The organism is Bifidobacterium sp. 7101 (assembly GCF_000499285.1).
GTDB classification, from domain to species: domain Bacteria; phylum Actinomycetota; class Actinomycetes; order Actinomycetales; family Bifidobacteriaceae; genus Bombiscardovia; species Bombiscardovia apis_A.
The window spans coordinates 461373-519043 of sequence record NZ_AWUN01000002.1; the positions used below are offsets into that span (position 1 = coordinate 461373).

Annotated in this window: 41 protein-coding genes, 1 tRNA gene and 2 pseudogenes (2 of these 44 cut by a window edge); 27 read left to right on the forward strand and 17 right to left on the reverse strand. The window is 59.7% G+C overall.

Translation table 11 applies throughout. From position 1 onward, the window contains the following. The 3 genes from P272_RS0104485 to rlmB form a co-directional block, all read left to right on the forward strand. Positions 1-413, forward strand: partial view of a LacI family DNA-binding transcriptional regulator gene (locus P272_RS0104485; protein WP_029678354.1) — the end only. 637 nt of this gene lie to the left of the window's left edge; only the last 413 of its 1050 coding nucleotides appear in the window; its start codon lies beyond the left edge, outside the window; its stop codon occupies positions 411-413. Between the two features lie 50 nt (positions 414-463). Next, positions 464-1216 (forward strand): carboxymuconolactone decarboxylase family protein, encoded by a 753-nt coding sequence (locus P272_RS0104490; RefSeq protein WP_029678355.1) that lies wholly within the window; start codon positions 464-466, stop codon positions 1214-1216. 92 nt (positions 1217-1308) lie between these two features. Next, entirely contained in the window at positions 1309-2301 is a 993-nt protein-coding gene (gene rlmB, locus P272_RS0104495; protein ID WP_029678356.1) for a 23S rRNA (guanosine(2251)-2'-O)-methyltransferase RlmB, read from the forward strand. A 104-nt stretch (positions 2302-2405) separates the two neighbouring features. Here the strand turns inward: rlmB and P272_RS08650 are convergent, their stop codons facing one another. From P272_RS08650 to P272_RS0104510, 3 genes are all read right to left on the reverse strand, one after another. Next, the gene (locus P272_RS08650; RefSeq protein ID WP_044097757.1) at positions 2406-4055 is read right to left on the reverse strand and encodes a DUF4032 domain-containing protein; all 1650 of its coding nucleotides are present in this window, start codon (positions 4053-4055) and stop codon (positions 2406-2408) included. 171 nt (positions 4056-4226) lie between these two features. After that, complete coding sequence (locus P272_RS0104505; protein ID WP_029678357.1) at positions 4227-5354, reverse strand: ABC transporter ATP-binding protein; 1128 nt, start codon at positions 5352-5354, stop codon at positions 4227-4229. Between the two features lie 202 nt (positions 5355-5556). Next, the gene (locus P272_RS0104510) at positions 5557-5955 is read right to left on the reverse strand and encodes a carboxymuconolactone decarboxylase family protein (RefSeq protein WP_029678358.1); all 399 of its coding nucleotides are present in this window, start codon (positions 5953-5955) and stop codon (positions 5557-5559) included. A gap of 172 nt (positions 5956-6127) precedes the next feature. Between P272_RS0104510 and P272_RS09675 the strand changes: the two are divergent. The 7 genes and pseudogenes from P272_RS09675 to P272_RS0104550 all read left to right on the forward strand — a co-directional run. Continuing rightward, positions 6128-7210: pseudogene (locus tag P272_RS09675) on the forward strand (serine/threonine-protein kinase); the annotation flags it as partial. Between the two features lie 967 nt (positions 7211-8177). Continuing rightward, the gene (locus P272_RS0104520) at positions 8178-9101 is read left to right on the forward strand and encodes a DsbA family protein (protein ID WP_029678360.1); all 924 of its coding nucleotides are present in this window, start codon (positions 8178-8180) and stop codon (positions 9099-9101) included. Between the two features lie 110 nt (positions 9102-9211). After that, a tRNA-Thr gene (locus P272_RS0104525) sits at positions 9212-9285 on the forward strand. A 403-nt stretch (positions 9286-9688) separates the two neighbouring features. Further along, positions 9689-11107 carry a G5 domain-containing protein gene (locus P272_RS0104535; protein WP_029678361.1) on the forward strand — a complete coding sequence of 473 codons (1419 nt, stop codon included), beginning with the start codon at positions 9689-9691 and terminating at the stop codon, positions 11105-11107. Positions 11108-11140: 33 nt separating this feature from the next. After that, positions 11141-12022 (forward strand): 16S rRNA (adenine(1518)-N(6)/adenine(1519)-N(6))-dimethyltransferase RsmA, encoded by an 882-nt coding sequence (rsmA, locus tag P272_RS0104540; RefSeq protein ID WP_029678362.1) that lies wholly within the window; start codon positions 11141-11143, stop codon positions 12020-12022. Continuing rightward, positions 12019-12939 carry a 4-(cytidine 5'-diphospho)-2-C-methyl-D-erythritol kinase gene (locus P272_RS0104545; RefSeq protein ID WP_029678363.1) on the forward strand — a complete coding sequence of 307 codons (921 nt, stop codon included), beginning with the start codon at positions 12019-12021 and terminating at the stop codon, positions 12937-12939. Before rsmA ends, P272_RS0104545 begins: the two co-directional genes overlap by 4 nt. Positions 12940-12949: 10 nt before the next feature. Continuing rightward, complete coding sequence (locus P272_RS0104550; protein WP_029678364.1) at positions 12950-13561, forward strand: LytR C-terminal domain-containing protein; 612 nt, start codon at positions 12950-12952, stop codon at positions 13559-13561. A gap of 111 nt (positions 13562-13672) precedes the next feature. On the opposite strand, the gene P272_RS0104555 is transcribed toward P272_RS0104550, so the two are convergent. Continuing rightward, positions 13673-15097: a CCA tRNA nucleotidyltransferase gene (locus P272_RS0104555; protein ID WP_029678365.1), complete on the reverse strand. Its 1425-nt coding sequence runs from the start codon at positions 15095-15097 to the stop codon at positions 13673-13675. A gap of 108 nt (positions 15098-15205) precedes the next feature. On the opposite strand from P272_RS0104555, the gene P272_RS0104560 reads away from it, so the two are divergent. From P272_RS0104560 to P272_RS0104580, 5 genes are all read left to right on the forward strand, one after another. Continuing rightward, the gene (locus tag P272_RS0104560; RefSeq protein ID WP_441293854.1) at positions 15206-15847 is read left to right on the forward strand and encodes an NUDIX hydrolase; all 642 of its coding nucleotides are present in this window, start codon (positions 15206-15208) and stop codon (positions 15845-15847) included. Next, a complete protein-coding gene (locus tag P272_RS0104565) occupies positions 15844-18057 on the forward strand; it encodes a DUF6049 family protein (RefSeq protein ID WP_052323190.1) in 2214 nt (737 codons plus the stop codon). The genes P272_RS0104560 and P272_RS0104565 overlap by 4 nt, the downstream gene beginning before the upstream one ends. After that, positions 18054-22247, forward strand: a complete 4194-nt coding sequence (locus P272_RS0104570; RefSeq protein WP_052323191.1) for a murein biosynthesis integral membrane protein MurJ — start codon at positions 18054-18056, stop codon at positions 22245-22247. The genes P272_RS0104565 and P272_RS0104570 overlap by 4 nt, the downstream gene beginning before the upstream one ends. A gap of 243 nt (positions 22248-22490) precedes the next feature. Next, positions 22491-23774 carry an aminotransferase-like domain-containing protein gene (locus P272_RS0104575; protein ID WP_029678369.1) on the forward strand — a complete coding sequence of 428 codons (1284 nt, stop codon included), beginning with the start codon at positions 22491-22493 and terminating at the stop codon, positions 23772-23774. A 3-nt stretch (positions 23775-23777) separates the two neighbouring features. After that, entirely contained in the window at positions 23778-24980 is a 1203-nt protein-coding gene (locus tag P272_RS0104580; protein ID WP_029678370.1) for a D-alanine--D-alanine ligase family protein, read from the forward strand. Positions 24981-26254: 1274 nt separating this feature from the next. Here P272_RS0104580 and P272_RS0104585 read toward each other — a convergent pair. Continuing rightward, positions 26255-26605 carry a hypothetical protein gene (locus P272_RS0104585; protein ID WP_029678371.1) on the reverse strand — a complete coding sequence of 117 codons (351 nt, stop codon included), beginning with the start codon at positions 26603-26605 and terminating at the stop codon, positions 26255-26257. 109 nt (positions 26606-26714) lie between these two features. Here P272_RS0104585 and trxB point away from each other — a divergent pair, with 109 nt between their 5' ends. Beyond that, on the forward strand, positions 26715-27659 hold the full coding sequence (gene trxB, locus P272_RS0104590) for a thioredoxin-disulfide reductase (RefSeq protein WP_029678372.1): 945 nt from the start codon (positions 26715-26717) through the stop codon (positions 27657-27659). Between the two features lie 161 nt (positions 27660-27820). Here trxB and P272_RS0104595 read toward each other — a convergent pair whose 3' ends face one another. The 8 genes and pseudogenes from P272_RS0104595 to rpmH all read right to left on the reverse strand — a co-directional run bounded on the left by P272_RS0104595 (position 27821) and on the right by rpmH (position 36589). Next, a complete protein-coding gene (locus P272_RS0104595; RefSeq protein ID WP_081709044.1) occupies positions 27821-29416 on the reverse strand; it encodes a ParB/RepB/Spo0J family partition protein in 1596 nt (531 codons plus the stop codon). 4 nt (positions 29417-29420) lie between these two features. Continuing rightward, positions 29421-30368, reverse strand: coding sequence for a ParA family protein (locus tag P272_RS0104600; protein ID WP_029678374.1), 948 nt, complete (start codon positions 30366-30368; stop codon positions 29421-29423). 2045 nt (positions 30369-32413) lie between these two features. After that, positions 32414-33298, reverse strand: a complete 885-nt coding sequence (locus P272_RS09100) for a 16S rRNA (guanine(527)-N(7))-methyltransferase RsmG (protein ID WP_081709045.1) — start codon at positions 33296-33298, stop codon at positions 32414-32416. A 498-nt stretch (positions 33299-33796) separates the two neighbouring features. Continuing rightward, positions 33797-34399, reverse strand: a complete 603-nt coding sequence (locus P272_RS0104620; RefSeq protein WP_029678378.1) for a Jag family protein — start codon at positions 34397-34399, stop codon at positions 33797-33799. Between the two features lie 189 nt (positions 34400-34588). After that, entirely contained in the window at positions 34589-35611 is a 1023-nt protein-coding gene (gene yidC, locus P272_RS0104625; protein WP_029678379.1) for a membrane protein insertase YidC, read from the reverse strand. A 2-nt stretch (positions 35612-35613) separates the two neighbouring features. Beyond that, on the reverse strand, positions 35614-35925 hold the full coding sequence (gene yidD / locus P272_RS0104630) for a membrane protein insertion efficiency factor YidD (protein WP_029678380.1): 312 nt from the start codon (positions 35923-35925) through the stop codon (positions 35614-35616). Positions 35926-36094: 169 nt separating this feature from the next. Beyond that, positions 36095-36428: pseudogene (gene rnpA, locus P272_RS0104635) on the reverse strand (ribonuclease P protein component); the annotation flags it as partial. A 26-nt stretch (positions 36429-36454) separates the two neighbouring features. After that, the gene (rpmH, locus tag P272_RS0104640) at positions 36455-36589 is read right to left on the reverse strand and encodes a 50S ribosomal protein L34 (RefSeq protein ID WP_015022700.1); all 135 of its coding nucleotides are present in this window, start codon (positions 36587-36589) and stop codon (positions 36455-36457) included. Between the two features lie 331 nt (positions 36590-36920). Between rpmH and dnaA the strand changes: the two genes are divergently transcribed. From dnaA to P272_RS0104680, 8 genes are all read left to right on the forward strand, one after another. After that, positions 36921-38663 (forward strand): chromosomal replication initiator protein DnaA, encoded by a 1743-nt coding sequence (dnaA, locus tag P272_RS0104645; protein ID WP_029678382.1) that lies wholly within the window; start codon positions 36921-36923, stop codon positions 38661-38663. 414 nt (positions 38664-39077) lie between these two features. Further along, positions 39078-40202 (forward strand): DNA polymerase III subunit beta, encoded by a 1125-nt coding sequence (gene dnaN, locus P272_RS0104650; RefSeq protein WP_029678383.1) that lies wholly within the window; start codon positions 39078-39080, stop codon positions 40200-40202. 29 nt (positions 40203-40231) lie between these two features. Continuing rightward, positions 40232-41473 (forward strand): DNA replication/repair protein RecF, encoded by a 1242-nt coding sequence (gene recF, locus P272_RS0104655; protein WP_029678384.1) that lies wholly within the window; start codon positions 40232-40234, stop codon positions 41471-41473. Positions 41474-41481: 8 nt separating this feature from the next. After that, positions 41482-41967, forward strand: a complete 486-nt coding sequence (locus tag P272_RS0104660; protein WP_441293855.1) for a DUF721 domain-containing protein — start codon at positions 41482-41484, stop codon at positions 41965-41967. 292 nt (positions 41968-42259) lie between these two features. Beyond that, positions 42260-44308, forward strand: a complete 2049-nt coding sequence (gene gyrB / locus P272_RS0104665) for a DNA topoisomerase (ATP-hydrolyzing) subunit B (RefSeq protein WP_029678386.1) — start codon at positions 42260-42262, stop codon at positions 44306-44308. Between the two features lie 134 nt (positions 44309-44442). Continuing rightward, positions 44443-47070, forward strand: coding sequence for a DNA gyrase subunit A (gene gyrA, locus P272_RS0104670; RefSeq protein ID WP_253269669.1), 2628 nt, complete (start codon positions 44443-44445; stop codon positions 47068-47070). 104 nt (positions 47071-47174) lie between these two features. Continuing rightward, positions 47175-47801: a DUF3566 domain-containing protein gene (locus P272_RS0104675; protein WP_029678388.1), complete on the forward strand. Its 627-nt coding sequence runs from the start codon at positions 47175-47177 to the stop codon at positions 47799-47801. A gap of 58 nt (positions 47802-47859) precedes the next feature. After that, complete coding sequence (locus P272_RS0104680; protein ID WP_044097760.1) at positions 47860-48975, forward strand: VanZ family protein; 1116 nt, start codon at positions 47860-47862, stop codon at positions 48973-48975. Here P272_RS0104680 and P272_RS0104685 read toward each other — a convergent pair. Next, positions 48921-49874, reverse strand: coding sequence for a DMT family transporter (locus tag P272_RS0104685; RefSeq protein ID WP_044097761.1), 954 nt, complete (start codon positions 49872-49874; stop codon positions 48921-48923). The two genes, P272_RS0104680 and P272_RS0104685, sit on opposite strands and share 55 nt — an antisense overlap. Positions 49875-50083: 209 nt before the next feature. Between P272_RS0104685 and P272_RS0104690 the strand changes: the two genes are divergently transcribed. The 3 genes from P272_RS0104690 (at position 50084) to P272_RS0104700 (ending at position 53636) form a co-directional block, all read left to right on the forward strand. Continuing rightward, positions 50084-51442: an MFS transporter gene (locus P272_RS0104690; protein WP_029678391.1), complete on the forward strand. Its 1359-nt coding sequence runs from the start codon at positions 50084-50086 to the stop codon at positions 51440-51442. 119 nt (positions 51443-51561) lie between these two features. Then, a complete protein-coding gene (locus tag P272_RS0104695; RefSeq protein ID WP_029678392.1) occupies positions 51562-52272 on the forward strand; it encodes a LytR/AlgR family response regulator transcription factor in 711 nt (236 codons plus the stop codon). Then, a complete protein-coding gene (locus P272_RS0104700; protein WP_029678393.1) occupies positions 52269-53636 on the forward strand; it encodes a GHKL domain-containing protein in 1368 nt (455 codons plus the stop codon). The genes P272_RS0104695 and P272_RS0104700 overlap by 4 nt, the downstream gene beginning before the upstream one ends. On the opposite strand, the gene P272_RS0104705 is transcribed toward P272_RS0104700, so the two are convergent. The 3 genes from P272_RS0104705 to P272_RS0104715 form a co-directional block, all read right to left on the reverse strand. Then, a complete protein-coding gene (locus P272_RS0104705; protein WP_029678394.1) occupies positions 53600-54649 on the reverse strand; it encodes a glycosyltransferase family 2 protein in 1050 nt (349 codons plus the stop codon). The two genes, P272_RS0104700 and P272_RS0104705, sit on opposite strands and share 37 nt — an antisense overlap. Before the next feature lie 173 nt (positions 54650-54822). Next, positions 54823-55494 (reverse strand): hypothetical protein, encoded by a 672-nt coding sequence (locus tag P272_RS0104710; protein WP_198219636.1) that lies wholly within the window; start codon positions 55492-55494, stop codon positions 54823-54825. Beyond that, positions 55487-57671, reverse strand: the 3' portion of a protein-coding gene (locus tag P272_RS0104715; protein ID WP_029678396.1) for a glycoside hydrolase family 3 C-terminal domain-containing protein. Its footprint extends 245 nt past the window's final position; the window shows 2185 of its 2430 coding nt (coding positions 246-2430); its start codon lies off the right edge, out of view; it ends in the stop codon at positions 55487-55489. The genes P272_RS0104710 and P272_RS0104715 overlap by 8 nt, the downstream gene beginning before the upstream one ends.

A 57671-nucleotide genomic window follows, 5' to 3' on the forward strand; every position in this document is an offset into this window, starting at 1 on the left:
GCGGTAGGCAGGCCGTCATCGCTCTGGAGCAGGAACCTCCCGATGCCGTGGTCGCTTACAATGATCTGATCGCCGCCGGTGTCATTCTGGGTCTGCAGTCCAAAGGAATCACCGTGCCCGACAGGGTCGGCGTCCTCGGATTTGACAACACCATGGTCGCTCCTGTCGTCAAGCCGGCCGTAGCTACGATTCGTATCCCTCGCAGAGCTATAGGACATGCCGCAGCTGATATTCTGCTGGGTCGGAAGCCCGAGACCGGGCAGTCCCGTCAACAGGCCGCCCTGATAGCTCGGCTGCGCAAAGCCGGCATCCCGCCTGTCACCGAGGACCGCGGAGCCCTGGCCCTGCCTACCTCATTGACCATCCGGGACAGTCTGGGCGCCTTGACTTCGAGCGCACTCGAAGGGGTATAGCTGAATCTGCCGGAATGACCCGGCCACAATGATGGCAAGGAGACTAACCCATGGCAATCAAACAAACTGCGGGCCACGACCGGCTCGGTCGGTTCGCGCCACAATTCGCCCACCTGAACGACGACGTGCTCTTCGGCCAGGTCTGGTCCCGCGAGGACGAACTTTCGGCTCGTGACCGCAGCATGATCACCTGCGCAGGCTTGATGAGCATGGGACTCTTCCCCCAGTTGAAGAGCCACATGGCCATAGCCAAAAGCAATGGCGTCACCCGCACAGAAATGGTGGCGCTGATCACCCACCTGGCCTTCTACGCAGGCTGGCCCAAGGCATGGTCGGCCTTCGGCCTGGCCAAGGAGGTCTACGGTGAGAACCAGGACAGCGCTGCAACCCCATCCAAAGCCGGGACTGAACCGGATTCAGGACCCTACCCCTTGGGAGACTCGGCCGACGGACCCAACTTCACCGGTCATGTCTGGCTGCATCGCCTGACCGATCCGGACGCGGAATGCTCGGCCAGCAATGTGACCTTCGCACCAGGATGCGTCAACCGTTGGCACACCCACCCGCATGGCCAACTGCTAATCGTCACCGCCGGGCAGGGGTGGGAGCAGGAGGAGGGCCATCGGGCGCGCAAACTGGAACCCGGCGACGTGGTCTTCTGCCCGGCAGGCGTCAGACACTGGCACGGGGCCTCGGGCCGGTCATCCATGGCCCACATCGCCGTCACCCCTGCATCGAAGGGACAGTCTCCAGTCGAGTGGATGGAGTTCCCGAATCCTGATCAAGTAGCCGCTCTGGGGTGACTCACACGGCCTGGTTACAGCGTGTTTTCACTCTGCAGGTATTGAGGCCGACGGATGACTGACCGGTTCCCGCCTGCCTTTACACTGAAGACATGGCTAACAAGAAAGGCCCGACCAAGGGTTCGGGCGGCAAGCACCGCAACAAGCTGCGCGGCCGGGGGCCTACCCCCAAGGCAGAGGATCGCGTCTACCACAAGGCATACAAGGCCCGGCAGGCGGCCCAGCGCAGGCAGGCGGCCGATCCGCGTCTGGCAGCCCGGCGCCGGGCCGACCGGTTCACCTCTGATTCCGACGACCTGGTCATCGGCCGCAACGCTGTCCTGGAAGCCCTGCGTGTAGGCGTCCCGGCCAGCCAACTCTATCTGGCCGCCCGGATGGAACACGACGACAGGACCAGAGAAATCGTAAGGCTGGCAGGTCAGGAGGGTCTCAACCTGCTGGAAGCCGACCGCCTGGAGATGAACCGCATCGCCCGGTCCAGCAACCACCAGGGCGTGGTCCTCAAGGTGCAGCCCTACCAGTACGCATCCCTGCAGAGCCTGGTCGATAGGGCCGAGAAGCACTCGGCTGCGCTGGAAGGGGCCGACCAGGCGACCAAGGTTGCCGCCCGCCCGCTGTTCATCGCCCTGGACGGGGTCACCGACCCGCAGAATCTGGGGGCAGTGATCCGTTCAGCAGCGGCCTTCGGGGCCTCTGGTGTAATTCTGCCCGAGCGACGCAGCGCCTCGGTCACAGCCGCAGCCTGGAAGGTCTCCGCCGGAGCCGCCGCCCATCTGCCCGTGGCCCGCGTGGTCAATCTGACCAAGGCCATCCAAGGTCTCAAGGAACGCGGCTACTACGCGGTCGGCCTGGACGGCGCAGGCAGCGCCATTGTGGGCGAGACAGGCTTCGAGACCGATCCGCTGGTGGTGGTCCTGGGCTCCGAGGGCAAGGGGCTGAGCCGCCTGGTCCGCGAGAACTGCGATGCCCTGGCCTCCATCCCCATCTCCAGCTCGGTGGAATCTCTGAACGCCTCGGTGGCGGCCGGCATCAGCCTCTACGCCGTAGCCATGGCACGCCGACGGTCCGCCAGCCAAGCCAAATAATCCACTAGGCAAACACCGACAATCAGGAGACGGACATTCCGAGCGGCAACAGCCTGCCTGCATCAGCCAGCAAGCAGCAGACCATTGCCGCACAAACCAATCAATCAGCTGGACGCCCAGACCGCGTCGTCCTGATCGTCCTGGTCGGCAGCAGCATCCAGACTGCCGGGGGCGTAGACCGACCTCAGCGAACTTCGGCCTCCATTCGCGTCCTCGAAGGCTGGCTGTGACTGCACCTCTTCGCTAGCCCGGTCACGGTTCGTCCGGGTGTCTGCTCCGGTCTGGCCTTCAGCATTGGTTTGGTCAGCCACCCCATCATGGCCATCTGCGTCCTTGTCGGCCTGATCTCTGGTGACTTGCTCACCCTGACCGGCCTGGGCATGGGCGCCCTGCCAATTCATCTCGTCGTCGACCACCCCGGCATCGGCCTCTTCGTTGATGGTCTTCATGTCCTCGGAGTCCAGCCGGTACTCGGGCAGGGACTCGCTGATGTAGCTCTGCACGGCCTCGGCCATGGGTACATCGTGACCGGCCTTCTCGGCCATCAGCCAGCGGTGGGTCAGCACCTCATGGAAGAACTGGGCCGGTTCGATCTGCGAACGGTACTCCGGCGGGATCATGCGCACAGTAGGCTCGAAGACCTCACGCATCCAGTCGGTGGCCACAATCTCCAGATCCTCACCCTGCCGCCAGGTGGATGCCCGGTAGGCATCCAGATCATTGAGCAGCCGCCGGGCCTGGTTCTCCTGCACATCCAGACCGGTCAGCCGCAGCAACTTGCGGGAGGCGTAGCCGGCATCAACCACCCTTGGGCGCACCAGCACCCGGTTGCCGTCCTCCTCGGTCTTCATCTCCAGCTCGTCCACGTCGAATCCCAGATCGTTAAGCCGGTTGACGCGGCGCTCGATCTTCCACATCTCGTCCGGGTCGAAGCTGTCCACGTCCGTCAGAGCACTCCAGAGGGAGTGATAGCGGTCCACCAGCCGGTTGCCTACGCCGACCTCGTCCACCTCTCCAGCCAGCAGGTTGCCAGAATCCAGATCCATGAGCTCGCCGATGATATTGGTCCTGGCCAGGTCAATGTCATACTCACGCTGGCCGTCAGTCAGGCTGGGGTGCAGATCGCCGGTCTCGGCATCGACCAGGAAAGCCGAGAAGGCATCGGCATCACGCAGGAAGAGCACGTTGGACAGCGAGACATCGCCCCAGTAGAAGCCGGCCAGATGGAGCCGTACCAGAAGAACCGCAAGGGCATCGATCAGACGTTCAGCCGTGTCCGGGCGCAGATTGCGGGCGAAAAGGGCACGGTAGGGCAGCGAGAACTTCAGGTGCTGGGTGACCAGCATGGCCTCAAGAGGCTCGCCCTCGCGAGTGTGTCGACCGGTGACCACAGCGATGGGGTTGACCGTGGGCAGCTCCAGTTTTTGCAGCTTGCGCAAGAGTTCGTACTCCCGCTCAGCCACCCTCTGGGTGATCTCCTTCATGGCGTAGACATCGTCGCCCACGTGGACGAAGCGCACCACGTGCCGGGAGATGCCTCTGGGCAGGTTGGCCAGCAGATCCCTGGGCCAGGTAGCCAGCGGCCGCTCCCAGGGCAGGGTGAACATCCTGGGGTTGGAGCTGGTGGCCGTGATATGCAGGGCAGCCGGTTCCTGCTCGGAGGAGGGATCGGCCGTGGTCTTTATCGAGGTGGCTTTCAGGGCACGGGGGTCCAGAGAGGAGGCCGTCGCCCGGTTGATGTTCACGCTAGTCATGCTTCATCCATCCCATCGCCGCCCATCCTATACGGGAAGAGCCCCGCACGGATGCGCCGCGCGGGGCTCCTGGTCACCCGGTCAACAAGGAAAGGAGATGATATCAATGATCGATACGGGCCCTGCGGCTCGGCGGGAAACCGTGGCCGAACCGCAGGGTCACAGGAATGCTCAGTTCAGCCGCAGCTCGCTGGCCGGGGAGAACAGGTGCATCTTTTCAGGATCGATGTGGATCTTGACCACGTCGCCCACCTTGGGCAGGTCGCGCGGGTTGACACGGATGGTGGTCAGCTTGTTCTGGTCGGACATGACGATGGCCTGCTCAGCCGCGCTGTTGTCGGTCAGAATGTTGCCGTAGATGTAGCCGTCGGAGCCCAGATCCTCCACGTTGGCCACCTTCAGGGAGAAGGCATCCGGATCGGAGGCACTGGCCAGAGAGGCATTCTCGGGACGGAAGCCCACGACAATCTTGCCCTGGTCCTCGGGGGTCAGCTTGTCGACGGCCTCGCGCGGCAGGCTGATGGTGTCCTCGCCGATCTTGGCCTGGCCGTTGACCACGGGGTGAATGTTGATGTTCATGGAAGGCGAGCCGATGAAGCCGGCCACGAAGACGTTCTCCGGCCGATCGTAAAGCTCGGTAGGCGCACCCACCTGCTGCAGGACGCCCAGCTTGATGACGGCGATCCTGTCGCCCATGGTCAGAGCCTCGGTCTGATCGTGGGTCACGTACAGGGTGGTGACGTTCAGCTGGCGCTGCAGAGCGGCGATCTGTGTACGGGTCTGGACACGCAGCTTGGCGTCCAGGTTGGACAGAGGCTCATCCATCAGGAAGACCTTGGGCTGACGCACAATAGCGCGGCCCATGGCCACACGCTGACGCTGACCACCGGACAGAGCCTTGGGCTTGCGGTCCAGGTATTCAGTCAGATCCAGCACCTCGGCGGCCTTCTCCACCCGCTGGCGAATCTGATCCTTGGGGGTGCCGGCGATCTTCAGGGCGAAGCCCATGTTGTCGGCCACTGTCATGTGGGGGTAAAGAGCGTAGTTCTGGAAGACCATGGCGATGTCGCGGTCCTTGGGCTGCATGGTCGTCACGTCCTTGTCACCAATCATGATGCGGCCCTTGTTGACCTCCTCCAGGCCGGCCAACATGCGCAGGGTGGTGGACTTTCCGCAGCCGGAAGGCCCTACCAGAACAAGGAATTCACCGTCTTTGATGTCCAGACTGAGGTCACTGACCGAGGGCTCATCGTTGCCCGGGTAGATACGAGTGACGTGGTCGAATACCACTTCTGCCATTGTTCATCCTTTCATCGGCAGGTACGTGCCGAACGATCCGTAGTGAAGGGTTGATTTTCACTGTGGTTTCCGTCCCGGGGTCAACACCGACATCGGCATGGCCATGCGACGGTTTTCTGTTTTGTGGTTAAGAGAAACTCTCCCTTGAGCCAGTGCCCACTATACACCAAGGCCTGAATTCGACGTGTTCACCGTCGTCGACTCAATCCTCGTGCTTGTCGGAATCTTCAGAATCGCGCTCGAAGACCGTTCTGGCCACGTTGATCGCGTTGATGACCCTGGGGAATCCCACGTAGGGAGCACATTGGAGTATGGCTTCAACCACGGCCGCCTTGCTCAGCCCTACATTCAGAGCTCCCTGTATGTGGACGGCCAACTGCGGAGCCGTGTCACCCTGCGTCACCAGGCTGCCTATGGTGACCAGCTCGCGCTGCTGAAGATCGAGTCCTTTCCGGGTGTATATGTCGCCAAAGGCGAATTCGACAATCCAACGACCAAGGTCCGGCGCTATGTCCTGAAGGGAGTCGATGACAGCCTGGCCTCCCTTGCCATCAATGGCGGCCAAAGCCTCGGATCCCTTTTCAAAGCGTGAAGCTTCCATGGAAGCCCCCTCTTTCTGTTGTTTTGTATGTTTTCCCGCCGAGAATATTGTATCAACGCCTGTTTACGCATTATGTCGTCAGCAGTCGAGCCATTCGCGGCAATCTCGGACGCGGCGAAACAGCAGGGACCGCAATCAGGTGCTTTTCAACCAGTCGGGGCACAATGGAGATATGAGCGATCTTGAGGGTTTGGACCTGAGGCCGGGACGGCTGGTCGGGGGCTACACCCTGATCGAGCCCCTGGGCGGCGGTGCCATGGGGTCCGTCTGGCGCGCACGGGATGGCGGTGGCCAGGACTACGCCATGAAAATCCTGCGTGAATCCCTGGAGGAGGATCAGGTCTCGTCAGACAGCCCCGACGTACAGGAGCGCGCCTCGGCCCGCGAGCGCCTGCGACGCGAGGCTCTGGCCCTGCAACGGATTCGCCATCCAGGTGTCTGCAGGATCGTGGATATGGAACTTGATGATGCCCTGGCCTTCATCGTGACCGAGCTGATCGAGGGGCGCAACCTTCGCGACGACGTGGCTGTCAACGGTCCCTATCGTGGCGACGACCTGGAGCGGCTGGCACGCAAACTGACCGATGCCGTCGCAGCCGTCCACCAGGCGGGCATCGTCCACCGAGACATCAAGCCCACCAATGTCATGATCTCGGTCTCGGGGCCGGTGCTGGTGGACTTTGGCATCGCCATGGGCCAGGGGCAGAGCCACGTGACCCGGACAGGACTGGTCATGGGAACCCCCGGCTTCATCGCCCCGGAGATCATCGATGGAGCCGAGGCCGACCAGGAAACCGACTGGTGGAGCACGGCAGCTGTTCTAGCCTATGCAGCCACCGGACGAGCGGTTTTCGGCGACAAGCCCATGATGGCGGTTCTGGAGCGGGAGGCCTCGGGCAATGCCGACCTGTCCGGACTGCCCATGGGCACCATGAGAGCCCTGCGCTCGGCCCTCTCCCCCGACCGAGGCGCACGTTGCACCCCTCAGGAACTCCTGGAGGCCATCAGCCGGGACGCCATGGATCCGCAGGCCTGGCAAGGGGAGCAAGACGACAAGGGCAGTCAGGAGACGATGCGCCCTTTTGGCGGCGGATCTTCGGAGGCTGAGGGGCAGGCCGACTCGCCCACCATGGTCGTTGAGCCGGCCACCATGCCCATGCCGCCTATTACGCAGGCTGATCCGAATAGTCCGCGGACGGCCTGGTCACAACCTCCGACAGATAACGGAGCCGATGAGCAGACGACCATCCTGCCCGACTCGGAACAGCCCACCAGCCTCTTGAATCCCCTGCCTGCAGCCCAGGAGCAGCAGGAGCAGACACAGGCCTGGCAGGACCAACAACCCTTAGCGGATCGTCAAGATCTTCAAGCCACCACCGTTCAGGATCCGCTGCCCTCGGCACAACCTCTGCCCAGCGGATACCGCAACGAGGCGAACGCCCACTGGCTGGGAGACCAGCCCCCCGCCCAGATGCGACGTCTGCGCTACCTCAAGGCCGGAACCCCCTGCCTGGTCATGTTGGGAATCCTTCCTGCCCTGCTGACAGCTCTGGCCCCGGTCTCGGCACTGGCCGCCGCCGGAATCCTCCTCTGGGCCCTGAGCACCGCAGGATGGAGCATAAAAGCCCAGATCGAACGGGAGCTGCGCCGCGAAGGCCCTCGACGGAGCACCGACCGTCTGTTGAACGCAGCCGCCTTCCCCTGGCACCTGCTTAAGGGCCTGGCAGCCGCCCTACTCCGCCTGCCGGGCATGATCCTCGTCCAAGCCTTGGTTGCTCTGCCACTGACCTGGGCGGGCGCCCTCACCACCGTTCGCGCAGGCCTGACCCTGGGCGAGCACCTACTGACCGTCCCCCTGCCAGCGGCCAGACCCCTGTCCACCGGCGGACTGGCCATGGCCCTGGCGACGTTGGCAGGCTGGCTGTTGACAACACTGCCCATGCAGGACCGCTCAGCCCCCAAGGCCAACAGCGGCAACATGGTCCTGCGTCTGGCGGCGGGTCGCATCCTCATGGGCCGTCAGGTTCCTGAGGCGCCGGGCAGCCCCCACCGCAGGCGGATCCTGCTCCTGATCTGGCTGCTGATTGTGGCCGTCCTCCTGGCCGGGTTGATTGCCCAGCCCTCCATGGATTGGGCCCCCATCCACCTCCTGCGTGCCTAAGGTCGTGCTCCACCCCTGGCGGCTACACTATGCTCAGTACGCCAAGGAAAGGATCCAGGTCATGTCCAAGGGCAAGCAGAACCGCAAGGCCGCGCTCAAGGCCCAGGAAGAGGCACGGCGGCTCCAGGAGGCCAAGGAGCGCCGCCAGCAGACCATGATCGGCGTCTTCGTCACCGTGGTACTCATCGCTCTGATCGCTCTGGGCGGATTCCTCTACTGGCGCAGCCATCGCCCGGTCAAGACCCAGGACCTGGAGCAGGCCCGTCAGGCCGTCGCAAAGGTCAAGGAAAAGCCTTCGGCCGCCAATGACCAGGGCGGCTTCCTGATCAGCTCCCAGGGGCTCAACAAGCCGGTGGCCAAGGCTCCGACCGTGGAGATCTACATGGACTTCATGTGCCCAGGCTGCGGCGCCCTGCATCGCGGACTGGACTCAACCCTGACCGGTCTGGTGGATGCCGGGCAGATCAACCTGGTCATCTACCCCATGAGCTTCATGGACCGGCTCTCCACCGACAATTACTCGAGCAGGACGGGCACGGCCACCATCTACGTGGCCCAGCACGACCCCGACCACCTGCTGCCCTTCATCGCCAATCTCTACGCCAAGGACTTCCAACCGGACGAGTCCGACTACCACCCCATCAGCAACGACAAGATCCGCCAGCAGGCCATCAAGGCCGGGGTTGATCCCAAGGTTGCCGAGCAGGCGGTCAAGGGCCACTACCGGGACTGGATCAAGGCCATGGACACCTACACCCCTCTGCGCAAGGAGCTCTGGAATCCCTCCGGGGCCAACAAGGGGCAGATGACCACGCCCACGGTCCGCATCAATGGCAATTACTGGGAGCTGGGCAACCTGTCCAAGGCGGGCTTGGACTACCGCACGGGCCTGCTCAAGGCTCTGGGCCTGGACCAGTCCAAGGTGGGCGTCAAGGGCGCCATGCCGGCCATCGGTGCCTCCGGCCAACCGCGCTCACTGAACTGAACCAGGCAGGTCGAGAGAAATTTCGCGTCCAGCGTCCCCTTGGGGGGACGGTGATGGTACGATATCATTCCGTACCGCGGCCCGGAATGCTGTAATGGACCACCGGGACCGCCTCCTTAGCTCAGTTGGCCAGAGCAGCCGCCTTGTAAGCGGCAGGTCGTCAGTTCGACTCTGACAGGAGGCTCTACGCCAGGAACGAACCATTAAATTCGACTATTCAGCTTTGTCTCCGGGCAGGCTATAATAATGGACATTACCTGGATAATTACAAATACTTCCCTCGAGTAAGTCATTTCGGAGGCTCGTTCTCCGAAGTACGAACGGAGCTTTTCCCCAACCATCTCCGTTCGTATTCGAGGACGGGATCATTCCCCTTCATTCCCGTCCTCTTGACGTTGATCCGCCGGCCTAGGGCCCGGGTCTTGAAAAGCCGACTGACCGATGACGGTTAAGTCGGCTTTTTTATTGCCATCCGCCTGCGACAAATGTGGATATTTGCCCGACCTTGCGGATTGTGCGGCCTCAGTCCATGCCCTCACCGCTAGAATTGCCGGGTACAGACAAGGCAGGAACGGGGAGGCGAGCACATGGCCAGACGCTGGACACCGCGGCGTTTCGTCGTGCTCAGAAGGATTCGCGTGGTCTCCTGTGCCCTCCTGGTCGTTCTGGCCATGGTCCTGACTTTCTTCATTTCCGCGCGCAAGAGCGTGGCGTTGAGCGTCAACGGGCAGACCAAAATGGTGACCACCTATGCCTATAGCGTGGACGGTCTGCTGCGCGAGCAGGGGATCAAGGTCAAGACCCACGACCTGGTCGATTCCACATCCGGAGGCCAGCTGCGCAACCATGCGGCGGTCACCGTGCGCTCCGCCTATCAGACCACCATCGTCATCCAGGGCCAGCGGGTGCCCTTCTGGACCACAGCCACCAGCATGGACCAACTGCTGGGATTCTTCGAGGAAAACCGCAAGCAGGCCATGAAGGTCACCGTGGATGTGGGCAACGTCTATAACCAGCTGACCGGCGGTCTGGTCATCAACCAGGCAGGGCCGGTCACTGTCATAGCTGACGGAAAGACCTCGGTGGCCCCTGACGGCAAGCTCCCAGCCGCATCCATACTGGACTCCAAGGGCATCGTGCTGGGCAAGGAGGACCGGGTCAGCGTGGAGCATGACCAGGGCACCACCGTGCTGCGGGTCCAACGGGTCACCCACGGAAACACTCAAAAAACAATCCCCATATCCTTCGCCACGAGGACCGTGGTCGACCCGAGCCTTGCGCCCGGTCAGACCCTGGTGCGGCAGGCGGGCGTAGCCGGTCAACGCCTGCAGACCATCCAGGTCACCTACGTGGACGGACAGGCCGAATCGGAGCAGGTGGTCAAGGAGGAGACCGTAGCCATGCCAGTGGATCAGGTGGTGGCCGTCGGTCCCGACAAGCCGAAGGAGGAACAGAACAGCGGGCAGCAGTCCAAGGACACAGGCAAGGATTCCCAACAGGCGCAGAAAACGCCATCTCCGAGCCCCTCGCCCAGCAAGGATTCACAGTCGGCAACGACACCGGCCCCTACGCCAACACAGACCAAGCCTCCGCAGACCACGCAGCCGACACAGCCGAGCACACCAGCTCCAGCTATGCCCGATAACAAGCCAGCCCCGTCGCCAGCGCCGAGCCCATCTCGTGACGGTCTTTGGCATGCCAGCTCTGAACTGGCCCAAGCCTATGCCGGGGGTGCAGCCGCCCAGCGCGGATGGACGGGATCACAGTTCTCAGACCTGGTGAAACTCTGGGACAAGGAATCACACTGGCTCTGGAATGCCGAAAATAAAAATTCGGGCGCTTACGGCATTCCCCAGGCTTACCCCGGCTCCAAGATGGCGAAATATGGACCCAACTGGCGTGACGATGCTGCTGTCCAGATTGATTGGGGCCTTTACTACATCGCACAACGGTACGGGAATCCTAGTACAGCACTGCAATACCAAAAACGGCATAATTCGTACTGATCCCCTAACCACATCCACGAGCAATGAACCGACATGAACACTAAAACCGAGAGCGACCGCCTCCTGGGAGCAGCCGACATCCGGCGCATCGCCGACCAGATCGACATCCACCCCACCAAGCGACTGGGGCAGAACTTCGTCATCGATCCAGGAACCGTCCGCAGGATCGTCCGTCTGGCCAGGGTGGAATCTGGCCAACCCGTTCTGGAGGTGGGTCCTGGTCTGGGATCTCTGACTCTTGGACTGTTGGAGGCGGGCTGCCTGGTGACCGCCGACGAGATCGATCCCGTCCTGGCCCGGCAGCTGCCGCAGACCGTCCGCGAGCGCATGCCGGAGAGCCTGGAACGGCTGACCGTGATCAACCGGGATGCTCTGACCCTGACCCCTCAGCTGGCAGGCGACGCGGGCACGGCCACCGACCTGGCTATGGTGGCCAATCTGCCCTACAACGTAGCCACTCCGATCATTCTGACCCTCCTGGCCCGGTTCGCCAATCTGAGCCGATTTCTGGTCATGGTCCAGAAGGAGGTGGCGGACCGGCTCACGGCCGCCCCGGGCTCCAAGGTCTACGGCGCTCCCAGTCTGAAGCTGGCCTGGTACGGCCATGCCGCCCAGGCTGGCAGGATCGGGCGCCATGTCTTCTGGCCAGCCCCCAACGTGGACTCAGCCCTGGTCTCCTTCACCCGGGACAAGGATGGACGCGGACGCGGGGATGCGGGGACAAGAACCGAGGTCTTCTCCCTGATCGATGCCGCTTTCGGACAGCGCCGCAAGACCCTGCACGCCGCACTCAAGGGCCTGGTGACCGCCGAAGCCTTCCAGGCTGCAGGCATTGACCCTGCACGCCGGGGGGAAACCATGACCATCGAGGAGTTCGTCGACCTGGAGCAAGCCCGCCGCGAGGTGACCGCGTGAGTCCGGCAACCGGGAGGGATGGCATTGCTCTCTACTGCCCCGCCAAGATCAATCTGAGGCTCCGCGTCGGACCGACACGAACCGACCTAGGAGGGCGACACCGCCTGGACACCATTTACAGCGGCGTGGGGATCTGGGACAAAGTCGAACTGCAACGGAGAGAACCTGGCAGCGGCTTCCGCCTGAGCTTGGAGGGCGAACACCTGGGTGACCTGAACCGCCGTGATGCCGATCCACGCGCCAACTTGGCCGTCAAGGCCCTCCTGGCCATGGCCAAGGCCACCGGGCACCAGCCTGATGTTGCCATCCACATCGTCAAGCGGATACCGGTGGGCGCCGGACTGGCCGGCGGATCCGCGGATGCCGCCGGAACCATGCTGGGCCTGAACCGGCTCTGGAATCTAGGGATGCCTGCCGCCGAACTGGATCGCATCGCCGCCGAGCTGGGCGCTGACCTGCCCTTCTGCCTGCATGGAGGGCTCAGTAGGGGGACAGGTTTCGGCCAGATTCTGCAGCCCCTGGATCCTGACGGCCCACAGGCCCAGCAGCTGTCCAGGGATGGGCTGACCGGACACCTCCTGATCGGCGCCTACGAGGACCAGCTGAGCACAGCCCAGGTCTACAAGGCCTTCGACCTGATCGGACCCGACCCCCACGACCTGAACGACCTGCAGGAGACCGCCTGCACCCTGCATCCTCGCTCGCGCCGGGCCCTGGACCTGGCCCGGCGGGCAGGCATCGGGCCGGCCTTCGTCTCTGGATCCGGCCCCTCGGTAGTGGTCATGGCCCCTCGTCCCGAGCAGGCAATCACACTCATCAGGCTTTGGCGGGAGCAGAATGCCGTGGACAGAATCATCGAGGCTGACTCGCCAGTCCTGCCCAGGATAATCCCCCTGCGAGTCACCCATGGACAGTAGAGTAGGCAACATGACGAATCCCGAACCACTCGACGAGCGCGAGGCCCGCAGGCAGTTCGTGCGACGGCGGCAGAAGATGGTCTTCACCATAGTCGTCAGCGCACTAGTGGCCATCCTGATCATCTGCGGACTGATCATCTTCGGGTCCATCGGGCATACCGCCAAACACGCCAGCATCGCCAAGCCCAACTATGGGGTCGCCGTGCCCTGCCCGCCCGACAATGCCAAGCTGGTCAACCACCCCGACATCCGCGTGCGGGTGCTCAACGGAACCAACAAGTCCGGTCTGGCCACTGCCCTGGCCTCGGCACTGCGCAATCGGGGATTCAACATGCAGGATGTGGCGGACTATCCGGGCAAGACCGAGACAGCCCGCACCCAAATACGCTTTGGAGCCTCAGCCATTGACCGCGGCTACACTGTGGGATCCCAATTCAACGATGCGGTTTTGATCATGGACGACCGTAACGACGATCTGATCGACGTGGTCATAGGGGCCACCTTTACCGACCTGGACGACGAGGACAGCAACTCTGTCGTAGGCCGCAAGATCGAAGCCATCAAGGGCTGCCAGGCCGACCCCTCCTCCATGAAGAACCTGCCCAAGGCCCCCAAGGCCTGACGCTGCAGATCCGGCGTACTGCCGGATTCAACATCACGTAGCCACAATATTCGCCGCCAATTTTCGCAGTCTCCTGACCAAGAGCGCCCGCCCGGAAAGGTACGACCTGGGTCAGGCTTGGTCGGCGCCTTCCCTTTGCCACCAGTCCCTCAGCTCCTGCTCGGCTGTCTGCCGGTCGACCGGGCCTTGATCCAGGCGGTAGTCCAGCATGTGCTTATAGGCGCGTCCCACCTGCGGTCCGGGCTTGAGGTCCAGAATCTGCATGATCTGTCGTCCATCCAAGTCAGGCCGGATGGCATCCAGATCCTCCTGCCGGCGCAGTTGAGCCACCCTGTCCTCCAGCTCGTCCATGGCGGAGGAGAAAACCTGAGCCTTTCGCTTGTTGCGGGTGGTCGCATCGGCACGAGTCAGACGATTGAGCCGCTCATAAAGCGGACCGGTCTCTCGGGCATAACGGCGGACAGCCGCATCGGTCCACCGCTCGTCCACATAGCCGTGGAAACGCAGGTGCATGGAAATCAGATTGCAGACATCGGCGATCAGGTGGTGGTCGAAGCGCAGGGCCTTGAGGCGCTTGCGGGCCAGCCGGGCTCCAACTACATCGTGATGATGGAAGCTGACCTTGCCGCCGGGCTCAAAGCGTCTGGTGGCTGGCTTGCCGATGTCGTGCAGCAGGGCGGCCAGGCGCAGGGTCAGGTCTGGGGCGGGCACAGGTCCGTCAGGTCCGGTCTCCAGGGCGATGGCCCGGTCCACCACCATCAGGGTGTGCTCGAAAACGTCCTTGTGCCGGTGATGCTCGTCTATCTCCAGCTGCAGAGCCGGCACCTCGGGCAGAACGATGTCAGCCAGGCCGGACTGCACCAGGGCCTCGATGCCCTGGACGGGATGGTCGGCCAGCATGAGCTTGGTCAGCTCGTCGCGAATCCGCTCGGCCGAGACGATGCTGATTCGATCGGTCATGCGGGTGATGGCCTCTGCGGTCTCCGGAGCGATGGTGAATCCCAGCTGGGCCACGAACCGCACAGCCCGCATCATCCGCAGGGGGTCGTCATCAAAGGATTGGCGAGGATCCACCGGGGTCCGCAACACCTGCTTGGCCAGGTCGTTGGCCCCTCGGTAGGGATCTACGAAGACCAGGTCGGGCACCCGCAGGGCCATAGCATTGACGGTGAAGTCGCGCCGTGAAAGATCACCCTCAAGGCTGTCCCCATAGTCCACCTCAGGCTTGCGGGAGTCGGGATCATAAGTGTCTCGCCGGTAGGTGGTCACCTCCACCTTGACCTCGGTGCCATCAGGACGCCGCCGCAGCGCGCCCAGGGTACCGAATTTGCGTCCCATGTCCCAGAAACCCGACCCCCAGTGACGCAGAATGGGCTCGAACTGCTCGGGCCGGGCCGAGGTGCAGAAGTCCAGGTCGTGGGAGTGCCGGTGCAGGAGCAGATCGCGTACAGGACCCCCTACCAACGCCAGTTCAAATCCCTGCTCGGCGAAGAGGCGCCCGAGCTCGATGGCCTCCGGCCAGACTTGGAAATCCACGCTCACCCTTTCCTACGGAGTTGATGCGCCTACTAGCATACCGTTACCCCACCTGCACATTACCTTACGTAGAGTTGGAGTATGATTACGCCCGCGGACATGGCGCGCATGCTTGCACATAGCGCCGACTCTGCGGACACCCATGCCCGCGGACAGCAGGGGCCGGGCCACCTGGTGGAGACTGTAAGCGAACGCCTGGATCCACAGGTTCGCGAGCGCATACAGACCGAGGATGACGCTCCCACGCCTGCCCTCATGCCCCGGCACAAACATGCTTCCGGTCCTTCCACGTTTGCCTCCCTGGATGCCCAGGAGCTGCCTGTGGTGCGCGAATATTCGGCGGGCGGGCTAATCTTCGACCGGCATGACCGGGTGGCCATCATCGCCCGGCACTCCCGCTCGGGCCATCTGGAATGGTGTCTGCCCAAGGGGCATATCGAGAAGGGGGAAACACCCGAACAGACGGCGGTGCGCGAGGTCCATGAGGAGACGGGGATACTGGGTAGAGTGACCGACTCCATCGCTACCATCGACTACTGGTTCACCGGGACCAATCAGCGGGTCCACAAGCTGGTTCATCATTTCGTCCTGCGGATGATCGGTGGATCCCTGAGCGTGGAGGGCGACCCCGATCATGAGGCCGAGGACGCCATCTGGGTGGACTTCTCTGACCTGACCTCGGTGCTCAGTTACCCCAATGAGCGTAAAATAGCCTGGCTCTACGCGAGGAAGTACAAAAAACAGCTATGATCCAGACCCCCCTGCGCCCGAGCGGGCGCACCAGCCAGCGCACTCATGCCTTCAACCGGTGGACCCAGTGGCCCCGAATCCTGCTGGCAATCGTCCTTCTGGCCGCCCTGGTGATGACTCCCTGGCATCCGACACCAGCCCTGGCCGCCACCAGTCATCAAAGCTCAGCCGAGGTGGCCCTGCGCTGGTCGACGCCAGTGGTGACTGACCAGTCCGGCTACGCCCTGCGCGCTGCGGTGACCAACACAGCGAACCAACCCATGGAGAATGCCCATCTGAGCGTATCCACCAGTGCCCTTTACTCCTTCAGCTCCCGGGCCGACATGCAGACCTGGTCCGAAGGTCATGCCCGCATCCCCACCCCGGACGTGCTGGGTACACAGACAGTACCGACGATTCCGGCCGGGCAGAGCACCGAGGTCGCAGTCAACGTACCGGCTGATCAAGACGCGATCAAGAAGATGACCAGCTGGGGACCCAAGCCCGTCCGGCTCTCCCTAAGCGACGATCAGGGCCGGATCCTGGGCGACGTATTCACCTTTCTGACCCGGACCTGGGATGGCCTGCCCACTGCAGGCACCCCCGCCCTGTCCCTGACCATGGTCCTGCCGCTGACCTCCTCGGACTGGAACATTGACGACAAGGCCATGACAGCGCTGATGACCCAGTCCAGTGCCGAATCCGAGTCAGGCTCGGGCAACGATAAAAACCGGAGTGTGACACTGACCCGCCAGGGGACCCGCCGCCAGGAGGACCAGAGCCAGCTGCTGTCCAGACACGGGTCCCTGCAAGCCCTGGGCGACCCGGTCTACCTGTCCGCCTTCGCCAACCGTCCCCAGATACAAGGGCTGATTCAGCCAGCGGACTTTGACATCACTGGGTATGCGCCCCAGAGTCAGGACCGCTATACCCAGGCTGGTGTCACCCCGGAGGCCTGGAGTGTCCAGACCGCGGCCAAGCTCTATGGGGACGCAGCGCCTGGCGCGTACGCCTGGCAGGGCAAACAGGAGTGGACCATGGAATCCATCGCTGCGGCCCGCCGTGCCGGCTATCAGACGGTCATCGCCCCCCAGGGCTTCGAGGTCGGCGCCGGCACCTCCGCCCACACCGGCAAGTACACCATCGAAACCAAGGCCGGAAAGGTAACCGTCCTGTCGGCCCAGCGCGAGCTCAGCAACCTGGCCAGGGGCCACCCCAGCTCCACACGTGCTACCGGTGAGCAGACTCAGGCCGGGCAGACGGCCCGCTTCATAGCCCAGAGCGCCTTCTACCAGATGGAGCAGCCCTACGCTGAACGCTCCCTCTTGGTCTGCTTCGACGCCGATCAGGACACCCAACAGGCGGATCGGATCATGACCGAGCTGGAGCGTGCCCCATGGATCAGTCTTAAGTCCATGGACGACCTGATGCAGGCGCCTGACTTCACCGGCGGGTCGTCAGGTCTGCTCAAGGCCCTGGAGCTGGGCAGCGCCAAGAGCACCTCCAAACATGGCAATGGCTCGACGGGCACCCTGGATTCCCTGATCGCCAGCCGGGCTGACATCGACCGGTTCGCCACCTCCATCCTGGCTGACGACAAGCAGAATTCCCAACCCACTGCCAGTGCCACGGCGGGCAAGACAGACAGCCAGGCCCTGGCCCGCCAGGATGCCGAGACCACCGCCCGCCAGCCCAAGGATCCGCATCAGTGGCTGAACCAACTGACCGCAGCCCACGATGACCTAGCCCTGAAGTCCCTGGGGGGAACCGCAACCGCCGCTGGTCTGGCCGATCAGGCCGAGGCCATATCCCACCGGCTCCTGGACGGCATCAGCATCACGCCCAGCGAGTCTCTGAACGTCGTCAGTGAGACGGCCTCCATGCCCGTCACCGTCAGCAACAGCCACCCCTACCCTGTCCACGCCCGCATCAGCGCTCGAACCGATTCCATGGAGATCGTCACCTCGCGTATGGCGGAGGCGGTCATTCCCGCCCGCTCCGAGGCCCAGGTAACCTTCAAGGTCAGGGTGGCGGCAGCCGGTAGAGCCAATGTGGACATCGGCCTGCTGGACAGCCAGGGTCGCCCCTTCGGCCAGGTGCGCCGGGCTCAGATCACCAGCAATCTGCGACTGAGCGACATGAGTGGCATGCTCATCATTGTCATCGCCGTGCTCCTGGGACTTCTGGGGCTCTGGCGGCAGTTCCACCGTACGAAGGACCCGGACGAATGAGTTCCGTAGGGCGCAATTCCGCCATCATGGCCACGGGCACCGCGGCCTCCCGCGTGACCGGGCAAATCCGCACCATCCTGCTGGCAGCCGCCATAGGCACCACCGGAATCGCGGCCGATGCCTACCAGACCGGCGCCATGATTCCTCAGGTCATGTTCACCCTGATCTCGGGCGGCATCTTCAACGCCGTCCTGGTCCCGCAGATTGTGCGCACCCTCAAGGAGCGGGACGCAGCAGACCGGCTGAACAAGCTGATCACGGTCGCCATGGTCCTCCTGGCCCTGCTGACCCTGCTGCTGATGCTGGGCACCCCCGTGCTGACCACCATCTATCTGAACTCCAAGTGGAACCCTGCACAGCGGGCCCTGGCCAATTCCTTTACCCTCTGGTGCATGCCCCAGGTCTTCTTCTATGGGCTCTACACGGTCCTAGGACAGATCCTGGCCGCCAAGGGCCGGTTCACCGCATATGCCTGGAGCTCGGTGGGCGCCAACGTCATCAGCTGTCTGGGCTTCCTGGCCTTCATCTTCCTGTTCGGCAACGCCCGCAATCAACCGGTCGGCTTCTGGGACAACGGCAAGGTGGCCCTGACCGCCGGGGCCTGGACCCTGGGAGTGGCCTTCCAAGCGCTCGTCCTCTTCATTCCCCTGATCATGAGCGGCTTCCGCTATCGTCCTCGCTGGGGCCTGCGCGGAATCGGCCTGCGATCCATGGGCTCGGTGGCGGCCTGGAGCATGTGCGTGGTCATCATCAACCAGCTGGCCAACGTGGTCAATGCCCGCATCAACAACGGCGCCCCCCTGGAGGGCAACCCGTTTGACATCGCCGGCAACGGCTCCTATCAGAACGCCTACACCATCTTCATCCTGCCCTACTCGCTGGTGGCCGTCTCGGTCAGCACGGCGCTCTTCCCCAAGTTGTCCAAGGCGGTTTCGGACGGCCGCATCGGGGATGCCCGCAATGATCTGAGCCAGGCCCTGCGCAATGTGGGACTGGTCATGTTCTTCTTCGCCGCAGTCCTGCTGGCGATTCCAGTGCCCATCACCCGAGCCCTGCTGCCCTCGGTAAGCGTCCATGAGTCTGTCCTTATCTCAGGACCGCTGATAACCCTGTCCCTTGGGCTGGTTCCCACGAGCGCCTTCCTGCTCATTCAGCGCACCTTCTACGCCTTTGAGGATGGCCGGCATCCTTTCATCTTCGCTGCCGTCTCCAACACCATTCAGGTAGCCTTGGTTCTGGTATCCATACGCCTGTTGCCTCCCCGTTACTGGGCGGCCATGGTAGGGTTGAGCCTGTCTCTGAGCAGCCTCCTCAGCTTCCCTGTCCTGGCTCACATGCTGCGCAGCCCCTTCCAGGGGAATCTGGACGAGCGGCGGATTCTTATCACCTACGCCAAGGCTTTCCTGGCTGCGGGATTGGCCCTGGCAGCCGCCCTGACGGTCAAAACCCCGGTGACCCACCTGGTCGGCGCCTGGATTCAGGGCAGGCAGGGTCACATGAGCTGGGTGCAGGCGCTCTTTATCTGCGTGGTCATCACCCTGCTGACGGCGGTCATCTATATCGTGACCCTGGTAGCCCTGCGCACTGAGGAATTCATCCAGCTGCTGATCAATCTGGCCCGTCGGTTGGGCAGGACAGCCCGGCACCCTGTCCGCAGCCTGGACGCACTGCAGGAGCGACCCTCCCGGCTGGCCGACCGCTCGGTCAGGGTGGTGCACTCCTCCTCCCCCGACTCAGCTCTGCCCGGCATGGACGCAGCACTGGAGAACTTCGAGGAGGCCCGCGATTCCGACGCTGATGGAGAATCCGCGATAGCCGGACCCCCGCCGGCCCCTCCGACCCCGCAACCCGTTAGGATTGTACCTAGGAACAGCAAGGTCCACCACGGTGTCGCCGACTACAGGCGACGCCCCACTTCTGATGAGAGCTCGGCAACCATGAACGCGCATATCGGAGACACCATCCTCGGCAGATACACCCTGGTCACCCTGCTCCGCCGTGCGAACGGTCTGAGCGCCTGGCGGGCCAAGGACAAGGTCCTGGACAGGGACTGCCAGCTCTTCATCGCCGGGGATTCAACTTGTATGGACCGGATCAACGTCAATGCCTCCAGCCTGGCGCTGAGCAAGGATCGCCGCTTCACCCCGGTCTACCAGCTGCACACTCGTGACAAGGTCTCTCTGATCGTCACCGCCCCCGATGCCGGCATGTCCCTAAGGGACTACATGCACGGACCCGCCGGGGGAACGCTCAGCGAACGGGCCATCGGCACCATCATGGGCGAGGTCACCGAAGCCATGCGCACCCTGCATGCCGCAGGCATGGTCGACTATGCGGTCTCCACGAGCACCATCAGGCTGGCCCCGGCCTCGATCACCCTGGCCGATGCACCCATATCGCCCATGCTTGAGCACCCATCGGCCTCAACTGAGACGGGACTGACGGACGAGGAGTATGCCATACGCGAGCTGGCAGGCGTGCTCTATGCCATGCTGACGCGCCGACCCGACCAGGACGGACGGCAGCCCAGTCTGCAGGCACTGCCCAAGCAGACCCCGGAAGAGTTCAAAATCATCTGCATGCGTGGGCTGGGCCTGGCGAATGAGCAGGGAGCCGTGCCGGTTCCACTGGTCACTTTGGCGGAGCTCTCGGCCCTGCTCAGCCCCTGGGTCCCGCCCGAGGAACTGACCGACAGCGATCTGATCTGGCCCGAGCTGGACGGCCGCGCCTCCATCGAGTCCGTGGCCCTGCGTCCAGTGGACCCCAAGAACGTACTCCCGCTTCCCGCAGGACTGACCTCCTCGGCCCTGCCTGCCGCGCAGACCGTATCCCACCATGAGCCGCACTGGAAGACCAACCAATTGCTCTTCCCTGGCCGCAGCGAAATCGAAATGCTCAATCCAGAGGATACGGATACCGACCTCTTCTCGCTCTTCGACGAGCGCCAGCGGCTACGCTCGCTGAACAGCTCCTCCCGCAAGACCGCAGCCATGGATGTGAGCGCACTCAGGGCTACAGCGATCAGACCCGTAGCCGTGAATGAGGAAGAGTCCAAGGCTGTGACCGGACGGATGCCGACCGTCAAAGACGATCAGCGTAAACCGTCCGAGGCTCTCAGCGGCAACGGTGTTACTGCCAACAATCCTGTGGAGCGAGGCTTCTCCCAGTGGGACTTCCACAAAACCAACAGCGACCAGGCCAAGGCAACCTCCGGCCTGAGCACCTCACAAGACGGCAGAGGTTCACATACGCGTCAAACAGGCGCTGCGGCCGCCGAACCTCCTGTCGGAGGCAGTGGAGAACCTGCAGCCCGGAGTGGACACCGCTCTTCCGCCACTGCTTCTGACAAGACCAAGGCACCTGCCCAGGCAGTCAGATCCTCCAAGAACCCTGATTTCGATGAGGAGGAACAGGAGACCACGGTCATGGAGCCGCTGCCCCCCAGCTTCACGCCTGAAATCCACTCCATGCCCGTTCCGGTGACTTACTCGGTTCTTCCCGACGATGAGCAGGATAAGGATCTGGACGATGAGGCCGATATGGCGGACACCCGTCTGTTCGGCCGCTTCACAACTCGCTCGGTGGTCATCGCCATAGCGGCCGTAATCGTTGTGGTGGCCCTGGTCTGGGCCCTCTCGACCATTACTGGATCCCGATCCAAGGTCGGTAAAAGTGAGGGCGGCTGGCCGGTCATGTCTAACGTGCCCTTCCCTGGCAAGACCAATGAGAACGAGGAGGCATCTCCCTCCAGCGATGGCAATGATCAGGCTCAGGCTGGCGCCGATGCTGGTGCAGACAAGGTCGGCCACGCTGACAAGGAGGCCGGTAAGGTTCCCGATCCGCCCAAGCCCAAGAACACCACGGCCTATCAGACGAGTCGCCAGCGCTTCCTCAACAAGCCTGCCGGCCTGCAGGGCTATGGGTGGTATATGCACCTGACCCAACCGCAAGAGGTCTCCCGCCTGACCATCGTCGCGCCTCAGAGCGGCGGCCATGCCCAGGTCTATGCGAATTCCACGGCGGCTCAACCCAACCAAGGACAGCCGCTGGCGGACTTCAGCTTCGATGCCTCAGGCACCACGCAGGTCACCCTGCGCGAGCCGGTGACGACTCAGGACCTGGTCATCTGGGTGCCCATGGACGGCATGCCGGGAAACAGCCTGCGCTTTACTTCCGTCCAGGCCTTCTGAGCATGACTGTGGGTCGACGGCAACAAAGGCGAATCATCCTGACGTCGACCCACAGACCATCCGACGGCCGCAGTTGCATGCAAGCCCCATGGGCCCCATCAGCCAGACATGACTGCCCTCCCATCAGCACGCCGATACTATGGGTGTACCGAAATGGTAATGTGTTGGATATTTCCTCCTACATAGCGCCCGCAGGTAATACAGTTTCCTTAGACAACGGCGGCAGGAAGGCGGAAGTCAGTTATGGCGGATGATCCCAATATCGCGTCCAAGGTCATCAAGAACGATCCTTGGTATAGCTCCTATGCAACACGAGCCGAGCAGATGCGCGCCTCTGAGATTCGCGCTCTCTTCGCCGTGGCCAATCGGCCTGAGGTGGTCTCCCTGGCCGGCGGCATGCCCTATCTAGGCCGGATGCCTTTCGATAAGTTGGCCGACCAGCTTGGCGACATGCTACGGAGCAAGGGCCAGGTGGCCTGGCAGTATGGGTCGGCACAGGGCGATCCCCACCTGCGCGAAGACGTGCTGCCCATTATGGAGCTGGAAGGCATCAAAGACGTCCAGCCTGATGATGTGGTCATCGTCAACGGTTCTCAGTCGGGACTGGACCTAATCACCAGAATCATGTGCGACCCCGGCGATGTAGTGCTGGCTGAGGCGCCCAACTATGTGGGAGCACTGGGCGTCTTCCAATCCTTCCAGGTCGATGTGGTCAACGTGGCCATGGACGGCGACGGGCTGATCCCCGAGGCTCTAGAGGAGACCATTCTGGAGCAGCGCCGCCAGGGCAAGGCGGTCAAGTTCCTCTACACCGTGCCCAACTTCCACAATCCCGCCGGCGCCACCATGAGCGTGGAACGTCGTCCGCGAGTCATCGAAATCGCCAGGAAGTACCACGTGCTTATCGTCGAAGACAATCCTTATGGGCTACTGGCCTTCGATGGCCAGACCTATCCGGCCCTCCGCTCTTATGACTCCGAAGGCGTTGTCTACCTGAGCAGCTTCTCCAAGATCATCGCACCGGGCATGCGTGTGGCCTGGATGGTTGCACCTCCCGGCATACGACAGAAGCTGGTTCTGGCCAATGAGTCAGCCATCCTTTGTCCTTCCAACATGAGCCAGATGACCATCACCACCTATCTGGACAACTTCGACTGGAAATCACAGATCAACGACTACCGGGGAATGTACAAGGAACGCTGCGATGCCATGGACGAGGCCTTGAAGGAATACCTGCCCTACTGTTCATGGCTCAAGCCCAAGGGCGGTTTCTACATCTGGCTGCAGATACCCAAGGGGCTCAACGCCAAAGACATGCTGCCCAGGGCAATCACCGCCAAGGTGGCTTACGTGTCAGGCACAGCCTTCTACGATAACGGGGAGGGTGCAGACCATATGCGCCTGTCCTTCTGCTACCCCACTCCCGATCGGATTCGAGAGGGAATACGCAGACTGTCCACAGTCATCGAGAATGAACTCGCCACCGTCCGGCTGTTCGAGCCCGACAGTGGCAAGGAAAGGGGCTGAATCATGGCGGCCAAGCACAGCAAGACACCACGGCAGCAGACCGGCGGGAAAACTCCGGCAACCGGCAAGGCCAAGACAACCGCGAGCGTAACGATGACCACAGTCGCCAGCCCGGATGCCACCGCGGCCACGGCTGCTGGTGAAGTGGCCAAAAGAGCCAGGCGGACCTCGCATCGCTCCACCCGTGAGTCCACGCCGTTCACTAAGGACGATGTCCTCTCCCTGGCGAGCAAGGCTACCAAGCGTGCTGACAAGTCCCTCCTGGTTATTTGTGGCGGCCTCAGCCATGAGCGCGATGTCTCCATCAGCTCAGGGCATCGAGTCCAGGGATTCCTGGAGGAGGCCGGATGGACGGTCCATGTCCACGACATGGATAGCTCACTCCTGCCCTACCTGACAGATGAGAAGACCCGCCCTGATCTGGTCTGGCCTCTATTGCACGGTGCCAATGGCGAAGACGGCTCCATTCGCGATGTCTTGGAGATGGCGGAACTGCCTTACATCGGATCTCGGGCCAAGGCCTCTCGTACCGCCTGGAGCAAGCCCATCGCCAAGAACGTTGTCCGCATGGCTGGATTACACACTCCGCATTCCGTGACCTTGCCCGAGTCCATGTTCCGAGAGCTGGGAGTCGAACCCGTTATCGATATGCTCCTAGGTTCGCTGGGGCTTCCTCTTTTCATCAAGCCCACTATGGGCGGCTCAGCCATGGGGTGCACTATGGTGACTGAACAGAGCCAGCTCACTCAGGCGTTGATCAACTGCTTCGCCTACGGTGATGTGGCCCTGATCGAACAGGCCGTCACGGGCACCGAGGTCTCCGTGTCCATCCTCGAGTTTGACGGGCACCCCCTGGTTCTGCCTCCGCTTGAAATCTGGACCCCCTCAGGCACCTACGATTTTGAGGCTCGTTCCACACCCGGCCCGACGGAGTTCTATGTTCCAGCCCGACTGGATGCCAAGACCACACAGGCTGTGAGCGATGCCGCGCTGACCGCCCACCGGGCTTTGGGGCTCCGCGATATCTCACGCACCGACTTCATCGTTGATGCCCAAGGACAGCCGCAATTCCTGGAGTCCAACGTAGCGCCTGGCATGACGGACACCTCGCTTCTGCCGCAATCAGCCTTGGCTGCCGGCTACAACCTGCCAGAGCTATACACTGCATTAGTTCAATCCGTTTTGAACCAAAAGCGGACCGACTGAGACTTAAAAGCCCGCCTGGTTCTGCCTATCGTTCGGTTTTCATGAGTAGGGTCCGCCTGATACATGGTGTGCAATTTGCGCGATATGCATCAGGCGGACCTGCAATATACGTAACTTGCAAATACAGGCAGAGCAGATAGTACGCAAGGCTGGGCGCCCTGCACACAGTACGGATTAACAGTTTCGAACAGTATGGACCAACCGTTTGTAATCATTAAACCCGACACTCTATTGTGCGTTCATTATTCTCATCAGAACGCTTCTTCGATACCAAATGTCAATTGTTCCCCATTCACCACCCCAACGTTGGTTATTTCCCCTCTTTCTATGCGTTAAGATCGACTCTCCACTCCCCCTTTATGCTCCACTTCACCTCCACTCCCCGCCTTCCCTTTACTGCTCAGCCAATGCCAACATCGAGCCACGGTTATGTTCAGTCAAGTCCCGGTTTTTGAATTGTCGACAAGGCTAACGTGCAGAAGCAATGCAGTTTAATAAATTGCAATGCCGGAATGGCTGGCCACTCTCTAGGACTCAACTCACAATAGACAGCTGTCCCGCTCCATACCTATGCATACTCTCTTGACTGGTATCGAATGTTTCACGTGAAACATTCTGGGTTGCACAACGTGCTTGGTCGACTCCAGCGGGGTCCCACACCGTACGGCCCCTATGACTGACAGCGAATCCTGCCCGTTAAAAGTGCAAGTCAAATAAAGACATGGGGCGCGCGAAAATGAATACAGCTTTCATAGGTTCGCCACCATCCGGAGTTCCTGCATCAATCAGCACAGGATGTTTTACCTAGACGTTTGCCAAGCGGACGTGACTACATATATAAATGTATAGACAGCGCTGCTTTTGTGTCTTCGAGAATCGAACCATCTTCTACTTAGCCATCAAGAACTTCGAGCGGGAGCTGAGTCCGCACCAGTCAATTGTCATCTGCCAATGGCAATGCTGAACCAATTCGTTGGTCCTGATTCTTTCATGCTCATCCTTGAGAGCACGATCTTCTTATCAGGATTAATTCAGCAGGTCCTATTGCTTACGGGGTTTACTCCACGGGGTTTACTCCCCGTGCCCGCTGCAAAGCTCATAGATAAACGCCCATAGATACCCTGCAAATTAGAGGGTAGGCATAAGCACAGATCCCAGCTCATCCGTCCTTGTTGAAGACCATACTTTAAGGACCATGCTTCCGTAATGTCGAACTTACGATTGAAACTGCGCCCCAACGTGCTTGAACTGTCTACTGCTTGGCTCAATTTGCTTTACTCGTCCCTGCTGCTTTCCTCGCCCATTTCTGATGCCTGCGAAGAACTTTTACCAGGTCCTTCCTGAGTTGAGGATGTATACCGGTCGACAGTCCCAGAAGTCACATCTTCATCAGCCCTAGAACTGTTGTCTATCACCTGGTAATCTGCGTCCAACTCGTCTTCATTGTCGTCAGAGCTGGGAGGATTCCAAAAACGCCAGCTATGCCAGCTGTCATCCCCGCTCTTATCCTCTGTTTGGTGGCTGGGGTGCTCCCGCAGCAATCGATCAACTCGGAGCATAAACCAGATCAACACCAGAATCGTCCCAATATTGGTTACGATGGCTACTATCACGGTTTTCTCCATGGTTCAAGGATAGCCTGCTCCTGTCAGAACCCAACTGATCATGAGATAACAAGCGCACTTTTCGCCCACCGCGTGTGACCCAGTCATCCTAAATGGATACAGTAGCGTTATGAAGCAAACTGTTCATGATGCCATTGTTATAGGGTCCGGACCCGCAGGATACACCGCCGCCATTTATCTTGGCAGAGCTGGATATGCTCCACTCGTTATCGCTGGAGCACTAACGCCCGGCGGTCAGCTTATGAACACGACGGAAGTAGAGAATTTCCCAGGATTCCCTAAAGCAGTGCTCGGTCCCGATCTGATGGATCAGATGCGCGACCAGGCCGAACATTTTGGCGCTCAGATTGAATACGACGATGTCGTCTCAATTGACTTGAACGGAGACGTCAAGCGGATTACCACCGATGGAGGCCAAGAATACCAAGCCCGATCCGTCGTCATCACCACTGGTTCGCAATATCGTAAATTGGATATTCCTGGCGAGCGCGAGTTCTCAGGGCGAGGGGTATCCTACTGCGCCACATGCGATGGCTTCTTCTTCAAAGATAAGCCGATTGTAGTCGTTGGTGGCGGTGACTCTGCCATGGGTGACGCGGACTTTCTGACCCGTTTCGGCTCTTCTGTCACACTGGTCCATCGTCGCCAAGGCTTCCGCGCTTCAAAAATCATGGTGGACCGCGCCAAGGCCAACGACAAGATCAGTTTCCAGCTCGATTCGGTCGTCACGCAGATCAACGGTGACGATAGCGGCGTAACTTCTTTAGACGTCCGCAATACAGCCACAGGCCAGGAGTCCACCATTCCAGCTAATGGAGTTTTCGTCGCCATCGGATTCACCCCTCAGACTGCGTTCCTTAATGGCCAAGTCGATCTGGATCAGGACGGCTATATTCTGGTCGAAGGTGGGTCGACGAAGACCTCAGTACCTGGAGTCTTTGCCGCTGGTGATGTCACAGACAAGATTTATCGTCAGGCCATTTCCGCTGCTGGTATGGGTTGCCGTGCTGCCCTAGATGCTCAGGAATATCTTACGAGTTTGGATAACCGATAAGGCCTGACACGACCCGCTAAACAAGAGTTTAGGTGCCTGGCAGTTTACGACTGCCAGGCACCTTGTTTATCGATTATGCACAGCTGCCTATCAAATTTCCTTTAGTTATCTATGACCGCGACCGGACACTCTACTTAACAGGAAAACGACCAATCATGTGATCAAACCCAGCCTTTATCGCCCGAACGACTGTCATTATTTGCGGATTGATTCTTCTCCAAGAGAATGGCGACGATGCGGTCCATGTCTTCAGGTGAAGAAAATACGATTTCTATCTTCCCGTGCTTTTTAGTGCCCTTGATAGCCACCTTGGTATCAAAGCGACTTTCCAAATCCTGGCGTACAGGACTATCCGCCCAAGCATTAACCCTAGGCTTTTTTGCTTTCTTCTTCGTCTGCCCAGTCTGCAATGCGACGAGTTCCTCGGTAGATCGTACCGACAAACCTTCAGCAATAATCTTATCTGCCAGAGCAGCCATGGACTTTTCATCCGGCAAAGTAAGCAGGGCGCGAGCATGTCCAGCTGACAACACGCCTGAGCTTACTTTTTTCTGCACACTTGGGGGCAACTTTAACAGTCGAAGTGTGTTGGTTATCTGAGGTCTGGACTTAGAAATCGACTTGGACAAACCGTCCTGAGTCAAGCCGAACTCGTCAATCATCTGCTGATAAGCGGCTGCTTCTTCCAACGGATTAAGAGCCACTCTATGTAGATTCTCGAGCAGGGCATCCCGTAGCATGGTGTCATCGCTCGTTGTTTTCACAATTGCCGGTATTGTGTCCAGGCCAGCCAATCGAGTAGCTCGCCAACGACGCTCACCCATTATGATTTCATAATGTGTTGTCTGACGCAGATTAGCCACTCTCTGGTTTACAAGCTGACCCGATTGTTTTTCTTCGGGCGTGGTGCTGCCAATTGCCTTGATTTTGTTTTCGGTGCTGTCAACTGAGGTGGTTTTATCCTCGATTGTTCTTGGACGGTCTCCAAGAGTTGATCTACGCACCACTATGGGCTGCAATACACCAACTTCCTTAATGGAGCGGGACAGCTCCAGCAGTTCGTCTTCATCGAAGATTTGCCGTGGTTGCTGAGCGTTGGGCCTAATATCGTCGACACGCACCTCGGCCAAGTACCCACCTTGGACGGGTTTCAACTCCTCCTGGCTGTTGTCCTCCGCCTTGTTTGGCTCGCTTTCACTGCGAACAGCGCCTGTGCGGGTAGAACTTTGCCGAGTCTCATTTACCTGACGGTCGACACCCTCGCTCGATTCCATCATGGACGATGTTTCACGTGAAACATTTGTCGTTGTAGGTCCAAAGAATAGATCACTTGGATGTTCAAGGCTGCTGATGGACGGGACAGACCGACGCTTGGTAGTCCTCTTCGAAGTGGATGTTTCACGTGAAACATCCTTGTCGAGAGAATCAGGAATGCGGGCACGCCTTTGCCTCGAGTTAGTACGTTTGCGACTGCTCTTAGAAGAAGTTGTCGTAGCCATTAGTTGAGAGCCTGCACGACCCGGATGCGTAGTACTCCGTCCTCTTTTGTCTCCGTCTTTTTCTGAGGCGTCCGTCACTGGGAGCTGTTGTCCATCCGATTCCGCAGGCAAGCCTTGAAGAGTAGGCTGTCTGTTGCCTGAATTCGATACTTCGTTATCTTGTTGCCGACTCTTATCAGCATTGGTTTCGTCATCTTCACCCGGCAGGGCGGGGAACAGAGCCCCCAAGCCCTTGCCCAACCGTGAACGGCTTGTCATGTCCTCACTCCCCCTGTCTTCTATTGGCAATATGTTCCAGTACTTGCTCGGATCTCTGGGCGATTTCCAACGCTGCCTCTTCATAAGCGATAGCGCCGGCTCCTTTGGGGTCGTAGGTGACAACGCTTTGTCGGAAGCTGGGAGCTTCAGAGATTTTGACCGAACGTGGGATAGTTGTATTCAGTACTATCTCTGGATAATGTTCCTTGACCTGATCAAACACTTCTTTGCTGAGCAGTGTCCGCCTGTCGTACATAGTTAACAACATAGTCGAGATTACCAGATAGGGATTATAGCTCTGCTGAACAAGTCCTATGGTATGCAGCAATTGTTGCAGTCCCTCAAGCGCATAGTATTCAGCTTGCACCGGAATCAATACCTCATTGACGGAACACATGGCATTCAGAACCAACAGTCCAAGACTAGGTGGGCAATCGACGAGAACATAGTCATAATGCTGGCGGCAGACTTTTAGATAGTCGGCGACAGCTTTTTTCATAAGTTGATTGCGGTTGGGCATATCCGCAACTTCGAGCTCAGCGCCACTCAGATCAATGGACGATGGGACAACCTCAAGGTTGGGGAATTCAGGAGAAACCACCTTAACGTCGTCGATCCCAAGACGACCCTCAAGTACATCATATGTTGATGGTGTCCCGGACTCGTGAGCCACACCCAGTGCAGTGGAAGCATTGCCTTGTGGATCCATATCGATGACCAGCACACGTTGGTCAAATTCTGCAAACGCGCATGCCAGATTAACAGTGGTCGTGGTTTTCCCTACCCCGCCTTTTTGATTCGCAACGGCGATGAAGCGAGTTTTGGACGGGTTAGGGAAATGAGCCTGACGTAAGGCCTGATAACGTGCAGATAGATCTGCCATCTCCGCTCCGGACACCGAACCGGTCCCGTCAGCGAATATTCGATTCAGAATATCCGTTGCCGTCTCCATACCTGATGTGTTCGGCGTGGACTGCTCACCGACTTCCGGGGTATTTCTCGAAACGGGTTTCACCTTCTTCGATGCGGTCACGAACCTTCCTCCTTTTGATAACCATTCAATTTTCCCGTCCTCGTTGGACATGTAAGAGCGGCCGCAAGTTATACACCATCACTGTTCATAACTGTGGACAAGTGTGGATAGCTTCATCCACTCCTATGTGAACTACACCTCTACTAGATCCTTAATCTCGCCTTGCAATTATTGACAATTCTGCCACTTGAAGTCTCCGGTTATAGTTCGCAGACAATAATGTGGATAATTCAATCGCGAGGTCTAAATTGTGCATAACTTAATGACAGCGAATAGATAAATTTGCTACCCCTTTTATTTAAACAGCAACATTCATGGTTATAATCAATGATTACATCCACCTGTTGGACGGCTGTCATAAATGCCGGCGCGACTCTCAGATTAGACTATCAGATTGAATTTGGGCGGTAAATCCAATACAAAACAACAGGACAGTGTTTCACGTGAAACAGCTCTTTTCTGTCCGGGAAATATAGCTGCCCCGCTAATTATCGGTTTTACACAGTCTAGTTGCCAAGCTTTGCCTGTTTCAATTTCAAAGCCTATCGCATACGAAAATTAACCATACTGGATTGGCAAACAGCAATAACCATGTAAGTCAAAGTGTGAATTTTGTATAGTCAAGCAACTGACACCAATATAACGATCAGCATTTCATTCGAAATAGCTTGCTTACTGTTGAAAACAGACCTCGAAGAAAAGGGCTACGCACTACTTCTCCTATTTGAATATAAAAGGGACCACGATTTCCTTTCGCCCGGACGCCAATAATCCTGATCGCGATTGTTGTGATTTGGCTTGATTGTTTCACGTGAAACATTACAGCCAATCTTTACCTATAATTCATCTACCAGCGGTGGCACCGACTGTATAAAGTTAAGCGCATAGATGCAACAAGATCTAGCACGTACTAATACACCTTCTCGTGCAACATAGTCACACACATATATCTAACATCAACAGCCAGCTAGGTCTTTTAAATCAACAAACCTCGGAATCAACAGAGCATCGTTAACTGGAACAGGTCAAAATCTGTGTTGATTCTATAATGTTTCACGTGAAACATTGCTGGGTGAACCAATCTAAACCACTGGATAGGCCGCGTATTGTTCAATCCAGTTGTTCCGCTATAGCGGACATCGTAGGAATTTTCGACATCATGAAATAATTCTGAGACCGCTTCTAAGCCAGTTAGTCGATAACTCACGCAATCCCCATGCATATATAAGAGCAAACTCAACTCTATAAAAATCAATGAAGGGCCCTAAAAATCAACAAATATTAGCTACAATAGACCCCCCCCCCTGACGTAAAGGAATCATGTAAATCTGTAGAGTATAGAAAGATAAGTATAACTAAAGCTGTCTAGTTCATGAAACAGATGAATTCATAAGGCGCTAAGGAACAAAAAACTACTTCTGCAAAACTCTTAATGCCAAATCACAAGATAGTATTAAATTGAAATCCGAGATAGGTCTTTGTGCAAACGAATCAGTAATATTCAAAAGATAAGATTAGAATAAAATGATTATCCTACTAAACTAAAAGAACGACTGCGATGCACAGAGCATTCAAGGAACAGAATATATCTATTTCAAATACTATCAATATACGGTTAATAGATGTTCTACTATCCATTTCACCATTTTTAAAATAAATTATCAAACGATTAAGACTATTCTGACAGAAAGCATATTCGAGGCAAACAATATAGATATATAAGCGTGCTAACTTTTTTTAACTGAATACTTCCGTTCATCTCGTTCGAGCATCAGTTATGCCGCTGTCTAGGGAAAACCAACTAACCGTAATATGACATAGTTAGTCAATCGCCGATCAGCCACTTTATAAGGCCCAATATTAAAGATTGATAATCCCTTATCGAATCTAGCCAATTCTTAACTCGTTTCTAGGCCAGGTCTCATACACGAAATCATTCAATAATGTCATATCAGTATCGTGCTTTAGCGTTTGTCCACGAGAACCACATGGGTATCCTCGAGACCAGGAGCAACTGGAGCATGGCAAACCCGTGGATTCTCTCCATGGCATTTTTTTATCTCTTTAGCAGCCTTATCAAGCTCAGCCTGGGCCGAACGACCCTTAAGAGCAACAAGCTCACCTCCCGATCTCAAAAGAGGTAGAGTCCATCCGGCGAGCTTAGTCATGGGTGCTACAGCTCTGCATGTCACAACATCGAAAGTCTGAGGAACTGAGGGATTGGAGTCGACGTTTGCTAGACCTGCTCTCCCCGTTTCCCCCAAGGAGTCATGGCCATTTACATCTGGTTGACTGTCATCATTGCTGACTGCAGCCAAGGTTGAAGAATTACCACGGCCGTATGCCGAAACAGACTGTTCCTTGCTTCGACGACGACCATGGCGGCGGCTCTGTGAACCTTTTTTGTTGTGCCGCATCGAAGCCTTAGAGGATTGCGGAACAAGCTCCTCTGCGCGTTTGCGCAGCACAACCGCATTAGCCAGGTGCAATTCATCAACGACTTCCTGCAGCCAGATTACCCGCCGCTCCATGGGCTCGACTAGGACAACCTTGCACTGCGGGAGGCAAGCTGCCATTACAATACCAGGGAAACCTCCACCGGAACCTATATCCGCCACCGTTGCCGTGGGACTATCAGTGGTCAATCGTCTTCGCACGAAAGGGACAATGGCTGCTGAATTGAGTATGTGCCGCTCCCAAATAATGTCTTCATCGCGTGGACCGATGATGCCCCTCTCTACACCCTCGCGCAAGAGCTTGTCATGAAAACGCTGCATGGGCATCAGAGCCTCGCCGAGGACCTGCCTCAAGAGGGGGCTATCGTTCAGCTCATCATCCACAACAGCCATTTCAAACTCCTTACATTTACATTCGGCGCCCAGCTGATCACAGCCGCAGATTGCGACAGTGTCCTACTGCTTCGTATCCTGCAGGAATTCACTGTCAGAACCGAAACCGTAGGATTCCTAAGACCGCTACCAACGTATGGTCTTCAACCGCAAAAGAGCATCGAGAATCACATATCAGTATCCTATCGGAAACAGCATAGGTACAGTCTCTGATAGATGACCAGATGACCATCAACCAAGAACGGTTCTAATTAAGCATCACGGATTAAGCATCATGGCGAACTAACTGCCATCATGAGCAAGACAGCACTACACAGCTGGCAAGTAGCACAGCATCGGCAGATAGCACAACAGACTTAGGGCAGTACGACCGCGCCAAACAGTGGACGAATCTAAAAGGCGGAAAAGGCCGACGTCATGAAGTACATCATCGGCCCATAGCCCTACATCGCTCTGCAGTCACTCCCTGCTGACATCCTCAGGGCGGTCATCAGCCGCCTAGTCAGCCGAATCATCGACCTGATCGGTCTCATCCGCATCCAGCGGGGCATCATACCCGATTGGCTCATCCTCAACATCGTCAGGCAGGTCCTCGTCTTCGCTCTTGGCCTTCAGGTAGACGGTGACGTAACGGTGGGGTTCCTCGCCGTGGGAGCGTGACTTCAGCCCCTCCTCACGGACCATGTCATGGACGATTTTGCGCTCGAAAGAGTTCATAGGCTTCATATTGACAGGGTCGCCAGTCTCACGGACCTCGTCAATCACGTCCAGGGCCTGCTCACGAAGATGTTCGCGCTTACGCCGCAGGAAACCGTCCACATCCACGATCAGATGGGAGCGCTCCCCTATCTTCTGTTGCACGGCCAGCCGAGTCAGCTGTTGAAGAGCATCGACCACCTCGCCATCCTTGCCGATCAGATGCTTGATATCCGTATCGTCGTCAGCCACAATCTGCACGGTCGGACGGTGGTTGCGCACCCCCATCTCGATATCGCCCTCGTAATCGACGATGTCCAGCAACCCCTCCAGATAATCGGCGGCGACATCCGCCTCCTCATTGAGTTGCTCGATGGTCTTTCCCTGGTCCAGAGACTGAGACATCTATGCTCTCCTTACACGCGTTTACATCCGATTCATAACCTCAGGTCCACTGGATTCCTGGTCGGATTCCTGGTCACCAATCGAGTGTCCAGTATTGAGGATACACGGACGTGATGATTGCAGACTACTCCAGTATTCGTCCGACCGAAAGCTGGGCCACCGCGCCGGTCACCACTGTCCCTAGCCGCATCAACGACCCCGACGCTTGCGGTGAGGCTGAGAACGCTGATGGGAGACGTTCTTATTGTTGCGGGCTTCCTCCTCCAGCCGCTTGGCCTCCATCAACTGCTCCTCCTCCAGAGAGGGCAGTCCCTGGCGCTTGCGGCGGGCATTCTCGCGGCGGTGATCCCGCTCCTCCTTGCTCTCTGCAGCCGGCGAGCCGGGAGTGGGCATATGGCGGACCTGGAACAGGGTTCGGCCCAGATTCCAAAGGTTATTGGTCAGCCAGTAAATCAGCACAGCGAAGGGGAAGTAGATGCCCGAGAAGATGTACATGACCGGGAAGATGAAGGCCATCATCTGCTGCATCTTGTACTGCTGTCCCTGCATGGCCGACCTGGGCATGTTCCGCCGGACGTTGTGGAACTGCGAGTAGAACATGGCCAGGCACATGAGCACGATAAAGACCACAATGACTATGCGGCCCGCACCCTGCGCGGACATGAAGTTGTCAGAAATCCGCAGCCCGAAGAAGGTGGTCTCCTCGAATTCTCGCGCCACCTGCCGATTGAAGGCTCCCAGGGGTGCACGCTTGCCCCGGGCAATGAAGGGCACAGCTGAAAGCACGTAGAACATGGTCATGAAGACCGGGCCCTGGACCAGCGCGGGCAGACAGGATCCCATGGGGTTGGCATGGTTGTCCTGATAGACCTTCATGGTCTCCCGGCTCATGGCCTCACGGCTGGCCGGATCCTTCTTGTTGCGGTACTTGTTCTGGATCTTCATCAGCTTGGGCTGCAGGGCCTGCATCTTTTGCATGGAACGCAACTGCTTGATGAAGAGCGGCAGCACACACAGGTTGACGACCAACACCAGCATCACTACCGAGAGCGCCCAGGCCACCCCGGGACCCTTGTGGAACCCGATCAGAGTCAGGAACTTGTGGCAGTAGGTCATGATGTAGGTCATGAGCCACTCGATGGGGTACAGGATCTTGTAGAAGAAGCCGTATATGCCCGTATCGAAGGTGAAAGTGTCGTTATTCTGGAACATTGTCAGGCCGTCTCCTTGTCTGGGGCCATGGGGGTCAGCCGGGCCTCCTCATGGGCCTTGGACCACGAGAATCGATAGAAGATGGAAAACCTTTGGGGCACGTCATCGATTCCGCCGTTGTTGAAGGGCGTGCAACGTAATAGCCGCAGAACGGCCAGGATGGTTCCACGCAAGGCACCGAACCTCCTCAGGGCAGTCAAAGCATATTGGGAACAGGTCGGGTAGTAACGGCACCTCGGCGGCGACAGAGGTGAGATGTGGCGCTGATACCAGCGGACTGCACCCTGCAGAACCCGGGAGGCCAGGCCGCTCATGCCCTGCATCCTTCTGTGGCTTTCTGCTGTTGAATCGGTTGACCCTTGGACTCGGCGATGAGCTGCGGACCTGACTGCCTCTGCGCATCGAGACCGCCGGCAGTCTTTCCAGTCTTGCGCATAAGGTCACGGAAGAGCCTGTCCACCTGCTCCTCCAACTGCTCGTAGGTGGCATTGGCGGCGCTGGGTTTAGCACGCATGACCAAATCGCAGGAGGATGGCAGCAGGTCCTCCTTGGATCCGGCAAGTTGTCTGAATCTGCGCTTGACCTTGTTTCTGGTCACTGCCTTACCCACGTTTTTGGATACAGCAAGCCCCATGCGGCGTCTGCCTGCAGGCAGGATGTCATGCCGCCCTTCACGCACAGCCGATGTCACCGGCAGCGGGGTCGCCGTCCGGTCAGATCCGGGTATCGAATAATGTATGACCAGATCCCTGCTGCTGACCCGATGGCGTCGCCTGAGCACCGCCGTGAACTCCCGGTGGCTCCTCAGCCGTTCCACCTTCTGAAAAGGGATTGGAATCCGACTCAGGCAGAAAGGGTCCGACGGCCCTTGGCCCGGCGGCGGTTGATCAGGGCGCGACCGGAGCGGGTGCGCATGCGAGCGCGGAATCCGTGCTTCATGTGACGACGGCGATTGTTGGGCTGGAATGTCCTCTTCATAATTCGTTGCTCCCGTGTGTAGACATACTCGAGTACGGCTCGTTATGAGTCAAGCTATATCACGGTACACATGAGCCGGGACGGAGTCAAACAGGCTTCCGCCATCCAGTTGGTGAGGACCACTCCATACCCTGTGCAAACCCTGTCATAGCGGGAGAACGGGCCTCCTTACTTATCCACAAATTACATCACTGTTATTCACATTCATCGCAGATACAACACGCTATCCTGTGGATAACCGCGCAAAGTCGGTGTAACAATGGGCTACTGTCGACTTTGAGAGAAGCAGGAAGACCGGGAAATCCGTCGTCGAGAAGAGAGGAGCACACTGATGGCGCAGGATCCGCTGGATGCCGCTGCCCAGGCCAAGAGAATCTGGGATTCGGTCCTGCAGGTGCTCCGCTACAGCAGCTCACTGACCTCCAGAGATAAGGGCTGGCTGGAGGACATCACCCCCGAGGCGGTTTTCGGCACCACCATCGTTCTTCGGGTCTCTTCCAAGGCCACCCAGGAGGCTGTGCAGGGACCGCTCAGCCAACCCCTCCTCAATGCACTGCAACTGGTCACCAACCAGGAAATGTTCCCGGCCATCAAAATCGTCTACCCAGAACAGATGGCCAAGCAGAAGGCTGCCGATCAGCAGAGCGACCAACGCGCATCCGCCATGACTGGCTCCACCCCGGGCAGCGGGGAGTTCCGTCAGGTTCCCGGTCCTGCTCAGGATTCCTATGGCGACTACCAGCGCCGGGTCGGCACCGATCGATCACCCAGTTCAGAGGTCCGCTCAAACTGGCGGACCGAGAATGCTGGAACTTCCAAGTCCCCGATTGTTTCCGTCAATGACTTCCACGAAGGCACCTATGTGCCCATGACCCTGGATATGCAGGCCGAGCTGTCCGAGCCCTCCCCCGTTATGGGGCCAAGGGCAGGCGCTGATGCCGACCAACAGAGTGAAACAGAGAGGACCGCATCCCGGTCCGCCTTCACCGTGCCCCGCTTCCCCATGAGCCAGAACCGGGTGGAGCGCGACCCGCAGACTCACCTGAACAAGAACGCCACCTTCGATACTTTCGTCCCGGGCGACTCCAACCGCTTTGCACGGACCGTGGCCTTGGCTGTGGCCGAAGGATCAGGCCAGGACTTCAACCCCTTATGTATCTATGGCAGCTCGGGCCTGGGCAAGACCCACCTGCTCAACGCCATCGGCAACTATGCCCTGGTCAAGGATCCCTCGCTCAAGGTTCGATACGTCAACTCGGAGGAATTCACCAACGAATTCATCGATGCCCTACAGAACTCCACCCAAGGGTCGGGCCAGATCGCGGAATTCAATCGCCGCTACCGGCAGGTGGATGTGCTCCTTATCGATGACATTCAGTTTCTGGGGGGCAAGGAAGCCACCCTGGACCAGTTCTTCCACACCTTTAATGCCCTGCATGATGCTAACAAGCGCATCGTCATTGCCTCGGACGTGGCCCCCAAGAATCTGAAGGGCTTCGAATCCCGACTGATCTCCCGCTTCGATTCAGGTCTGACTGTGGATGTCAAGCCACCTGACCGGGAGACTCGGGTGGCCATCCTTAGAATGATGGCCTCCATGAACGGGGTCAGCATTCCGAACGAGGTTCTGGATCTGATTGCGGAACGCTTCACCGAGAACATCCGAGAGCTTGAGGGGGCCCTGACCCGTGTCACCGCCGTGGCCAGCCTTAATAATCAGCCGGTCACCACGGCTCTGGCCGAACAGACACTGCAGGACTTCTTCTCTACGGATGTGGAGATCAAGCCCACTGACATCATCTCCCAGGTGGCCAAGTACTTCCATCTGACTTTCGATGATATCGTCGGTCGCACACGCACCAAGAACATCGCCCTGGCCCGGCAGATCGCCATGTACCTGGCCCGGGAAATGACCAGCATGTCCTTGGTGGACATCGGCGAGGTCTTTGGCGGCCGTGATCACACCACAGTCATGCACGCCTACACGCGTATCTCCAATGAGATGCAGGAGAAGCGGGAGATTTATAACTACGTCATGGAGCTGACTGTCCGTCTTAAGCAACCTCAGAATTGAAACGACACGCAGATACAGGTGTGGACCGACAGAAAAAGATATCCACTTACTTATCCCCGGATGTGGGCAAACCCTGGGAATAACCCACCGATTCTTCGGGGATAAGTGGTGAATTTGTAGCGAATAACCACCAGACTCTTGTGGATAACTCAGCGAAAATCCGCTCTTGTGGATAATTTGGCTTTTTAGTCACATCGACTTCACCACTTATCCACAACACCTGAATGAGGTCTATCCACCGCGTTGCAAGGATTCTAAAACTTATCCACACCATCCACCGGGCTTATTACGATGACTCTATGTATATTTATGCAGTAGTCACCTTCACATTCAAGCACACCTGCTCACTCCGACCAGATCACCTGACCTATTCGATAGAATGAATCCAGTTCATTCATCGACAAGAAGGCTCCCATGAAAGTAGAAGTGAATTCATCCGCACTCTCGGATGCAGTGGCCTGGACCACCCGCATCATCCCCTCCCGACCGGCTTCGCCGATTCTGGCGGGCATCAGGATGGAAGCCTCTGATGGAACATTGAAGCTATCTGCTTTCGACTACGAGGTTTCAGCAAGAAACCACATCGAGGCCGGCATCGACGAATCCGGGACGGCCTTGGTCCTGGGCAAATTGCTGGCGGACATCACCAAATCCCTGCCATCGGAGAAAACATATCTGTCAACCGAGGGGTCCAAGATGACCATCACCTCGGGCAAATCCACTTTTTCACTGCAACTGATGCCTGACAGCGAATATCCTGACCTCCCTGCCATCCCCGAACCCATGGGCCAGGTAGATGCTGAGACCTTTATCCAGTCCATCTCCCAGTCCATCGTCGCTGTTTCCAGAGAAGAGAGCCGTCCGGTCCTGACCAGCGTCAAGACCGAGATCACCGGGGACAAGGTGGTCATGACCGCCACCGACCGTTTCAGGCTGTCCCGTTCGAGCTTCACCTGGACTCCGCGCGATGCCGACTTTTCCACTTCCATGTTGATCCGTGGATCCCTACTGCGGGACATCGCCCGTTCACTGGACGAGCATCAGAACGTGACCATGGATTACGAAGCTGACAACCCCACCATCATGGGCGTGGAAAACGCCGGCAAGATATCCACCACCCAGCTAATTGACGGGGAATTTCCGGCAGTAGATCGTCTCTTTTCGGACGAGTACCCCATCCAGGCGGTCATCGCCCGGCAGGATCTGATCGACGCCATCAAGCGTGTGGCCCTGGTGGCCGAGCGCAATGCCCCCATTCGTATGGTTTTCTCCGGCAACGAGGTGACCCTGAGCGCCGGCACGGCTGACGAGGCACAGGCCCATGAGGTTCTGCAGGCGGATCTGGACGGTGAGGACATCACGGTGGCCTTCAATCCCAGCTACCTGATCGACGGGCTGGGCGCCATCGCTGAGCCCTTTGTCCGCATCAAGATGACCTCGGCGGTCAAGGCCGTGGAGTTCAACGGTCAGCAGGAGCAGGATTCCGAAGAGTCCATGGACTACCGTTACCTGCTGGTGCCCATGCGCTTCAACAACTGACGCCCGGGCAGGTTCGAGGAACAATCGTCGTGCACATCTCCCGTCTGGTTCTGGATCACTTCCGTTCCTGGGAGCATTGCGTCCTCGATCTGGAGCCTGGGGTGACCATTCTGGAGGGGCGCAACGGCCTGGGCAAAACCAACCTGGTCGAGGCCGTCGAGGTCCTGTCCACGGGCGGCAGCCATAGGACCTCGTCCTCACTGCCCCTGGTAGAGCGTGGGCAGTCCAAGGCCACCATCAGGGCCAGGCTGGAGCAGGACGGGACCGCCACCGACTATGAGCTGACCATTGCCGCCAAGGGAGCCAACCGGGGAAGAATCAACGGCGGGCCTTCCCTCTATCAGCGTGACCTGGTAGGCCGGGTGCCCAGCGTGACCTTCAGCCCTGAGGATCAGCTGATGGTCTCCGGAGAGCCGGCAGCCAGGCGGGCCGTGCTGGACCAGGCCGGCAGCCAGCTCGATGACGACTACTTCCAGGTCCGGCAGGATTTTCGCCATGTGGCCAGGCAGCGCGCCGCCCTACTTAAGCAGCTCTCCCAGGCGGGCCACGACACCTCCGGTGATGGGCGTGACGCCGCCCTGTCAGGCCTTGAGGTCTGGACCGGACAGTTTATTCGCACCGGGTTGGATCTGAGCCGACGACGAGCGGCTCTGGTAGAGGCCTTGGACCAGCCCTTTAGTGATTTATATGGTCGGCTGGCAGGCCCTGGTCAGGATGCTCGATTGATCTACCGCCCCTCTCTGGAGGAGATCGGGCCCGATAGGCAGACCGGTCCCGAGGTCGCGGAGGCCGTCAGTCGTCACTTTCAGCGGATATACCCGGGAGAAGTGGCCCGAGGCACCAATCTGATTGGTCCCCAGCGCGACGATCTGGCCTTCACCCTTAATGGCATGCCTGCCAGGGAGTTCGCCTCCAACGGTGAGATGTGGACCCTGGCCCTGGCTCTGAGGCTGGCTCTGTTGCAGGTGGTCAAGGATCGTCGCTCCCTGGAGCCCATCGTCATTCTGGATGATGTCTTCGCCCAATTGGATCGGGGCCGCAGGGACCAGATTCTGGACTTTGCCCGCCAGCAGGACCAGGTGCTGATCACCGTGGCCGCCGACAGTGATATTCCCTCTCTGCAGGGTGCCAGGCTGGTGGATGTGTCCGGACTGAAGCTTGTGCAGCCATCCGATCCGGCCACCGAGGATCCGGCTATCGCCAGTGCCATGCAGGACCTGCGGCGAACCAGAGGGACGGCCCATGACGACTCGGATAGGTCGGTGTCATGAAGGCGCCCATGGTAGAGACCCTGCATCTGGATCAGCGTCGCCTGCCGGCCCTGGTCTTCGAAGGCTGCACCCGACGGGCGGCCGCACGTCGGCAACGGGAGGACAACTCCCGTAAGGCCTGGTATGCATTCGGCAAGCCGGGCCGCGACCCAGCAAAGCTGGGAGGCGTGGTGACCAGCCTGGCCGCCGGAAGCGGGTGGACCAGTCATCTGAAGGTGGCCCGGCTACGCAACCAGTGGGACAGTGTGGTGGGACCCGGCATCGCCGCCCATTCAAGAGTGGTCTCCTACCGGGAAGGTGTACTGATTATTCAGGCGCAGACCACGGTCTGGGCCACCCAGCTGACCTATCTGGTCCCCCAGCTCAAGGCGACCATTGTCAAGCGTTTGGGCATGCCGGTCAAGCAGATCAGGGTGACCGGCCCTCACAACTACAGCTTCCGCCGTTCGCGGTTCGATCCGCCGGGCCGAGGCGTGCGCGACACTTATGGATGAACCCATAATCTGCGAATACCGTCTTCCCAGCTTTCTGTAAGCCTAAAGTCCCCTAGCGCTGGTAATCTATAGGTTATAGGGTCAAACGCTTCCAAGGCCCCTTTATGGACGATTTGGAACCTGGTGACCATGACTCGATCCCCCGCTCGACCACGAACGGAAGCTGCTTTGTCGTCAGTGGTCGACGATGGGGGTGCAGAAAGGACTATCCGTGGCAGATCTCAACACTGACCCGTCCCGGACCCCGCAAGAGGGCCGGGAGCATGAGGAGGACAAGCCTCAGGATGATGGCATGACGGGCCAGGATCAGCTGGACCAGCTGGACGACGCGCAGCTGGATGACTCGCTCTCCCCCGAGCATTATGACGCCAGCGATTTGAAGGTGCTGGAAGGGCTGGAGGCGGTCCGCGTCCGTCCCGGCATGTACATCGGCTCGACGGGCCCCAGGGGCCTGCATCACCTGGTCTACGAGATCGTCGACAACTCGGTCGATGAGGCCCTGGCCGGGTACGCCGACCATATTGAAGTCACCATCCTGCCCGACAACGGCATCCGGGTGGATGACAACGGCCGTGGCATCCCTGTGGACGAGGTGCCAGGCGAGGGCAAGAGCGGCGTCGAGGTGGTCATGACCAAGCTGCATGCCGGCGGCAAGTTCGGTGGCGGCGGCTACGCGGTCTCGGGCGGCCTGCACGGCGTTGGCATCTCCGTGGTCAACGCCCTGTCCACCCGGATTGACGTCCAGGTGCGCCGGCAGGGCTACCACTGGCATCAGAACTTCCGTAACCAGAAGCCCACCGCTCCCCTGTCCAAGGACCAGGCCATGGGGCCGGACGAGAGCACCGGAACCTCGGTGACCTTCTGGGCCGATCCCAAAATCTTCGAGACCACGGTCTACGACTTCGAGACCCTGCGCAGCCGCTTCCAGCAGATGGCCTTCCTCAACAAGGGCCTGCGGATCACCCTGACCGACCTGCGCCCCAATGACCAAGCTGGCGACGAGGTGGCGGGCGAGGAGCAGACCCCGGAGCAGAAGGGCCAGTCCGTCAGCTACCAATACGCCAACGGCATCAAGGACTATGTGGACTACCTGGTCAAGGTCAGGAAGGCCACGCCTGTGGAGGCCGAGGTCATCGACTTCGAGGCCGAGGACCTGAAGCTGGGCATCTCCGCCGAGGTGGCCATGCAGTGGACCACCGCCTACTCGGAGTCGGTCCACACCTTCGCCAACACCATCGCGACCACCGAGGGCGGCACCCATGAAGAGGGGTTCCGCGCGGCTCTGACAAGCATGATCAACCGCTATGCCCGGGACAAGAACATCCTCAAGGACAAGGATGACAACCTCTCGGGCGACGACGTGCGCGAGGGGCTGACCGCTGTGGTCTCCGTCAAGCTGACCAACCCCCAGTTCGAGGGCCAGACCAAGACCAAGTTGGGCAACTCCGAGGCCAAGACCTTCGTCCAGCGGGTCATGACCGAGAGACTGAGCGACTGGTTCGATGCCCACCCAGGCGAGGCCAAGGCCATCATCCAGAAGGCCATGGAGGCCTCCCGGGCCCGGATTGCGGCCAAGAAGGCCCGTGAGAACACCCGTCGCAAGTCCATCTTCGAGACGGCTGGAATGCCCGACAAGCTCAAGGACTGCCAGTCCAGCGACCCCGAAGAGTGTGAGCTGTTCATCGTGGAGGGCGACTCCGCAGGCGGCTCAGCCATTCAGGGGCGCAACCCCATGACCCAGGCCATCCTGCCCCTGCGCGGCAAGATCCTCAACACGGAGCGGGCCAGCCTGGACCGCATGATGAAGTCCGACACCATCGAATCCCTGATCACGGCCGTGGGCGGCGGATACGGCGAGGACTTCAACATCGATAAGGTGCGCTACCACAAGGTCATCATCATGGCCGACGCTGATGTGGACGGCGCCCACATCGCCACCCTGAACCTGACCCTCTTCTTCCGCTACATGCGGCCCATGATCGAGGCGGGCTACGTCTACGTGGCCATGCCCCCGCTCTACCGGCTCAAGTGGACCAAGGGGCCCCACAGCTTCGTCTACACCGATGCCGAGCGCGACAGGGTCCTGGCCGAGGGCAAGGCCGCTGGCCGGCAGCTGCCCAAGGGCGAAGGCATCCAGCGCTATAAGGGTCTGGGCGAGATGAGCTACCAGGAGCTCTGGGAGACCACCATGGACCCGGAACACCGCATCCTCAAGAAGATCCGCATCGATGACGCCGAGCAGGCCGACGAGACCTTCACCATGCTCATGGGCGACGAGGTCGAACCCCGGCGTCTGTTCATCCAGCGCAACGCCCACGACGCCCGCTTCATCGACGCCTGAGACGGACGCACTTCCCTTTTCACCATTTGAGCTAAGGATCGATTTTGGCAGACGATAACAACAACGACAACAGCCCGGATCAGGACGGCCTCAACCTGCCCGACGGGTCTCGAGAGCCGCTCAGCCCCCAGGAGATGGACAACACCGATTACGGCCTCCTTAAGGGTGAGCGGATTCAACCCATTGACCTCCAGCAGGAGATGCGGGAATCCTATCTGTCCTATGCCTTGTCGGTGATCGTGGAGCGGGCCCTGCCCGATGTCCGCGACGGTATGAAGCCGGTCCACCGCAGGGTCATCTACGCCATGTACGACGGCGGATACCGGCCCGACCGCGGCTACAACAAGTGCTCGCGCGTGGTGGGCGACGTCATGGGCAAGTACCACCCCCACGGCGATTCGGCCATCTACGACACCATCGTGCGTCTGGCCCAGTCCTGGTCCATGCGATATCCGCTGGTGGACGGCCAGGGCAACTTTGGCTCCCCCGGCGACGACCCAGCTGCCGCCATGAGGTACACCGAGTGCCGCATGGCCCCCCTGGCCATGGAGATGGTGCGCGACATCGACAAGGACACGGTCGACTTCATCCCCAACTACGACGGCAAGACCCAGGAGCCCACGGTTCTGCCCTCCCGCTTCCCCAACCTGCTGGTCAACGGATCAGCCGGTATCGCCGTGGGCATGGCCACCAACATTCCTCCGCACAACCTGCGTGAGGTGGCCAAGGGTGTGCACTGGGCCCTGGAGCATCCCGAGGCTTCCAAGGAGGAGCTGCTCAACGCCCTGATCGCCATCATCAAGGGACCCGACTTCCCCACCGGTGCCACCATTCTGGGTCACAAGGGCATCGAGCAGGCCTACCGGACCGGGCGCGGCCTGATTACCATGCGGGCCGTGGTCAACACCGAGGAGATCCGCGGAAGGATGTGCCTGGTGGTCACCGAGCTGCCCTACCAGGTCAACCCCGACCGGCTGGCCTCCTCCATCCGCGAGGCCGTGCGCGACGGCAAGATCCAGGGCATCGCCGACATGCGCGACGAGACCTCGGGCCGCACCGGCCAGCGCCTGGTCCTGGTGCTCAAGCGCGATGCTGTACCCAAGGTGGTCCTCAACAACCTTTACAAGCACACCCAGCTTCAGCAGACCTTCGGGGCCAACATGCTGGCTCTGGTGGATGGTGTCCCCAGGACTCTGAGCCTGGATGCCTTCATCCGCCACTGGGTGGATCATCAGCTGGATGTGGTCGAGCGACGCACCCGCTACCTGAAGCGTGAGGCCGAGGATCGCGACCACATCCTGCAGGGGTATCTGAAGGCTCTGGACATGATCGACCAGGTCATCGCCCTGATTCGCGCCTCCAAGGATGTGGAGACGGCACGCACAGGCCTGATGGAGCTGCTGGATGTGGACGAGGTCCAGGCCGATGCCATCCTGGCTATGCAGCTGCGCCGTCTGGCAGCCCTGGAACGGCAGAAGATCCTGGACGAGCATGAGGAGCTCATGCGCAAGATCGCCGATTACAACGACATCCTGGCCCATCCGGAACGTCAGCGCACCATCGTGGGCGATGAGTTGGACGAGATCGTTGACAAGTATGGCGACGAGCGGCGTACCCGAATCGTCCCTTACTCGGGCGAGATGAACGTGGAGGATTTGATTGCCGATGAGCAGGTGGTGGTTACCGTCACTCACTCCGGCTTCGTCAAGCGGACCAAGGCCGACGAGTACCGGGCCCAGCACCGCGGCGGCAAGGGCATCCGCGGGGCCAGATTGCGCGAGGACGATGTGGTGGACCACTTCTTCCTGACCAGCACCCACAATTGGTTGCTCTTCTTCACCAATAAGGGCAGGGTGTACCGGCTCAAGGCCTATGAGTTGCCCGAGGGGTCCCGCGACTCCAAGGGGCAGCATGTAGCCAACCTGCTCCAGCTGGGACCAGGCGAGCGGATTGAACAGATCCTTTCCCTACACGGCTACGACGATGCCGACTATCTGGTTCTGGCCACCCGGACCGGACGGGTCAAGAAGACCCGCCTGGCTGAGTATGATTCGCCCCGCCAGGGCGGTCTGATCGCCGTGCGGCTGATGGAGCTGGGCACCGTCACCAACGAGGAGGGACAGGAGGTACCCCAGAGCGATGAGCTGGTGGGTGCCGCCCTCTGCAATGCCGATGACGAAATCATCCTGGTCTCCCGCAAAGGCATGAGCGTGCGCTTCCCGGCCGACGACTCCACCCTGCGGCCCATGGGTCGGCAGACCGCCGGCGTCCAGGGCATGCGATTCCGCCCCGGCGACGAATTGCTGAGCATGGACGTGATCGCCAGTGAGTCCAGCGATGACCTGCTGGTGGTCACCGACGAAGGCTTTGCCAAGCGAACCGCGTTGAGCGAGTACCGCCTGCAGGGCCGCAACGGATACGGCGTCAAGGCCATCGCCATGGTGGAGGGCCGGGGATCCCTGGTCGGCGCCCTGGTGGTGAACGAGGACGACCAGATTATGGCCATCATGAAGTCCGGCAAGGTCATCCGCTCCGATGTGGCTGAGGTCAAGCGGACCGGTCGCAACACCCAGGGGGTCACCCTGGCCAAGCCCGACAAGGGTGATGAGATTCTCTCCATTGCCCGCAATGCCGAGCGTGATGATCAGGAAGAGGACGCCGGTCAGAGTGACCTGGCTCCCGCAGCTCCCCTGGCAGCCAAGGATCAGCCCATTGCAACCACCGGAACCGGCGACGGCCAGAGCCTGACCCAGGAGGACTGAGTTGGTCCGCTACCGGTCTGACAAGACTGGTAGCCTCATAAGAAGTCATGCAGGCCCAGCGGCGGTATGCGCGGGCCATTGAACGCAAGGATCAAGGAGTGCCGATGAGCCAGGATGATCAGAAGCAGGTCAAGGCCGGCAAGCAGGGCGCTGGTAAGTCCCAAAAGGGGAAGACCAAGGCTGATGAATCCGCACAGGGAGAGTCCCGTCGATCATCATCGGTCACTCCCCCGGCTCCTGCGGCTGGCAGGACGGCATCGGGACGTTCCGCGAGAACCGCAGCCTCGGCTGCCGGTCCGGTCAAAGTGTCCTCATCCCGTCCTGTTCGGCCTGCGGCTTCGGCTTCGGCGGCGCGTCCTCACGTGCCTCGGGCCCGGCGCATGCAGCTGTCCCTGACTCGTCTGGAGCCTTGGTCGGTGGCCAAGGTCACCTTCCTGCTGGCCATCGCTGGGGGCATCATTCAGGTGGTGGCCGCCGCCCTGCTTTGGTTCCTGCTCAACGCCATGGGGCTCTTCGACAACCTGACCCAGGTCATCTCCAAGACGGGCCTGGACGCGGGCGGCTTCGACCTGGGCCAGGTGCTGAGCCTGGGGACGGTCCTGAGTTCGGTGACCATCTTCTCCATTTTCGAGATTGTCATAGTAGTGGTTCTGGTCACCATTTTCGCCTTCCTGTACAACCTGGTCAGTTCCCTGGTGGGCGGCATCCACGTGACCCTGGGCGACGACTGAGCACCTGGTCGGCGCAGTCAATCGGCCGATAGGCCTGAGAGCGATTTAGACTGGAATTATGCTCTCGACGTACTTGGACTACTTCAGCGGCTCCTTTGGCATATCTCTGGTCTTTTGGCCCCTGGCCTCGCTGATTCTTACCCTGCCCATTCTTGCCCTGATCTACAACCGCTACCACCGGCTCCGGCTGACAGCAGCCATGGCGGCCTATTTGACAGTCTTATACCTGCTGGCCTTGGTCTTCTTCACCCTCTGGCCCATGCCCGACGACCGGGCCGCCTTCTGCGCCACCCATCATCTGACCCCCCAGCTCAACCCCCTGCAGTTCCTGACCGACCTGAGCACAGGCGGGCGGATGGCCATGCTGCAGATCCTGCTCAATGTGGCTTTCTTCCTGCCTCTGGGCTTCATCATGGGGCGGGTCTTCCGCTGGCGCTTCATCCTGGCCCTGCCGGTCGCTCTCCTGGTCTCCCTCTTCATCGAGACTGCCCAGCTGACCGGGGTCTTCGGCATCGTGGGCTGCGCCTACCGCCTCTTCGACGTGGACGACCTGATCTGGAATACCTCAGGCGCCATAATCGGCTACCTGGTAGCCATGGCGGCCAACAAACTCGTTCCCACCCGTCAGGCTGACGCCGCCCAGCTTGTCACCAACCCCGGGTTCATACACCGTGCCGTCTCCCTGGCCTTGGATCTGCTCCTGGCCACCATCCTGTCCATGTCTTTGGGGATGGGCGTAACCTATGCGGTCCATCGTCTGGGTACCTATCAGCTGGATGGCCACTACCGTTTTGGCGGGCTGCTGATCGCACCATCCGCTCTGGACGTGTTTGGAACCGTAGTTGATCTGGCCATGCTGCTGATCTTCGAACTGCTCATCCCCCTGCCCCGCCGGGGACGGACGCTGGGCGCCACATTCACCCATATGACCGTCGAGACCAAGCAGCGGCATGGCTGGTCCCGCTTCCTCTTCTATCTGTTGAGGACTGCAGTCATCCTGGCCGTCTTCGGCCCCTGGACCGGCAACGTTCAGATTGCAACGCGCATCCTGGCTCTGCTTCTGCTGGTCTTTTATCTGATCAAGCGGCAGATGCCCTACGACCTCTTGCCCGGGACAGCCTACCGGGCGGAGGACACAGGTGCAGAGAAATCCGCCGACGACCGGCGGGGATGAAGCCTGACCTCGGACAGGATGATGGCGTCGAAGATGATGGCGAAGCCCAACAGATGGGTGGCCGTCAGCTCCTCGTGCAGGACCAGGACCGAGACCAGCATGCCGAACAGGCTCTCCGAGCACAGGATCAGCGAACCCTGGGCGGCTGGAACCCTGGAAAAGGCGATGTTCTGGAAGTTCTGGGCCATCAGGGTCGAGATCAGCGTCAGATAAATCATGGAGCCAAGGGTCGAAGGCGTGAAGTCGGCCGCAGTGGGCAGAGGATCGAAGATTAACGCGCAGATCAGGAAGAGAATGTCTCCGAAGAGCAGCTCCAGGTAGGTCAGCGTGGGCGCATCGAACTTCTTGGTCAGGAAACCGGTGATTACCAGGTTGACCCCATAGAGCAGGGCGCCGGCCAAGGTCAGCAGGTCACCCGTGCTCAAAGACAGCCCCTGTCCCCCGCCATGGGCCGGCAGCGAGATCAGAGCCACGCCCAGGATGCAGATGGCAGCAGCGACAAAGTGGCGCAGGGCCGGCCGTCGACGTGCCATGATCCAGACAAGGAAGGGCACAAAGATGCAGTAGGTGGCCGTCAGGAAGGAGTTGCGGCCTGGAGCGATGGTGGTCAGTCCCATCATCTGCAGGCTGAAGGCAGCCCAGTAGCTGACCCCCAGGATCAGCCCCGGTATCAGGGTGTGTATGGCCCCGGTTCGGCGTAGTCGTGGCAGTAAAAAGGGCGTCATGATTACGATGGCGCACAGGATGCGAATGCCCATCAGCCAGCGCACGGTCAAGGTCTCCATGGCAACCTTTTCGAAGGTGTATCCGGCTCCCCAGGCGGCCGCGGCCATCAGCAGCATCAGGCGGGCCAGCCAGGTGGAGGGTTTCCAGGACGAAGAGGGTGCGAAGGTAGACATGTTTCGACTCTAACCGTGCCCGCCCACAAGTGAGAATTGATTCGCAAGACATGTATACATCCGACTATTGAGTCCAATGCCGACTTGCTCCACCAAGGCGTCCTATACTGCGAATGTGGCGTCTGGACTGAGTAGTTCCAGTGTCCAGTCTGTGCACATAGGCGTGCAGACCGACTGATTGCAAAAGGAAAGAGAGAGTAGTTCAAACTATGTTTGCTTTTCTCAAACCAGCCCCTCCTGCCAAGGTAAAGGTTCCCGAAAAGAAGATTCCTGCGACTTATCGTTCCTATCGCATACGGGTGTTCTTCAGCATCTACCTAGGATATGCAGGGTACTACATCATCCGCTCCAACTTCTCTGTGGCCTCTCCCTACCTCAAGCGCAACTATGGCTTCACTACGGCGGACATCGGATTGATTACGCTCTGCCTGGCCGTCTCCTACGGCATCAGCAAGTTCGTCATGGGCATGCTCTCCGACAAATCCAACCCTCGCTACTACATTGCCACCGGACTGGTCCTGTCTGCCCTGCTCAACCTGATTTTTGGGGCCACGGCCAGCAAGGGGGTCATGATGGTGCTCATGGTCCTGCTGGGTATTTTCCAGGGCATGGGGGCACCTGCCGCGCACAAGTCGCTGTCCAACTGGTGGGCTGAGAAAGAGCGCGGTTCCTTCGTGTCCATGTGGAACACTTCCCACAATCTGGGCTCGGGCACTGTGGCGCCTATTGTGGGTGTAGCCCTGGCCGCCTTCGGACCTCACATGTGGAAGAGCATCTTCTTTGTCCCCTCGATTATCTCGCTGATTATGGCCCTGCTGGTTGTGCTGCTGGGAGCCGATACCCCCGAGTCTGTAGGCCTGCCGCCCATCCAGGAGTACAAGGCCGAGGAATATGAGGACGAGAACATTGATGCCGCCAAGCTCCAGACCCATTCCGACCTGTCCATTGTGCAGATTTTCCTACGGTATGTGGCCTCCAACCCCTACATTTGGGTCCTGGCCTTGTCCAATGCCTTCGTCTACATTCTGCGCTACGGCGTGCTCAACTGGATCCCCATCTACCTGAACGAAGCCAAAGGGTTCTCCCTTGCTCAGGCGCGCTCCAGCTTCGCGCTCTTCGAGTATGCGGCCATCCCGGGGACCATCCTGATCGGCTGGATGAGCGACCACTTTTTCCATGGCAAGCGCGCCGGCATGGCTGCGGGTCTGATGGCCCTGCTGGGGGTTGTCTTCCTGGGCTACTGGGCTTCCAGTGACCTTTGGGCTATTGACCTGGAGATAGCCCTGATGGGTATCTTCGTCTACGGACCGCAGATGTTGATCGCCGCTCTGACCATCGATCTGGCGCCACGTTTTGCCATTGGCAGTACTACCGGGTTTGTAGGTCTGTTTGGCTACATATTCGGAGAAGCCACTGCCTCCTACGGGATCGGTGCGCTCGTAGGCAAATCGGGTTGGAACGTGGGCTTTGGCATTATTGCCGTATCTGCCCTGCTGGGAATCATCTGCTTCCTGATTCTGACCCGGGCCGAGCGCTACAAGACCGCACGAGTGGTTGAGACTCACTGAGCCCAAGTTCGGCTTCGGGCAAGCGAGGTCTGCCATGCGGACATCTCCGATATCATGGAAGAACGGTGATAACGGCGGCCATGGGTCCTTGGTCGACGGGGTAAGGAGTGTGCGCCAGGATGATCAGAATCGCGGTGGTGGATGACGATTCCATCAGCTGCCGAACTATGGTCAATTACCTGAGCCGCTACCGCAAGGAACGCCATGAAGAGCTGACGGTCAGCGTCTTCACCGACGGCAAGGCCTTTGCAGACGGTTATCGACCCGTGTATGACATCCTTCTCCTGGACATTCAGATGACGCCCATGGACGGGATCGAGGTGGCCCGCAGAGTACGCGCTCGTGACGAATCTGTGGTCATCGTCTTCATCACTTCCGCCCCCCAGTACGCCATCAACGGCTATGAGGTGGGCGCTCTCTCCTACCTGCTCAAGCCGCTGCCCTGGTTTGCCTTCTCTCAGGAGCTGGACCGGTCCATCGCCCAGGTGCGCGGCCGCGTGGACCTGTCCATTCTGATTACCGAGGGTGCTCGATCCACCCGGATTCCCCTCAAGGACATTGTTTTCATCGAATCCGTCCGCCACAGCAGCGTCATCCACACCTTGGACTCCTCGCTGACCACGAACAGCACCTTGAAGAGTCTGGAGGGACAGCTGGACCAGCGGGGATTCTTCCGCTCCAACTCCTGCTACCTGGTCAACCTGGCCCACGTGACGGGCATGGAGGACCAGGACTGCATCATGTCCACCGGCCAGCGGTTGCGGGTCAGCCGACCCCGCAAGAAGTCCTTTATGACGGCTCTTACCGCTTACGTGGCAGGTCGGTCATGACCGCCACCCACATTCTCAACGCCCTGCCCGATATCCCTAGGCTCTATACGGCCATCAGCGAATGGCTGGGTTGCCTGGTCTACCTGTTGGCCATCGGTCCGAGAATCTCTCGCCTGCGGATGGCGGCGGTCCTCCTGCCTGGCCTGGCTGTGCTGATTGTGGTCCAGTACTGGGCTGGCACCCTGCCTATAGCCTTCTGGATCATCAGCATGTGCCTGGCCGTGGCCTGCATGTATGCCATCATCATGCTGGCTTCAGGGTTGGGGGCGCTGGACGGGGCCTATCTGCTGGCCCGTGCCTTTGTGCTGGCTGAGCTGATTGCTTCCCTGCACTGGCAGCTGGACTCCTTCATGCGGCCATCCAGCCACAGCCTGTATGACCCGGCCTCCCTGATTCTGCTGGTCCTGATCTATGGCGGTGTTGGGCTGCTGGCCTGGGTGGCGGAGCGGCGCAACTTCGCCGATGCCCAGTCTTCTGTGCCTGGACGCAGCGTCTTCATAGCCGCGGTCATCGCGGTGGTTACCTTCGCCATGTCCAACCTGAGCTTCGTCTCCACCAACACCCCCTTCTCGGGTCGGGTCGGCCTGGAGGTCTTCTACATCCGCACCCTGGTGGACCTGTGCGGGTTCGCCATGCTGTACGCCCAGCAGGAACAGCTGCGGGAGAGCCATACCAGCGCCGAGTTGGTCTCCATCAACGCCCGGGAATACAGCCAGCACCGGGAGTATATACGATCCAAGGAAAATCTGGAGGCCATGGGTAGGCTTGCCCACGACCTCAAGCATCAGATTGCGGCCCTGCGCTCGCAGATGGACCCTGAGCGTAAGTCCCAGGACTTCGAGGAGCTGGAGGCTGCGGTCGGACGGTATGGGTCGCAGCAGCACACCGGCAACCCCATCCTTGACGTGGTCATGTCGACCAAGGAGCGCGTTTGTTCTGAAGAAGGGATCACCCTGACCATGGTGGCCGACGGCTCGCTCTTGGAGGGGATGGCGCCCATGGATGTCTCCACCCTCTTCGGCAACGCCTTGGACAACGCCATCGAGGCCTTGAGAAAAGTCAAGGAACCCGACCACCGCCTGATCAAGGTGGCCTTGTACGCTCGAGGACAATTCGTGGTGATTCGCATTGAAAACTACTTCAGCTCTCCTCTGAATTGGAAAGGCAACGGCGAGCTGGCCACTACCAAGACCAGGACCGACGATGGCCTGCATGGGTACGGTGTCAAGTCCATCCGGCACATAGCCCATCGCTACCAGGGCGAGATAACCCTGCGCACTGAGCATCACTGGTTCAGCCTCTGCGTGCTCCTGCCGAGGGAGGGCGATCAGTTGAAGCCCATGGCGGCTTCGGCGGCCTTGTAGCCTAGGCGAATGGCCAGGCGGCCCGGCCTGCCCGGCATGTTGATCATCCGGCAAAGCAGGGTGGATCGCACGTCGGAGGCGATGACTGGGGAGCGGTGCTCCAGCCTTCGCCAGAGCATGTCCTTGTTCCTGTAGTTGCTGGGCTTGCGGGAGAGGATCAGGAAGACCGAGGTCACCACGCAATTGATGGACAGATAGTGGATCATATAACGATAAAGTCCACGGGGAACCGTCCCCGGGTCAGGTGTGGAATTTGCCATGAGTCCATTGACCAACAGCAGTTGTGAAACCCGGGCGATCATGATCGAGGTCTGCACCGACTGGCCTTGGCGACCGGTGTGATAGCGGTAGAAATTCGTGTCCAGGTAGAGCAGGGTGTGTACCCAGGGCAGGGGCTGATAGGAGTAGATGAAGTCCACGTAGTAGGTGTGTTCGGGCAGGCGGGTGTGGGCCTGTCGGAGCACTTCGGTGCGCAGGATCAGGGCGTGCATGATCATGTACTGGGCCAGTCCGAACCGTCGCAGGTGGTTCCAGCCCAGCACCCGCCCCGGATCCATGACGCTGCGGAAGTTGATGACCCGCTTATGCTTGCGGCCTTCCTTCTCGTAGACGTAGTTGGTGACCACCATGTCCACTGGATTCATACGTCGTGACTGGTCACGCAGCTGGTCCAGGACCAGGCTCAGAGAGGTCGGATCCACCCAGTCATCGGCATCGACCACCTTGACGTAGCGACCTCGGGCAGCTGCCAGGCCGGTGTTGACCGCACCGCCGTGGCCCTTGTTGGTCTGCCTGATCAGACGGACAGTGTGCGGGTGGCGTTCCCGGTATGATCGCACTACTTGTGCTGTGGCATCGGTGGATCCGTCGTCGACCACGATGACCTCCAGATCGTCCCCTTCCCGGCTCAGGAGCGAATCCAGGCAGGTCGGCAGGTGCTGTGCCATGTTATAGGCGGGGACGATGAAGGTGAGAACGGGCGGGCTCGTGAAGGCCGGTCGGTCAGCTGTCATGAACGATCACTTCGCAAAAGAATGGGTCGGCAGGTATGTCGGCAGGGTTGCCGTAATCCCGCCGGCGGCCGTTGCGACCACTGTACATGATGGGTTTGAGGGAAAGGCCCCACCCCTCTGGCCGCCGATATGCATGCCGGTTCATTGGCAGCCGGGGGAGTGGGGCCGGAATTTTACTGGGCGCTCGTCTCGGATTCGGTGGGCTCCTGACGGAAGATGACCTTGAAGATGGGGAAGAAGACCCAGAAGGAGATGGCCGAGTTGATGATCATGGTGACCAAATCAGCAATGGTGGTCCCCAGGCCGCCCCAGTTCAGGGTGTGCTGGAAGAAGCCATAGATGGGGTCCTTGTACCAGCCCTGCAGCGCCGCCGCGATGATGGTGATGATCACATAGGCCACCAGGTACCAGAAGGCCGCCTTCCAGACCGAGGAGTTGGACTTGAAAGTGATGTTGCGCTGGAGGAAGAAGTTGATGACCTGGGCGATCAGCAGGGTGATCTCCACCGCGAGGAAGTAGGCCAGGCCGCCCCCGCCGCCGTGGCCGATGGATCCGGCCGCGTAGTCGAACAGGTAGTAGGGCTTGCCGCCGACGGTCCCCATGCGCCAGATCTGGAAGTTGGTGCCGACCAGGGAGGTGCCGTTGAAGATGGCCTTGAGCACGGGCATGAGCACCAGCTGCAGTACGGTGACCCCGTTGGACAGGATGAAGAAGACGATGAACTGGGCCAGGGTGGTGTGCCGGTCGCTGAACCGCCGCCACCAGCGGACAATCGCCCACTGCGAGGCCGTCGTCGCCTTCCCCTGGGCCGGCTGTCCGGCCTGCTGGCTGTGCTGATCACTCATGATTGAGCTCCTTTCCGGTCTTGCGGTTGGCGGACATGTTCCTGAAGAATCCGGCGATGAATCCGCCCAGCCCCCGCCATAGGTGGCCATTGGGGATGCGCACGATGGCCTCGACCATGGCCGTGTCGATCAGCCCGTTGGTCATCTTGGCCATGGCCCTGGGGGGCATGTTGAGCAGGAAGAGGGTGTTCAGGTCGGGGTTGCCGGTCTTGGCCTCGTGGCGGCTCTCGCTCTTGGCCAGGAAGTTGGCCACGAACCTGGCTACGGCGCTTCTGGAGTCCTTCCAGGATGAGAGCGGATCGTTGACGCCGAAGGTGCTGACGGCGCCCTGTCGGACCACCGGGTGGCCGAAGAGTGCTGTCACAGCGGCATCGTCGACCTCCTTGACCCGGCCGGTCAGATAGGCGCCGAGGGCAGGGTCGGGACCCTGCGGATCGACGGTGCCTTGGACTCTCAGATGTCCACGCAGTTCCATCTTGCGCGCGTCGGAGCCGATCATGATGGTCCAGTCGCCGGACTCGACCTGCCAGGAGTTGCTGGCCGTATCGAAGTGCCGGAAGGTCGTCTTGTCGAAGTCGATGCGGACCTGGGTTGACTGGCCGGCCTCCAGGCTGACCTTCTTGAAGCCCTTCAGCTCGCGGACTGGTCTGAGCACGCCACCCTTGGGCGCCTGGACGTAGAGCTGGGGAACGGTGGCCCCCTGCCTGTCCGAATCATTGGTCAGGGTGAAGGTGACCCCCTTGTCGTCCACGGTCAGATCGGCGTAGGCGAAGTGTGCGTAAGACAGGCCGTAGCCGAAGGGGAAGCGTTCCTCCACCTCGGCGGTCAGGTAGTAGCGGTAGCCGACGAAGGGACCCTCCCGGTAGATGGACTCGTGCGCTGGGTCGGGGTACCAGTCGGCGCTGGGGCAGTCGGCATAGGACTTGGGCCAGGTTTCCGCCAGGTGGCCGGAGGGGTTGACCCGGCCCGTCAGGATGTTCAGGGTGGCTGAGGCTCCAGCCTGCCCGGACAGTCCTATATAGAGAACGGCGTCGCACTGGTCGATCCAGTCGGTGGTGACGGGGGAGCCCGCCACCAGGACGACCACCATGGGCTTGTCCGTCGCGCCCAGGGCCTTGATCAGGTCGACCTGGTTGCCGGGAATGTCCATGTGTGAGCGGTCCAGGCCCTCGGATTCACTGCGCTCATCCAGGCCCACGCAGGCGACGATCACGTCAGCCTGGCCAGCCGCAGCCACGGCCTGGTCGATCAAAGATTGGTTCTTCTCGCCATGGCGTTCGTAACCCTGGCTGTAGGAGGCCAGCTCCAGGCCATCGCCGTTGCCCTGCCTGAGCAGGTCCAGCATGCTCTCCTGCTTGGCTGCGTTGACCTTTGAGGATCCGGATCCTTGGAATCTTGGAGTTTCGGCCATATCCCCGACCAGGGCGACCCGGGTGCCGGCGGCCAGTGGCAGGCGTCCCTTCCGATTGATCAGAAGGACGGCGGATCCCTCGGCGATGCTCCTCGCCACCTGATGATGGTCCCGTATCTGGTCCGCGGTCAGGTTCCCATCAGGATCCATGCCAGAGTGGTAGGTCAGCTTGGCCAGCCGTGCCACCTCTTCGGCCCGGGCATTCAGGTCGGCTTCGTCCAGGCGGCCCTCCTGCACGGCCTTGGCAACCTGTCGCACGGAGTCATATCCGGCCTGGGGCATCTCCAGGGAGGAACCATTGGCGGCTGCGGCGACCGCACTGTTGGAGCCGCCCCAATCCGAGACCACCATTCCGTCGAAGCCCCACTCCTTGCGCAGGATGTCCTTGAGCAGGTGGGGATTCTCGTTGGCATAGGTGCCGTTGACCATGTTGTATGAGGTCATGATGGCCCAGGGATGGGCCTGGCGCACGGCGATCTCGAATCCGGTCAGATAGAGCTCGCGCATGGTGCGCTCGTCCACCACGGAATCGGATGCCTGGCGCCGCAGCTCCTGGCTGTTCATGGCGAAATGCTTGGGGGTGGCGGCCACGCCCTGGGACTGGATGCCTTCGATCAGGCCTGCAGCCATACGACCGGCCACCTGGGGGTCTTCGGAATAGTATTCAAAGTTTCTGCCGCACAGTGGGTTGCGCTTAATGTTCATGCCCGGACCCAGAACCATGTTGACGCCCAGGCTTCTAGCCTCGCTACCCAGCGCCTGGCCC

Bases quoted from the DNA above. Each gene is read 5' to 3' on its own strand.
- P272_RS0104490 (WP_029678355.1), top strand. From the start codon at position 464: ATGGCAATCAAACAAACTGCGGGCCACGACCGGCTCGGTCGGTTCGCG.
- rlmB (WP_029678356.1), top strand. From the start codon at position 1,309: ATGGCTAACAAGAAAGGCCCGACCAAGGGTTCGGGCGGCAAGCACCGC.
- P272_RS08650 (WP_044097757.1), bottom strand. From the start codon at position 4,055: ATGACTAGCGTGAACATCAACCGGGCGACGGCCTCCTCTCTGGACCCC.
- P272_RS0104505 (WP_029678357.1), bottom strand. From the start codon at position 5,354: ATGGCAGAAGTGGTATTCGACCACGTCACTCGTATCTACCCGGGCAAC.
- P272_RS0104510 (WP_029678358.1), bottom strand. From the start codon at position 5,955: ATGGAAGCTTCACGCTTTGAAAAGGGATCCGAGGCTTTGGCCGCCATT.
- P272_RS0104520 (WP_029678360.1), top strand. From the start codon at position 8,178: ATGTCCAAGGGCAAGCAGAACCGCAAGGCCGCGCTCAAGGCCCAGGAA.
- P272_RS0104535 (WP_029678361.1), top strand. From the start codon at position 9,689: ATGGCCAGACGCTGGACACCGCGGCGTTTCGTCGTGCTCAGAAGGATT.
- rsmA (WP_029678362.1), top strand. From the start codon at position 11,141: ATGAACACTAAAACCGAGAGCGACCGCCTCCTGGGAGCAGCCGACATC.
- P272_RS0104550 (WP_029678364.1), top strand. From the start codon at position 12,950: ATGACGAATCCCGAACCACTCGACGAGCGCGAGGCCCGCAGGCAGTTC.
- P272_RS0104560 (WP_441293854.1), top strand. From the start codon at position 15,206: ATGCTTGCACATAGCGCCGACTCTGCGGACACCCATGCCCGCGGACAG.
- P272_RS0104565 (WP_052323190.1), top strand. From the start codon at position 15,844: ATGATCCAGACCCCCCTGCGCCCGAGCGGGCGCACCAGCCAGCGCACT.
- P272_RS0104570 (WP_052323191.1), top strand. From the start codon at position 18,054: ATGAGTTCCGTAGGGCGCAATTCCGCCATCATGGCCACGGGCACCGCG.
- P272_RS0104575 (WP_029678369.1), top strand. From the start codon at position 22,491: ATGGCGGATGATCCCAATATCGCGTCCAAGGTCATCAAGAACGATCCT.
- P272_RS0104580 (WP_029678370.1), top strand. From the start codon at position 23,778: ATGGCGGCCAAGCACAGCAAGACACCACGGCAGCAGACCGGCGGGAAA.
- P272_RS0104585 (WP_029678371.1), bottom strand. From the start codon at position 26,605: ATGGAGAAAACCGTGATAGTAGCCATCGTAACCAATATTGGGACGATT.
- trxB (WP_029678372.1), top strand. From the start codon at position 26,715: ATGAAGCAAACTGTTCATGATGCCATTGTTATAGGGTCCGGACCCGCA.
- P272_RS0104595 (WP_081709044.1), bottom strand. From the start codon at position 29,416: ATGACAAGCCGTTCACGGTTGGGCAAGGGCTTGGGGGCTCTGTTCCCC.
- P272_RS0104600 (WP_029678374.1), bottom strand. From the start codon at position 30,368: ATGGAGACGGCAACGGATATTCTGAATCGAATATTCGCTGACGGGACC.
- P272_RS09100 (WP_081709045.1), bottom strand. From the start codon at position 33,298: ATGGCTGTTGTGGATGATGAGCTGAACGATAGCCCCCTCTTGAGGCAG.
- P272_RS0104620 (WP_029678378.1), bottom strand. From the start codon at position 34,399: ATGTCTCAGTCTCTGGACCAGGGAAAGACCATCGAGCAACTCAATGAG.
- yidC (WP_029678379.1), bottom strand. From the start codon at position 35,611: ATGTTCCAGAATAACGACACTTTCACCTTCGATACGGGCATATACGGC.
- yidD (WP_029678380.1), bottom strand. From the start codon at position 35,925: ATGAGCGGCCTGGCCTCCCGGGTTCTGCAGGGTGCAGTCCGCTGGTAT.
- rpmH (WP_015022700.1), bottom strand. From the start codon at position 36,589: ATGAAGAGGACATTCCAGCCCAACAATCGCCGTCGTCACATGAAGCAC.
- dnaA (WP_029678382.1), top strand. From the start codon at position 36,921: ATGGCGCAGGATCCGCTGGATGCCGCTGCCCAGGCCAAGAGAATCTGG.
- dnaN (WP_029678383.1), top strand. From the start codon at position 39,078: ATGAAAGTAGAAGTGAATTCATCCGCACTCTCGGATGCAGTGGCCTGG.
- P272_RS0104660 (WP_441293855.1), top strand. From the start codon at position 41,482: ATGGTAGAGACCCTGCATCTGGATCAGCGTCGCCTGCCGGCCCTGGTC.
- gyrB (WP_029678386.1), top strand. From the start codon at position 42,260: ATGACGGGCCAGGATCAGCTGGACCAGCTGGACGACGCGCAGCTGGAT.
- gyrA (WP_253269669.1), top strand. From the start codon at position 44,443: ATGGACAACACCGATTACGGCCTCCTTAAGGGTGAGCGGATTCAACCC.
- P272_RS0104675 (WP_029678388.1), top strand. From the start codon at position 47,175: ATGAGCCAGGATGATCAGAAGCAGGTCAAGGCCGGCAAGCAGGGCGCT.
- P272_RS0104680 (WP_044097760.1), top strand. From the start codon at position 47,860: ATGCTCTCGACGTACTTGGACTACTTCAGCGGCTCCTTTGGCATATCT.
- P272_RS0104685 (WP_044097761.1), bottom strand. From the start codon at position 49,874: ATGTCTACCTTCGCACCCTCTTCGTCCTGGAAACCCTCCACCTGGCTG.
- P272_RS0104690 (WP_029678391.1), top strand. From the start codon at position 50,084: ATGTTTGCTTTTCTCAAACCAGCCCCTCCTGCCAAGGTAAAGGTTCCC.
- P272_RS0104695 (WP_029678392.1), top strand. From the start codon at position 51,562: ATGATCAGAATCGCGGTGGTGGATGACGATTCCATCAGCTGCCGAACT.
- P272_RS0104700 (WP_029678393.1), top strand. From the start codon at position 52,269: ATGACCGCCACCCACATTCTCAACGCCCTGCCCGATATCCCTAGGCTC.
- P272_RS0104705 (WP_029678394.1), bottom strand. From the start codon at position 54,649: ATGACAGCTGACCGACCGGCCTTCACGAGCCCGCCCGTTCTCACCTTC.
- P272_RS0104710 (WP_198219636.1), bottom strand. From the start codon at position 55,494: ATGAGTGATCAGCACAGCCAGCAGGCCGGACAGCCGGCCCAGGGGAAG.